We start from the raw sequence: 57,671 nt of genomic DNA on the forward strand, positions 1-57,671 counted from the left end.
ACCGCCGCCTCCTCCGGCGCAGCATCCCGCGCTGCCCCCTCCACCCCCGCCGCCGGCAGGAGCCTGCTGGATGGTGTAAACGTACTCGGCGGTTTCGCTCCAGATGCCGTTTTTCATCGCAGCCGCATAAAACGTCGTATTGGAGCCGATTGTTAGAGGTCCCTCATATTCGTAAGAGTTCTCTCCATCGTACGTTACATAGATTCGTGCTCCCGGTGTCGCAGTAGATAATGTTACGGTTTGGGGAGCGGTGTAAGTTCCCGAACCGATCGAGGCTTTCGGCCGATCCGGAAGCTTGGAAAACCTTGCAGCGCCGGATTCGATGAATTCATTGCCGCTGCCGGGCACATCGTTGGCCTGGATCGTAATATCGTAAACGTCGTCGGTCACGGAAAGCTCGACCGGACCGCTCCATTCCCCGTTGACCAAAGAAACGGTTTTGTTCTGTTTATAACGATCCTCGTGATTCACCGTCACTGAAATTTCGGAGGACAGATTCCGAAGCAAGTTCCCTTTATCGTCCAATGCCTTTACCGTCACGTTGGCTTGCCGCCCGTCCGGCTCCGGCACTGCCGTCATACGGAGACGCGGCATTGTAAAAGCCCGCTTGCCGTTCATCAGCCCTCCGCCATAATAATCTTGATACTTCGGAGAGTAATATGTCCCCAAATAATATCCCGCGATCGGTGGTACATCCAGTTTTTGACTGCTGTCAAGCAAAATATGGTGCACGTCCTGCGAGCTCAAATTTTTATTTTGCGTTTTGAGCAAAGCGGCCAGTCCCGCAACCATCGGGGATGAATAAGAGGTCCCGGCACCGCTGGCATAGCCTCCGGACAGCGCTGTCGAGTAGACGCCGGTTCCCTGTGCAACCGTTGTTATTTTCCCAATGTTGGAAAAATCGGAAATCGTCAACGCATTGTTCGCCAAGCGACTAACCGAGCCTACGGAAACGACACCTTCGTAGCGCGCCGGGTAGACGGTCCAAGCAAACTTCCTGTAGGAGTTGTCCTCACGGGTCGGAAAATCCGCAGGCTCGCCGAAAAGCCAATGGTTGCTCTCGTTGCCGGCCGCTGCGACGATAACCACATTCCGGGCCAGGGCGTAATCGACAGCTTCTTTTATCATTTGGCTGTTTTGCGGCATCCCCAGGCTGATGTTGATCACGTCTACCTTGTTGTCCGCCGCCCACCGGATGCCTTGGGCTACGGCGCTGCTCGGAATGTAGTCTTTATTGCTGGCGTCTTTCTTCCCTACCTTCACCGGAACGATCCGTGCGCCACCGGCGGCTCCGGCAATGCCGATGCCGTTATTGGTTACGGCTGCAGCGATCCCGGCGACCATCGTACCGTGTCCCGAATCGTCGACAGGAGGCTGGCCTTCGTCAAGCGCATTATAGCCCGCTTCCAAGCTCTCGGCCAGATCCGGATGATTCGGATTCACACCCGAATCGACGATCGCGATACGGATCGAAGATCTTTCCGGCACGCGCTCCCAGGCATAGGTCATCTCCGTGACGCTGAGGCCCCATTGGCTCCCGTTCACATAATAAGGGTCGTTTGGACGATAGATGGAAGAGGTCACGGTCGGCGAGCCGCTTCCGTTTGTGACATGACCCGGCATCTCCATAACCGCCGGATCGGCGTATTGCAGTAAATATTCGGGCTCGGCTGCCGCCACGGCAGGGTCCCGTTTATAGCGTTCGACAGCGGAAATCACGTTCTCTCCCGCCACCAGCGGCATTTCGACGAACGAATCCGAGTCTACAGCCGCAAACATTCCGACAGAGCTCCCGTTTCGAGCTTGATCCTTGTATTTCACCCATACTTTTCCGGAAACTACGTTTGCCGGCTGAGTTGAGAGGGACGACGGCATTGAAAATGGCGGAGACGAGGACCATGCATTCCTGTTTCCCTCTTCTGCGTGTACTTTCCCCGAACTCCAAGCCAAAAAAGGCGACAGCATCATTGCCGTCGCTAACGTTACGTGAAGCCATCGCTTCTTCATCCGCATTTGCTCCCTCCAGCAATCTCCCTGTTGACAACTCTAGTAAAACTTACCACTCTAGTATATAGCGCACAAAAAAGTTTCGGCAATGAAAGATTGAAAGAAATTTGCCGAAACATTAAATGTAGCCGTTTCGTATTAATTGGTAATTTCCTTAGAATGGGAGCGAATCAAGATGAACAAGCATGAGCCCTCCAATCCGAACGCTTCATCGGCAGCGGGAAATAAGAAGCTGATCAGCCTGTTTTTAGCAGCCACCTTGGCTGCAAGCGCCGGATGCTCCTCGCCTCCGGCAGCGAATGCCCCGCTGCAGCCTGCCCCGCCTGCACAAGGCGGGATCAATCCGCCTCCTGCCGCGACCAGCCCGGGAGCTGCGGCCGGTGCCGGAGCTGCAGCCGGCCTCGGAGCCGCAGCCGGTGCGGCAGCTGGTGCTGCAGCCGGCGCGGCAACAGCTCCGCCGGCAGACTACTGCCGGGACGACAACAACGACGGTGAATGCGACGATGGCAGCGGACGCATTAACCGTTCGGGCAGCAGCGCTTATATCTACGGCGGCAACACGTACTACCGCCGATCCGGCGTGGGATCGAACGGAGTGGTTGCTTCCCCGCCAACCGTCACGAAGCCGGGCGGCAATGCCACCCAGTCACAAGGAAGCGGCAATACGCCGGCTGCCCCGTCCAAGAGCACGCCGGAACCGACGAATACGCCTGCGCCGACAACCAGCGGACGAACAGGCAGCTTCAACACGAAAGACTCCGTTTCGTCCGGCTCCAGCTCCGGCGTTAAGAGCGGCAGCAGCTCGGGTACGGCTAGCGGTGACTCTTCCTCCTCTTCTGCGGGTACGCCGGGCAAATCCGTATCCGGCTCGTCGGCATCGACCGGTTCGTCTGGATCTTCTACAAGCAGCAGCTCGAAAGGAAGCTCCGGCTCGTCAAGTTCATCCAGCTCGTCCAGCGGCATCTCTTCGGGAAGCTCCGGCGGGCATGGCGGGATCGGGAGCTCCAGTTCAAGCAGTGGGGGTTAGAGCTCAGGAGGCAGAAATGCCTCCTCTTAGGCTGTTGAGAAAGTGGGCTTTTACAAAGATAGAGATGCATACGGAGGTGGGGTATCCACTGGAGAAGCGATAGCGGCCGCCTTTGTCTTCGGGAAATATCCGCTAACAAGCGGTTTCCAATCAAATTTCCCGATGACAAGAGCGGTCGGAAGTGGATACCTCACCCCCTCGTACACCTCTATTACCTCAATTGACCACTTTCTCAACAGTCTCGGAGGCAGAAATGCCTCCTCTTTTTTTTGCATAAAAGTCCGAACAGCGTGAAACGATAATCCGGTAATCTTTGGCTTTGCACAGACGGATGCAAAATCACGCGGCAATCGTTCAGATTGCCTGGAGGAGGAAGACGATGACAAACGAAGCAACGACGAATGCCGGTACTATGCGCCGGATTGACGAACTGAACGATGTGCAGATGACGAAATGGACGTCGGAGGAGCTTCATTACAACCAAAGGGTCATGAGCGACCTGTCCCCTTGGCTAAATGCTCAAGGCACCGCCATGCTCGGGCAGATCATCCATGAGATCGAACACCGCGGCGGCGAACGGTTCCGTGGAGAGGATGCCCCCGCCACGAACACTTAATATACATAAATGTTGATTTTATATAGAAAATAGGCGATAATAAATCTTGGAAATCTCATATCCTCAGGAGGTAGATAGAAGATGGCACACCAATTACCGGCACTTCCTTATGCGAACAATGCGCTTGAGCCTCACATCGACGAAATGACCATGATGATCCACCACGATCGTCACCACAACACATACGTTACGAACCTGAACGCTGCGCTTGAAAGTCATGCCGATCTTCAATCCAAAAGCGTGGAAGACCTGATCGCAGATCTGAACAGTGTACCGGAGAGCATCCGTACCGCAGTCCGCAACAACGGCGGCGGCCATGCGAACCACTCCTTGTTCTGGGAAACGATCGGCCCGAACGGCGGCGGCGCTCCGAGCGGCAAGCTGGCTGACGCGATCAACAACGAACTGGGCGGCTTCGACAAGTTCAAAGAAGATTTCGCCAAAGCGGCTACGACTCGTTTCGGCTCCGGCTGGGCTTTCCTCGCTGTGACCAAAGACGGCAAAGTGAAAGTGTACAGCCTGCCGAACCAAGACAGCCCGATCATGGAAGGCGAAACGCCGATCCTCGGTCTGGACGTATGGGAGCACGCGTACTACTTGAAATATCAAAACAAACGCCCTGACTACATCGCAGCATTCTGGAACGTTGTCAACTGGAACGAAGTCGGCAAACGTTACGAAGCGGCTGTAAAATAATCGGCTTTGCCCGCAAAGGACTGCGGAGGTTCTCCTCCATGCAGTCCTTTTTCTATTCTCGGCATGTATCGATCAGACCGCTTCCTTCAAGACCGCCCGACAGGGATATCGAAGGCCCCTTTCCCCCGAAGCCGGAACGTAGTATGATAGACAAACAGGCGAATTTTGGAGAAAACGGAAAACGTGACCGAAAAACGCAACATAATTGATCGGGAAAGAGTGAGACCATGAGCAAACTGATCACTCTCCTGCATGATGTGCCGCTGTTTCAAGACTTGTCGGTGGCCGAGTTGGAGACGATCGTTCCTCTTTTCGTGGAACGGAAATTCAAAAAAGGGACCATTTTGTTTTTCGAAGGAGACGTCGGCGAGGAATTTTATTTGATTCATTCCGGTGTCGTCAAAATTTACCGAATCGACAATTCCAAGGAAATTATTCTTTCGTTGTTCCGGGAAGGCGACTTTTTCGGGGAGATGTCGTTGGTTCAAAAAGGGCTCAAGCGCTCCGCAACGGCGGAAACGCTGGAAGCCTGCTCGCTGTATACGCTGATGCGTTCGGATTTTCAGCAGTTTATGGAGCGAAGCCCCAGGCTGTGCCTGAAGCTAATGGAAGTGACTATGGAGCGGCTGCGCAAAGCGAACGAGAAAATATACGACCTGACGTTCCTCGACGTCCGGACGCGCACGATCAAAACGATCTGCCGGTTGGCGGAAGAATACGGCCAGCCGAAAGCCGGCGGCATGTTTATCGATATGAAGCTGACGCATCAGCAGCTGGCCAATATGGTCGGTACCGTGCGCGAATCGGTGACGAAGGTGCTTCAAGAGCTGCAGGAGGACGATCACATCGCGATCGACAAAAAGCACATTCTGATCAAAGACATCCAAGCGATGAAAAAACAAATTTACTAGATAATCGCAAGAAACGCCAACCCGGGGCGAAGGGCAGACCTTCGTTCCCAGGCTGGCGTTTTTCGTTTTGTCCGGGTTGTCTATGCCTCTCTTCACATTGCCATTTATCTTTCACATTTGGAAAAGAAAAGCGTGATTTACATCACTTACACAATCCGCGGCGTTTCCTATAATTTCAGTTATAAGGACATCGTGGAGCAAAAAAATGTGAAAAGGGGTTATGACGTATGGCAAACCTGAAAACAAACGAACCGAAGCAGCGGAATAGCGGTCTTCTGCTGGTGGCAATTCTCTTTTTAGTGATCCTTTTCTCGCCGCTATTCTATTTCATGTATCACCTGTTGATGGGCAACGAAGCGATGTTTATCTACAATCCCTATAAATAAAAGCCGGCTTAACACCGTAGGATTCCATAAGTCATTCTAGGTACTCTCATGAACATTTCAAGGGAGTGCTTTTTGTTATTACCGGCCAAAATATGCGTTCAGGATGCGCAAAAAGACGTTCGGAAACGCGTACTGCTCCATCTCCTCGCGGTTTACCCAGCGATAGTGAGGCGGCAGCGGCACGGGCAGCAGCAGCGCAGAGGCTTCCTCCAGGCGGCCGGCGTACACATCCATCTCCCAACGGATGTGGCTGAACGTATGCTCCGCCTGCATGAGGCAGCCGACCGGGCCGAGCCCGAGGCCGTCCACGGCCAGATGCGCCGCCAGCGCGGCATGGGCCGCGGCGGGGTCTCCGCCTTCGCCGCGCGGCTCCGCGGCTGCGGGCGCTATGGGAACTGCCGCATGCGGCAGTTCCCATAGGCGCGCCAGCAGCCCTTCGGCCGGCCGCTGGCGGATCAGGACCCGGCCGGCGTACTCCGCCGCGCCTTCGATCACTACGGCGTAGCGCCGCTCCGGCCGCGGCGGCTTCGCCTTGGTCTTCACCGGCAGCGATTCCTCCCGGCCGGCCGCCCTTCCCGCGCAATGCGCCATGACCGGACAGGTCAGGCAGCTCGGCGACTTGGGCGTACAGACGAGCGCGCCAAGCTCCATCAGCGCTTGGTTGAAATCGCCAGCCGCCCCTTCCGGAATCAGCTCCTGCGCAAGCTTCTCCATGCTGACGCGGGTGCCCCCCTTCATGATATCGTCTTCGATCAAAAAATATCGCGACAGCACGCGCATCACGTTGCCGTCTACCGCAGGCTCGGGCTTGTTGTAGGCGATGCTCAGAATCGCCCCGGTCGTGTAAGGACCGACGCCCTTCAGCGAGGACACCTCCTCCTTCGTGTCCGGCACGACGCCGCCGTAACGCTCCCGTACCTCGCGAACGGCACTTTGCAGATTGCGGGCACGGGAATAATAGCCGAGCCCCTCCCAAGCCTTCAGCACTTCGTCCTCCGGTGCTTCGGCCAACGCTTCGACGGTCGGAAATTTATCCATAAACCGGTTAAAATAAGGAATGACGGTGTCGACCCGGGTCTGCTGCAGCATGATTTCGGATACCCAAATATGATACGGATTCCGGCTGCGCCGCCAAGGCAGATCGCGCTTGTGCCGCCGGTACCAGGATAATAGCTCGGTGGAGAAATACTGCTTTTGCTCTGAACTGGACATAAGATCTCCTTCTCTTTGCACACGTTTTCGGGATATAATGGAAATCAATACCCCCGACTAAACGGCTGTATGGCTTTTTTTGCAAGGATAACTACGACGTTTACCAAGGTTGAAGCGAAGCTTTAAAAATAGCTCATGACGGCCTTATCTCAAGAAGGAAAGGACGGACGCCGATGCTGACTCCCGGAGAGCTGGCCTCGCGCCTGAACAAGCTGGTCATCTCGATTCTGCTCGTCGGGCATCAGAAATGCGAACCCGACTGGCGCCAGAAGCCACGGACGATCAAGTACCACTCCGTATGGCTGATCATCAAGGGCAAGGGCACCTTTACGATAGGCGGCACGAATTATCCTGCCGAACCCGGCAAGCTGTTCTGCTTCTCCCCCGGCATGATCGTCGAACGCACGACCGATCCCGAGCAGCCGCTCGAATACTATTTTCTACGTTTTCATTATACGGAAGTTTACGAGGAGAAGGAACAGTGGATTTCCCGCAGCGCCGCCGAAGCCCGGTTCCCGCTGGAGGGGATGTACACGGTCACCAATACGCCGCAGCTCATTTATTTGATGGAACAGCTCCATATGCTGTGGAAGCGCCGGGGGCACATGACCGCGATGCGGCGCAAAATCGTGCTGCAGGAGTTTTTCCTGACGCTGGTCGCCGATTTCCGCGCGCAGAAAATCGCCGGCGATACGACGGCGGCGATCGAGCTGACGCAGGACTACATGGTCGGGCATTACCGGGAGCCTCTCACGCTCGAAGGGCTCGCGCAGATGGCTGGGCTCAGCGTGAGCCACTACTCCCGCCTGTTCAAAAAATACATCGGCTACAGTCCGATCGATTACCTTACGCATTTGCGCGTAGACCGGGCCAAGGAGCTGCTGGTGCTGTCGGATTACCGGTTGAAATCGATTGCCGGTAGCGTCGGATACGCAGACGAGTTTTATTTCAGCCGCATTTTCAAGAAGGTGACCGGCTTCTCCCCCCGCGAATATGCCAAAAAACATCGGTTTACGCCCGCAAAATAATACCCTCGGAACGCGTCGGACGAACGGCTCCTACCAAGTCTTCGCCGGGTTTGACTTTCGCCCCCCTAAAGGTGTACGCTACCTGTAAATGCCGTCGAATTTTCGGAAAATCGGCGGTTTTTGCAACGTTCGGCAAAGCGAGGCGATATCGATGAAACAAGCGAATGCGGCTGGAGGCCCCATCGGCGGAATCCGGACGGACAAGCTGTCTGCCGAAACGCAAGCTTGGAGGGCGGCAGCCCCTTATTCGGCTTATTTATACATTTGGGGAATGGCGTGGATGGCTTCGGCTATCCTGACGTTTGTCGGGCAATGGCGGGATTGGGAGCTGTTTCAGCCTGTCCTGTTCTTGGTTGCGCTCATCCTTACGGCGGCGGTCTTTCTCCGCCGGCGGGGCAAGTCTGTCGAACGCACGGCGCAGAACGGGGTCCTGAGTCCGCTTCTAGTTGCAGCGGCAGCCGTCGCGGCCGTTTGGCTGCTCACACGCGGTCCTATAGGAATCGATCCGTTCTATTGGCCGGTGCTGAAGGGGCTCGCGCTTACAGCCGCCTATCTTGCCCTCTTCCCTCGATTGGGCTGGGTGCTCGGGGCGTTCGGGGCGTGGATGCTTGCTCTGACGATAACGGTAGTATGGATGTATCTCGGCTATGCGCCTGTCTTGATCGGGGGCTTCGGCGGCCTCAGTATGTTCACGCTCGGCGTGATGATTCGTATGCGAGACAAGGGGATGAATGCAGAATGAAACGATGGAAGCAATGGGCGGCCGCAGCGGCGGTTTTGACGATTTTGGCGACGGTAACGGCATGCACGGCTAATAGCCCAGACCCGTTCGGCGGCGGCAAGAAGGAAAGCGGCCTCACGGCAGAACAGGCGATGGCCGGCGCTTCCGAGCAGGTGCAGACGGTCTACAAGCAGAACTGTCTTTCCTGTCATGCAAGCAACATGGAAGGCCGCATGGGGCCGAAAACCAACCTGCAGCAGGCCGGCGGCCGGCTGACCAAAGAACAGATCGTGAAGCAGATCGAACAAGGCGGGGGCGGCATGCCGGGCTTTCAAGGCAAGCTGAAACCGGAGGAAACGACGGCGCTGGCCGAATGGCTGGCAAGCAAAAAATAAGCCGCTTCCTGTACCTGCCATTCCAAATGCACAGGTAAGGAGAGCAGCCTAACCCTGTAAAAATTGCCCGTTACGTCATCGGGCCTATGGATTAGCTGCGGTTCGCTCCGCTACGGCATAGGCCATGGCCAGCGTTTCGCTATGCGTGATGCTCAGATGAATACGAACCGTGTCTGCCGTTACTGACAGGAAGGACGGCATCCAGGCAGCTAACCGTTCCCAGGCCGCCTCCGACAACCGGCATACCGGCTTGCCCTTCCCGTCCGGCAGCACTTCCATGTCCTGAAATCCTACTTCTTTTCCGATCCCGCAGCCGAGCGCCTTTACGACCGCCTCCTTGGCAGCGAAGCGCCCGGCTGCGAACTCGGCCAGCCTCCCTCCTCTTACAGCCGCCAGTTCCCGCTCTGCGGGTGTCAATACCCGCTCTAAGAAACGCTTGCCGGACGGCTGCTCCAGAATCTTGCGCATCCGCTCAATTTCCAACACGTCGGTACCGATGCCGATAATCATAGCCGTTATTCCTTTCCTTGTCCTCTTTACGCGTATGTCCGCAGCTGTCAGTCGTACTTCGTTTGGCTTTATCGTATCCGATCGGAAGGACAAGTTCAAGAAGGCACGCAGCAAACGATTTCCATCTCGCCTCGATCAATCAGCTATTCCCTCTTGACTTTACGCTCGCGAAGAAGTTAGAATATTGAAACATCAGGCAATGACCAAAGACACGATTCTTTGCAAGGGCTGCACAGAGAGAGGAGTCCCGGCTGTAAGCTCCTCCAGCGACCGGCATGGAATTACCCCTTTGCAGCCGTGACGCCGAACTCGCGATCCTTACCGGCGACCGCGAAATTAAGCGCACCGTCTCATCCCCGTTACCGGATGGCCATGAGGTCCGGCATGATTCCTTACGTTCTGGCAGCAGCCATGACGCGAAGGGCAGCCGGTCGAATTAGGGTGGAACCACGAGCTGAACGCACTCGTCCCTTGGGCGAGATGCGTTTTTTTTGCGTTCATATCCCATTTGACCGGAAGCGGAGGACGAAAACCATGAAGATTCAAGTGAAGCTGCCGGACGGCTCGTTCCGGGAGTATGAAAAAGGAGCCACAATCGAGCAGGTGGCCGAATCGATCAGCTCCAGCCTGAAAAAACAAGCCGTTGCAGGTAAAATCGATGGAAAGGTCGTCGACTTGAACCGGCCGATCGAAGCGGACGCTTCGGTTGAAATTGTGACGCTCGACAGCAAAGAAGGCTTGGAGGTATACCGTCACAGCACGGCGCATCTGATGGCTCAGGCTATTAAACGCCTATACGGGCAAAAAGCGGTGAAGCTGGGGATCGGTCCCGTCATCGAAGACGGATTTTATTATGATATCGACATCGAAAAGCCGCTATCCGTCGATGACCTCTCCTCGATCGAACAAGAGATGGAGCGAATCGTCCGAGAAAATGTGCCGATTATCCGGCGCGTCGTCAGCCGGGACGAGGCCGTGCAAACGTTCGAAGCTTCGGAAGATCCGCTCAAGCTGGAGCTTATCCGCGATTTGCCTAACGAGGCGGTTCTTTCCTTGTACGAGCAGGGCGAGTTTGTGGATCTGTGCCGCGGGCCCCATTTGCCGTCCACGGGCCGCATTAAAGCGTTCAAGCTGCTGAGCGTCGCCGGCGCCTATTGGCGGGGCGATTCCAATAACAAGATGCTGCAGCGCATCTACGGCACGGCTTTTCCGAAGAAGGCAGAGCTTGACGAGCACCTGCATCTGTTGGAGGAGGCCAAGAAGCGCGACCACCGCAAGCTTGGCAAAGAGCTCGGGCTGTTCATGTTCTCCGAGGAAGCGCCGGGGATGCCGTTCTTTCTGCCAAAAGGGACGACGATCCGTACGGTGCTTGAGAACTTCTCCCGCGAGCAGCAAGCGGTGAACGATTACGACGAAGTCCGCACGCCGTTCATGATGAACCAGCGGCTGTGGGAAGAATCCGGACATTGGGATCATTACCGGGAGAACATGTATTTTACCGAGGTGGACGAGACGAAGTTCGCGCTCAAGCCGATGAACTGCCCGGGCCACATGCTTATTTATAAAAACGATCTGCATTCTTACCGGGAGCTGCCGATCCGGCTCTGCGAATTCGGCCAGGTGCACCGGCACGAATTTTCCGGCGCTCTGAACGGGATGATGCGCGTGCGCACCTTCTGCCAGGACGACGCGCATCTGTTTGTCCGCCCCGACCAGATCGAAGAAGAAATCGGCCGTGCCATCGACCTGATCGGCGAAATGTACAAGGTGTTCGGCTTCCAGTACAAGATCGAGCTGTCCACACGGCCCGAGGATTCGATGGGCTCCGCCGAGCTGTGGGAGCAGGCGGAATCGGCGCTGCGCAGCGTGCTGGAACGCCGGGGAATCGCCTACAGCCTCAATGAGGGGGACGGGGCCTTCTACGGACCGAAAATCGATTTTCACATTTTGGACGCGCTCAAACGAAGCTGGCAGTGCGGAACGATTCAGCTCGATTTTCAAATGCCGGAAAAATTCGACCTGTCCTACATCGGCGAAGACAATCAAAAGCACCGTCCGGTCGTCATTCACCGCGCGATTTACGGCTCGATCGACCGGTTCCTCGGGATTTTGACGGAGCACTACAGCGGGGCGTTCCCTCTCTGGCTGTCTCCGGTGCAGGTCAAGCTTTTGCCCGTTTCCGACGTTTACAATCCGTACGCTATGGAAGTGAAAAAGGCGCTCGCGGCGGCGGGCGTCCGGGTGGAAGCCGATCTGCGCAGCGAAAAGCTCGGCTACAAAATCCGCGAAGCCCAGCTTGAAAAGGTGCCGTATATGCTAGTCCTCGGCGAGAACGAGCAAAGCTCCGGCACCGCTGCCGTCCGCAAACGGGGCGAAGGCGATTTGGGCCCGATGCAAGTGCAGGAGCTTGCGGAACGGCTGCGCCGGGAAATTCAGGCAAAGCAAGCTTAACATGATAAAAAACGCATGCTGCCCTTGTAGGGTGAGCATGCGTTTGTCGTTATGCGTGAAGCACTGGCTAAATGCCGGGAATCGGCACCCGTTTGTGCTCCGTCTTCAAATATTGCTTTTCCAGCTTCTCCTGCGCTTCGGGCGAAATCGTCTTGCCTTCCAAGTAATTGCTGTTGTCGTCGTAAGTGATGCCGAGCTCGTTCTCGTCCGTCTGCCCTTCCCACAGGCCGGCGGTAGGCGCCTTATCCAGCACGCTGGCCGGTACGCCTAGCTCGCGGCCAAGCTGCCGCACCTGGCGTTTGTTCAGACTGCTCATCGGAGTGATATCGACAGCGCCATCGCCATACTTGGTGAAAAAGCCCGTAATCGCCTCCGATGCATGATCCGTACCGACCACGAGCAGATTCAGCTCGAACGCAAGCGCGTACTGCACGACCATCCGCGTTCTGGCCTTGACATTCCCTTTGCCGCCGCGACTCAAATGCTTGTGCACGCCGATCGATTTCAATCCGTACTCGGCTTCGAGCGCGATCTCGTTAACCGCTTCCTCGATATTCGTCTCGATGCGATATTTCAAATCGAACGCTTCCGCTGTCGCGTAGCTGTCGGAGATGTCCGTCTGCTCCCCGTACGGCTGAAACACGCCGACCGTTTTGTATTCGCGGCCTTTCTCGGCCGTCAGCTCATCCGTAGCCCGCTTGCACAACCCAGCCGCCACAGCGCTGTCGATCCCGCCGCTGATGGCGATTAGCAGCCCGTCGACGCCTGCTTTAAGCACGTATTCTTTTAAAAAATCGACCCGCTTGCGAATCTCCTCATTAACATCGATCACCGGCTTGACGCCAAGCTTTGCAATAATGTCCTGCTGCAGACTCATCGTTCTCCACACCTCTCCACGCGAGTAATCGCGACTTGCGGAAGCTGGACAGCCGCTTATAGTTTCAACTTCTGACCGTCCGTTCTTGCCGCTTGTCAATTTTGGTTACATTATAGCACGATCCGGAAATTACAAAAACTCCCGCCTGACGCTTCAAGCGCCGGCAGGAGTCTCTAGGAGGAATAACCTCTTACTTGCAGTAGGTTTCGAAGGCGCCGATCAAATCGTTGGCGATCATTTCGGCGGAACGGTCTTCTACTTGATGGCGTTGGATGAAATGCACCAATTGGCCGTCTTTCATCAGCGCGATCGAAGGCGAGGACGGCGGATACGGTGCAAAATATTCGCGTGCCTTAGCTGTTGCTTCCTTATCTTGACCCGCAAACACCGTGTAAAGGTGGTCCGGCTTCACTTCGTGCTGCAGCGCCTGGGCCACGCCTGGACGGCATTGGCCCGCGGCACAGCCGCACACGGAATTGACCACGATCAGAGCGGTCCCTTTCATATTGTCGAGCGCCTCGGATACTTCTTCCGGCGTACGAAGCTCAGTTACCCCGATACGCGTCAGCTCGTCTCTCATCGGCTGCACCATATCTCTCATGTATGCTTCAAATGACATGGACATGTTAAGCTTTCACTCCTTTGAACGAACATAAAGGTATATAAAGTTTCCTATGTCCATTATACAACGGTACGGGGCGAAAGCAAGGCATTCCAATCAACTTCTCTATTCGGATTACTCCGACTTGACTTGAAATCGCAGCCGGGGCACACGTTCCGCCGTTATTTTTGATCGGCATCCTTCTCGTCGGGCTCGCCGCTCGGATACGATTTGTAGGCCACATCTTTGTCCGAGTGCATGAACGGGTAGCCCTGCGGCACGATTCCCTGCTCAAAGAGCTCGCGGTTTTCCGTCGTTTGAAAGCCTACGTCTTTATACGGATGCACCCACTGGTCCCCGGACATGGTGGCCGGATCGGTCTCATCGCTCCATTGTTCAAGCGGAGATTGCTCCGATTGATAAATATGATCTCCGATCAGCACGCCGTATTCGTTCACGAACGCTTTGCGCGGACCCCGGTTTTGATGAAATTCCTGGCGAAAATTAATTTCAAAAGGATCGAGCTCAGGATCGTTCTTGGCGTTATACGAAATGCCGGTATCGACCTGCTCGTACGATGCGTTTTTATCCCGATTTTCCTTATCGTTCATGAGCTGCGCCTCTCCTCTGCCCCGTTTAGGTGGACGGACGGTTCGGACCGTTCAATTTTTTATTCCGTGTTTTGGCTGCATCACTATCGGCTCCAGCCTGATTGGCGTTTGCCTGCCGCTGTTGTTCCTTGGAATCTCCAGATCCCGATTGCTGTTGTGCCATCGCGCAGATTCATCTCCCTTCATGATGATGTTAGTATGCGAAGGCTTTGCCAAAATAATTAGCCGGGCGGATGCAAAAATTGAAAAACAAAAGAGGATTTCGATAATGTCTCGAACTGGTATCCTTGCTTTTTCAACCAATCGATCGCATCCGGGAGCGCCTCCACCGTGGTCGTCTTATGGTCATCGTCGTGCATGAGCACGATGATTTGATTTTTCCCGCGGCTGTTCGACCGTACGGATGCCAAAATATCCTGTTTAGGCAATGTAACTGCGGCCGCATCTGTCGAACTGACGTTCCAATCGAAGTATTGATATCCAATATTAGTCATTTCCCGGGCAATTTTCGCCATGATGTGACGTCCGCCCGCTTTGCGGCTCAAATGATTGTTAGAACCTCCCGGAAAACGAAAAAAGTCCGGCCTGACTCCTGCTGTTCGAGCCAATAAATCATTCAACTTTTCCGTATCCGTTCGATATGCTGCGACGGAGGAATAAATGTAGCCATAATTGTGCGAATATGTATGATTTCCCAAACTGTGCCCTTCGTTCACGATGAGCTTATAGTACGCTTGAAGCTCCGGTGACGATTTTCCTGTAACGAAAAAAGTGGCCTTAATGCCCTTTTCCCTTAAAATACGCAGGATATGTTTGGTTTGGCGGGAGGGTCCGTCGTCGAAAGTAAGGTAAGCCTTTTTCTTCTTGCTCCATGGTTCGGGAGATGGCGGGTTCGTCCCGCCGATAGCATAGGGTTTGACCGCATACTCGCCGATCATCTGGAAACCGGATAGCACCTGCTCCTCCTCACCGTACGAAGCCTTACCGGCAATATGCTTTTGCCCGGCGCTCGTATGGAGCTCTCCCTTCTCAGGACCGCATCCCGTCGAAGCGCACAAAGTAAACCATACCAAAAAACAAAAGATGGAAACGCCTTTTCGGTTTTTTAGGCTCATGAACATCATCCCTCCGGCCATCGCAGGTTTACCGCTTTCTAAGCTAGTATGACTCTTCTGGCTCGGGAGGAATGTGTGTTATTATGTGGAACAATTGGAGGGATTGGGGATCTTGCACACAGAGGTTTATAACGGAGCTCGCACCGCGAGAACTAAGCAGACGGAGGCTTCGTCTAAGCTCACGGTTTCCGCACGAAATCCATGGGTCTGAAACCAAGCGATCAACCGCTGCGATTCGGCATAATGCTCTTCGCCGGGAGCCGTTCCGCTTGCCGCATATAGGTCATCCGGGGCATCCATCCAATCGACGATGGCGATGCGCCCCTTCGCTTTCAATACCCGGGCCATCTCCGCCAACGCGAGCGGCTGCTGCGCTTCCGTCAAATGATGGAACGCAAAGCTGGTAACGACGAATTCGAATTGTCCGTCAAACGACGGAACGGATAGCAAATTGCCGATTCTCGTCTCCAGAGCCGGCAATTGCATGCGGCAGCGGCGCAGCATTTCGGCCGATTGGTCGATACCGACCATGCGCACGCCGCTTGTAAGCAAGCGGGAAGCAAAGCCGCCGGTGCCCGTTCCGATGTCGAGTCCCCATTCGCCGTGTTGCGGGGCAACCCGCTCTGCGGCCTGGGCTAGGATGCGCGAGTAAGCGGGCTCAGCCGGTACATGCGGCGTAAGTCCGGCGCTGCCGTTTAGCGCCCACTGCTCCGACAGCGCATCGAAGTTCCAGAGATCGGCCCATGAATCGCGAATCGCCTTGCTTGCCTTGGCCCGTTCCGCCAGCGCATGCCAACGGTCCCGAAGCGATTCCGGCTCGTCTTCCGTCCGCTCGATCATGCCGTCCAGCAGAGCAAGCGTCTCCCGAAGCTCCAGCCACTGCCCGTAAAGAGCCGAGCGCTGCAGCTCCAAATAGCGCCGGACTTCGTCCGTTTCGGCCCGGTCCGTCCGCTCCAGCACGGTCCGAATATCGTCTACGGCAATACCGGCCTCCCGCAGCGCCAGAATCGTCTGCAGCCGCCAAGCGTCTTCCTCCGTAAACCGGCGGTAGCCGTTGTCCGGATGCTTGGCGGGCGACAGGAGGCCTTTTTCCTCATAAAATCGGATTGCCCGGGTCGAGACGTTCAGCCGCCGGGCCAGCTCTTGAATTTTCATCCTGTTAAACGTCTCCTTTCTCGTAAATTAGCCCGGATTGGTCTCCGCATCCGCCACGACGAGCACGTCGATATGCCGGGAGTGGCGCAGCAGCTTTTTCACGATCGAGCCCTGTATCATTTCTTTCCAGGAAGGCTTGCTGGATTGGCCTATAACGAGCTGCGTTGCCTGACAAGCATCGGCCTTGGCAGCCAACACTTCCGGCAGACGCCGCCGATGTTCCGCCCGGTGCACCTCGAAGACGCCGCCGAGCCGTTCCGTCAGCTTGCGGAGCTGCTCCAATCGGGCGGACAGCTCGCTGCTCTGCGCCCCGCTGCCGAGCTGGACGTAGGCCACATGCCATACGGCTTTCAGCCGATGAGCGATGCGAAAGCCGCGCCGGATCAACCGCTCGGCCTCCGGGGTGACGTCCACGCACACAAAGATCGATTCCTGCCTGCGCCACGGACCGCGAAGCGAGCTTTTGCGTTCGTACGATTCCAGCCGTTCGTCTACGTCATCGGCAATTTCACGAAGAGCCAGCTCCCGCAGCGCAATCAAATTCACGGTGCGAAAAAAATGACCGAGCGCTTGATCCACCTTGTCGAGCGCGTAAATGCGCCCCTCTCTCATGCGCTGTTGAAGCGTTTGCGGCGCGACGTCGATCAGTTGAACTTCGTCGGCCAAGCGCAAAATATGGTCCGGCACCGTCTCCCGGACACGAACACCGGTGAGCTTCTCCACCGCGTCGTTCAAGCTTTCCAAATGTTGGACATTCACCGTCGTGATGACCGAAATGCCTGCTGACAGCAGCTCCAGCACGTCTTCGTAGCGCTTCTTGTTCTTGCTGCCAGGCACGTTCGTATGCGCCAGCTCGTCGACCAGCACGACCTCGGGCTTGCGCCGGATGATCTCGTCCATATCCATTTCCTCCAGCTTCGTGCCGCGGTAATCGATCACCAGCCGCGGGATCGTCTGAAGCTCGCCGATCTGCGCCTGCGTCTCCTTGCGGCCGTGCGTTTCCAGCAGCCCGATCTGCACGCCGATCCCCTTCTTCAGCAGATCGTTGCCTTCCCGCAGCATCGTATACGTCTTGCCGACGCCCGGTGCCGCACCGATATAAACCTTAAACCGGCCTTTGCGAAGCTGCGCGATCTCCCGTTCGACCTCATCCGAGCTGAGCCGGCGGTACAGATCGGATGCTTTCTGCCGCTTGGTCTGCTTGGTCGGCAAAATACGCTCGCCCTCATGCGCCGCCCGGTCCGCCACGATAAAAATATCGATATTGCGCGTCCGCTTGAGCATGTCGTGCACGATCGACCCTTGCCACAGCTCCTGCCATAACGTCTGCCTGGAGTGCCCGAGGACGATGCGCGTTACGCTATGCGCCAGCGCATAGTTCACCAGCACGCCGGGCAAGGAACGGCGCCCGCACAGCGCCAGCTCTTCAAACACTCCGCCAACCTTCTCCGCCAGCTTGACCATCGACCGCTTAAATGCCGCCTCTTCTTTGGATAAGTCCTTCTTCCGATCGACAAAAGCGACCACAAGCAGGTCGCCGTTCAACCGCTTGGCGATCTGTTGGCCCCGCCGTACATAGATCGAGCCGTTCCAATGATATTGAGCGGATACGAGAATGCGCTCGGCCGCACCCGACGGTCCGATCAGTCCCAGCTCTTCGCGGTGCTTCTCCAGCGAATCGTTAACGCCTTCCGCCACGAGCCGCAGCGCCAGCTCCCGGAGCACCGCGAGATTGCCCCGCTTGAATACGCCCGCGCCCTTCTGTGCCTTCACGCTGCCTTCCTCGACCCGGCTTAAAATCATCTCCGGCGTCGCGTCGATCAGCACGACTTCATCGGCCAATTCCAGCGTATCGGACGGTACCGTTTCCCGCACCTCGATGCCGGTCAGCTTCTGGGCCAGCTCCATTGCGCCCTCCAGCTCGTACACGTTGACCGTCGTAATGACGCTGATACCCTTGCTGAGCAAATACCGGATATCCTCAAGCCGCGTCGGATAAAGCGCCCCTTCGCGGTTGCGGTGCGCCAAACCGTCTACCAGTACGACCTCGGGATTGCGATCGGTGAGCGTTTCCAGATTCAAATCCTTCTTTTCTACACCGTCTTTCTGCCAACGGATGCTAGACACCCGCTCCAAATCGCCGATCTGCCGTACCGTTTCCGGCCGCTGCATCGTGGAAACGGCGCAGATGACGACGTCGATCCCCTGCTCCTTCAGCAGCTGTCCTTCCCGGAGCATGTGATACGTCTTTCCCGACCCGCTCACAGCCCCAATATACACTTTAAGCCGTCCTTGATGAAGCTTGGAGATGGACCGCAAAATTTCTTCCGGCGTTTTTCGCTTGAACGTTTCCGTCCCCATCTTGAGTTCGCCCCTCTTCTCCGGCGTCAGACGAACATTTTGACCGTTCCCAGCACTAATCCGATCAAAAAGCCGCACAGCGCGCCGTTGACTCGAATCCACTGAAGGTCGCTTCCTATTTTATCTTCCATTAATGCAATCAATGTCTCATTGTCGAACCGATCCACATTCTCGCGGATCAAAGCGCCAATTTTGGAATGGTTGGCCTCCACCCAACGGCCGAGCTGCTGATGGACCCACTGCTCCAGCTTCTCCAGACCCTCTTCGTCTTCCCGTATCCGGTTCAGCAGCTCCTTCAGAAAACGTATCGCGTAGCGCTCGGCAAACTCCGGCTCGCGCACCGTTTCGAGAAGCCGCTCCTTCAACTGCTCTACCCATCGCTCCGTCCGGGCTGTGAGGTCCAAGTTATCCAGCAGCCGGACCTTCCAGGCGTCCAACGTATCCGCCGTCTCCGGATCGGCCAGCCAACGTTCCAGCCGGACGCGCAGCTCCGCCAGCAGCGCCAGCCGGTTTTTGTTCCCCTGCCGCTTCATATCACGGATGGCATTCCATAAAAACTGCTGGATCATCGCCCCGAGCTTCTCTTCATTATAGAAGCCGAGAAACGCATTAACCGCGAGCTGCATAAATCCGTTCGTCTGAAGCCCATGCATCGCCTGCGCGGCCATCGCGCCGAGCCGGTGCTGCGTTTCTCTGGTCATAGCAAGCTGCTCGGCCAAGTCTAGCAGAAAATCCAGCGCCTTCTCGTCCCCCTGATGCTTGTACACTTGATCTAGCGCTTTGCGGAGAGCCGGCGCGGCCTCCAACGCGTCAATGCGCTGCCGGATTTCCTTCTCCAGCAGCGCGGGTATACGATCCCATGGGATATAGTCCAGCAGCCGTTCGCACAATACCGCGATGCTCTGCTGTGTCTTGTCGGATTCCAGAACCCGTTCGGCCCCTTCCAGTCCGCGCGAAACGATCTTCAGTTCGGCGAGCTTGCTGTGGATGCTTTCTTTGCTGATCAGCTCCTGCTCGACGGTTGCAATGAGCGCCTCCGTTACCCGCTTCCGGTTATTGGGCAGCAGCGCGGTATGCGGGATTGGTATGCCCAGCGGATGGCGGAACAAGGCGGTCACGGCAAACCAATCGGCCAGCCCCCCTACAAGTCCCGCTTCGAATCCGCTTTGCAGCAGGCGTACCCACGTATGATCCGCCCACGGTATGGTCGCCGCGAATCCCGCGGCCATGACGCCGAGCGACACGGCGGCGGTATGTTTGGCTTTTCCGGACAAGACACAACAGCTCCTTTTACACTACTTTTTCGTCATCATATCGGTAAGCGCCAGGTTCAGCTTCAGCACGTTGACACGGGGCTCGCCGAATACGCCGAGATCCCGCCCTTCCGTTTGGCGCTCCACCAGCTGTCCGAGGTCCGCTTCGCTGATCCCCATCAGCTTGCTGATCCGCGGCACTTGCGCTTTGGCTGCCTTCGGGGAAATATGCGGATCGAGACCCGAGGCGGAGTTGGTTAGCAGGTCGATCGGAACTTCACTGACCGGCACGCCCGGGTTGGCCGCCTTCCAGGCCTCGATCGATTCCTGCGTCCGCTTCACCAGCTCGGGGTTCGACGGCGCATAGTTATTCGAGCCCGAGGCGTCAGCTTTATAATCAATACTCGATACGCGTCCCTGAAAATATTTCGGATCGCTGAATTGCTGCCCGATCAGTTCGGAGCCGACTACGGCGCCGCTGCGGTCTTGGACCAAGCTGCCGTTCGCCTGAGCCGGAAAAATCGCCTGCGCGATTCCGGTCGAAACGAGCGGGTAAATAAGACCGCAAACGACGATAAACACGATCGAAGCGCGTACGGCAATACTGAGCGAGAAGCGGGCCGTCTCGGCCTCTTCATGATTGACGCGGTTTACCATAAGGAATCATTCCCTTTCTATATATCATATCTCCAAGTTGTTTTCTCTACAAATCTTGACAGTGAAAAAGGATGCAAGTTTTTAACCCGTTAAATCCACAGGTGAACTGCCAAGTCGATCAGCTTGATGCCGACGAACGGCACCAATACCCCGCCCAGCCCGTACAGGAACAAATTGCGGCGCAGCAGCTGCGTCGAGCTCATCGGCTTGTAGGTCACGCCTTTCATCGCCAGCGGAATCAGCAGCGGGATGATGATCGCGTTGAAAATAAGCGCCGAGAGAATCGCCGACATCGGCGAGCCGAGCTTCATGATGTTCAGAGCTTCCATCTGCGGAATCGCGAGCGTGAACATCGCCGGGATGATCGCAAAATATTTCGCCACGTCATTGGCGATACTGAACGTCGTCAGTGCGCCGCGAGTCATCAGAAGCTGCTTACCGATGGCTACGACTTCGATGATTTTGGACGGATCGGAATCGAGATCAACCATGTTGGCCGCCTCCTTCGCCGCTACCGTCCCGCTGTTCATCGCGAGGCCCACGTCGGCTTGCGCCAGCGCCGGCGCATCGTTCGTGCCATCGCCGGTCATCGCCACCAGCTTGCCTTCGGCCTGCTCGCGCCGGATGACGGCGATTTTGTCCTCTGGCTTGCTCTCCGCGATAAAATCGTCCACCCCGGCTTCCCGGGCAATCGTAGCGGCCGTCAGCGGATTGTCGCCCGTACACATGATCGTCTTGATGCCCATCTTGCGCAGCTGCTCGAACCGCTCCTTCATGCCGGGCTTGACGGTGTCCTTCAAATAAATCAAGCCGACGATTTCGCGGTCAACGGCCACGGCCAATGGCGTGCCGCCTTCGGAGGCGATCGCATTGCCCTTCGCTTCCAGATCGGCCGGGATGACGCCGCCCTGTGCCTGCACCCACTTCTTGACCGCATCCACGGCGCCCTTGCGCACCTGACGACCGTCCGTCAGGTCGATGCCGCTCATCCGCGTCTCGGCCTTGAATTCGATAAACTCGCCGCCTTCGGCAAGCGCCGGGTCAAACGAAAAGCTCTGCTTCTTCATCAGCTCCAGCACGGAGCGGCCTTCCGGCGTCTCGTCCTTGACCGAGCTGATCGCCGCCCACTCCGCCACCGTATCAGAGTCCGCCGAGCCGACCGGCACGAACTCGCTCGCCATCCGGTTCCCGAATGTAATCGTGCCCGTTTTATCGAGAATCATCGTGTTGATATCGCCGGACGCTTCAACGGCTTTCCCCGACATCGCCAATACGTTGAACTGGGTCACCCGGTCCATCCCGGCGATCCCAATCGCCGACAGCAGGCCGCCGATCGTCGTCGGAATCAAGCAGACCAGCAGCGCGATCAGCACCGGAATTTGCAGCTCGATCTCCAGGTAGCGGGCAATCGGGGCGAGCGTGACGACGACGATCATGAAAATGAGCGTCAAGCTGGTAAGCAGCGTGTTCAGCGCAATTTCGTTCGGCGTCTTCTGCCGCTTCGCGCCTTCAACCAAGGAGATCATCCGGTCGATGAACGATTCACCGGGGTCGCTCGTAATGCGCACCCGGATCTTGTCGCTCACTACCCGGGTCCCTCCGGTCACCGAGCTGAAGTCGCCTCCGGCTTCCTTAATGACCGGAGCCGATTCCCCGGTGATCGCCGATTCGTCCACAGACGCCAGCCCTTCGATCACTTCGCCGTCGCCGGGAATCATTTCGCCTTGGGATACGATAACGATATCGCCCTTCCGCAGCTCGGTGGAGGGAACCTGCTTCACGCCGGCTCCCGTCACTTTATTCGCGGTAATTTCCTTCTTCGATTTCTTGAGCGAGTCGGCCTGCGCCTTCCCGCGCCCTTCGGCGAGCGCCTCCGCGAAGTTCGCGAACAGCACCGTAAACAACAGGATGACAAATACGGTGAAGTTGAAGCCGACGCTCTCTTCCGTTCCAAAATAGCCCGGCAGCAGCGTCATTAACAGCACGACGAGCGTGCCTACCTCGACCACGAACATCACCGGATTTTTCATCATCGTGACTGGATTCAGCTTCACGAAGCTTTCTTTTATCGCATTCCGAACGATCGGTCCGGACAGCATGCTTTTTCGATTCGAACTCATGGGTAACTCCCCTCTTCCTTCGCGATCTTACGTTTAACGCAGCGTCAAATGCTCGGCCACAGGCCCCAGCACAATGGCCGGCAGGAACGTCAGCGCCCCGATAATGAGCACCGTTCCGACGAGTATACCAACGAACAAGCCGTTGTCCGTACGGAACGTACCGACCGTCTCCGGCACCCACTGCTTGCGGCTGAGCGAACCGGCTACGGCTAGCAGCGCAATCATCGAGATATAGCGCCCGAACAGCATCACAAGGCCCGTCGTAATGTTCCAGAACGCCGTATTGTCGCCCAGACCCTCGAAGCCGGAGCCGTTGTTGGCCGCCGATGACGTATATTCGTACAACACCTGCGAAATGCCGTGGAACGACGGATTCGTGATCGCCGCTTTGCCCAGCTCTGTCGCAAGCGCAATCGCCGTCGGCGCCAAAATAATAAACGGATGCGCCAAAATCGCAATCGCGATCAATTTCATCTCGCGGGCCTCGATCTTCCGCCCCAGAAACTCCGGAGTCCGTCCGACCATCAGCCCTGCAAGGAACACGCCCAGAATGGCGTACATGAGCATATTGACAAGTCCGACGCCTTTGCCGCCGAACACGCAGTTCAGCATCATCAGCGCGAGTGGCGTAATGCCCCCGAGCGGCGTCAGCGTGTCGTGCATGTTGTTAACCGAGCCGGTCGTCGCCGCCGTCGTCACCGTCGTAAACAAGGCCGACATCGGAATGCCGAAGCGTACCTCTTTGCCTTCCATGCTTCCTTGGGAGGCATCCATGCCCAGCTTGTTCAACGCCGGGTTCCCGTTTAATTCGGACGTGTAGACGAGCGACAGGAACAGCAAGAACAAAATAAGCATCGCGGAGAAAATAACCCAGCCTTGCTTCCGGTTCTTCGCGAACAACCCGTACGTGTACGGTAGCGCCGCCGACAAGCACCACATCGACAGCATCTCGATCACGTTCGTCAGCGGATTCGGGTTCTCGAACGGGTGGGCCGAGTTGACGCCGAAGAAACCTCCGCCGTTCGTTCCCAAGTGCTTAATCGATTCCAATGACGCGACCGGTCCAATCGCAATTTGCTGATCCGCTCCTTCGAGCGTCTGCACGGTTATCGTCGGCTGAAGTGTCTGCGGCACGTGCAAAGCTACCAGCGCCAGCGTGACAACGAAAGCAAACGGCAGAAATACACGGGTGTGCGCCTTGACGAAATCTTCGTAGAAGTTGCCTAGCGTCTTCCCCTTGGTCGTAACGCCGCGGATAAAGGCGATCGCCACGCACAGCCCCGTCGCCGCGGAAGTAAACATCATCATGGTGATCAGAGCCATTTGCGACAAATAAGAAAGGCCCGACTCCCCGCTATAATGCTGCAGGTTCGTGTTCGTCATGAAGCTGATGACCGTATTGAACGACAAGGTCTGCTCCATATTATCGATACCGTTCGGATTGAGCGGCAGCAGCTTTTGTACCCTTAACAGCAAATATCCGAAAGCAACCAGCACAATATTCGTTACGATAAAGCTGAGTCCGTACGTTTTCCATGTCATTCCCTTGCGTTCGCGCAGCCCGATCAGCTTGAAAATCGGCCGCTCCGCCCATCCGAACAAGCGGTCCGTACGATTGGCCTCGCCGGAAAAGACATGATATAAATAAGTGCCGAGCGGCTTCGCCAGCAGCACCAGAATCCCTATGACAATGGCTATTTGCAAAATACCCACGGGGTCCAAACCTCCTTTAGTAAACAAGCGGAATCCGGTTGGTTAAAACTTTTCCGGATGAATCAAGGCATACGCCAAGTAGATGAATACGAATAAAGTTAATCCCCCGATGACGATCATCGTCCGTCCCCTCCCGATTCCTCGGTTACCCGGTTGCACCAGGTCAGAAAGCCCCAGAACAACACGTAGGTTCCGGCTAACAGCAATACCATGTATAAGTCCGCCACTTTCCAACGCCTCCTTCCGAGCGGTTGCGCTCGATTACTCCAAATGGCCGTCGATCAAAAATCCGACATCGTCGCCGTTCATATAAATGACATGATGCGCACCAAGCCCCTTATACACGAGCCGGGGGCTCGGATTGCTTGTAATCAGGTAAATCGGCCCGTTCGTCCACGTCCGGCAAATCTGAATGTACCGGCATGACAAGTTCAGGCTTTTCTCGAACAAAAATACCCGGCTAACCGTAAACTGCGGTACGGTCCACGACTCGCAGCCCGACGTATCGATCGTCACTACATTCCCGACGCCAAGACCGGCCAGCCTCGTATGTTCAGCCTTGCTGTTGGCAAGGGCCGCGAGGCGAAGCTGCCGTCTTTGCAGCTCGCGGATAAATTTTTCTCCCGCCTTGTTCGGCGCCGACACCAGAATATAGCCGGATGATGATTTGATCATTTTTACACGTTCTCCTCCTGTTCACTCCAGGAGAAAAGGCAACAAAAAAGAAGCCTTGGGCAAGAGGTGACTCTTCCCGTGGCTTCCAAGGCACGGTGAAACATACCGTGTCTTATGTGCTCACGACAATCGTTGCCTCTCTCTATACGCTTACGAGGTTAGCTGACGGATTCGGGCGTGAGAGTCGCCCTACCCCAGCGCTTGCAAGGCAAGCGCGAAGGGATTCACCCCTTGGACCGATCGGCGCGTCTAACGCGTTGTCATGTCCCGTTGGTTCCCCCGCTTCCCGGCGAGCCGGGAATTCAGCGATATACTGCATGGAATGGTGCATAGTTATAAGTTTGCGAATGGAACTGACGTTCCGTTTTTCCAAAAAAAGACAATAAAAAACCACAGAGGCAGGAGCCCTGTGGTCGCTATACGATCACAAGCTTCATCATCCTCTCTCCATTCGAACATAAGGCCGCGGCCGGCCGCTAAACGGCTGTTCGATCCAACGCTGACGAGGTTAGCTGACGGATTCGGGCGGTGAGAGTCGCCCTACCCCAGTGCATGTTATACATGCACGATGAGGATTCACCCCGGGGACGCATGGCTTTCGGCTCTCACACCGGCAGCTCAGGCTTCCCTTGTGGTTCCCCCGCTTTCCGCACGATGGCGGAAATTAAGCGATAAGAATTTGGAAACTGTAAATTTATGAATTGAATATTACGCTTGTCGGAAGCAACTGTAAAGAACGGTGGGAATGGCTCTGGAGCGAAATAGGGGAAGTTCTGGCACATAAGAGCGCTTTCTCAGATACGGTTCTTTTCCAATCTCTACAAATCTCACTATTTCTTCGTTTTTCATAAATCGTGATCTTTTTCTCAGCACTCCGTTCCCGGCTACAGCCAGATCCCGCTCTCAATCCGCGTCAAGCCATGACCGGAAGCGTACATATAAGCCAACGCCTCGTAGGTTACCGCTCCCACAAACACTTGAACGGACTTCAGCTCGAAGCGGTACGGCGGATTCATCCCGTTAAAGTTCGACGCCAATTCCGAGACGGTTTCAAAAGCGACGTCCCCCATCGCCAGCAGCTTGCCGCTAACCTTGTCTTCCCCGGAGGTTAATGCGGGAAAACCGAGTCCAGTATCGTACAGAACGCCTCTCACCCAGGCCTCGTCGCTTAGCAGCAAAGAATGTCTGGAAATAAACGGGTTGTCTTTGTGATTCAAGGAAACGACGCCATACACGAACAGATTCAATTCCGTAACCTCTTTTCTCTGGAATGCCGTTTGAGCTTAACTATAGGGGAAAACTGTTAGAAATGTATTAGGGGGTGGAAATTTCTTCCGGAATGGGCGGCTCCGCGGCAACAAAAAAAGCTCCGTCAGCGGATTTGTCCCTGACCGAGCCTTCTTTGGTCGTTTAAAAACACCGGTTACCCTTCCTTACCCCAAAGCAAATTCAATTTCTGTACATGATGCTGCGCATACTAAAACAATGAAAGCCCTGCCTCTCTTCCATCCTTGCGGCTCCGAAGACCGCGCCAGTGTGAATCAGTGTTACAACAATTCCTAATCATGGGAGTTCCTTGAATGAACGATTAAACATGTGCGGAAATAACGCTGCTTTCTCGAGGAAAATCTTCCGTATAGGGGTTGTATGAGGGTTTAAGTATATTCTCACGAATATCGAATAAATTTACCATAGCTTGTCCTCGATGTCAACCCGGACAACCGTCTAAATTTAAAATTCAACCAAGTTTTCGTCATTTTCGCACGAAAATGAACAAATTCGCAGCAAATCGGGGGATTTTCGTTAATACCTCGCGATTCGGAGTCCGCACACCCCGTGTATACTCCGGAGTACCCCGCTCGCCGTTTGAGCGCTGGTATGCGTTCCGGGTATAATGGATTATAAGCAATCTTTATTTTTGTCTATTATTTGAATGTTTAAGGGAGGTGTACCTATCCACCTCACGCAGGGGATAGGGAATGATTGAGTAGTGACCCGTTACCTTTATTGTTTAACGTGGTTCTCATTATCGTCTTGGTGCTGCTGAACGGCTTTTTCGTCGCCGCGGAGTTCGCCATGGTCAAAGTAAGAAACAGCCGCATTGATACGCTCGCCCAAAGCGGCAATGTAAGCGCGCGGTTCGCGCAAAAAATTACGGGCAACCTGAACGCTTATTTATCCGCCTGCCAGCTCGGCATTACGCTTGCGTCGCTTGGACTCGGCTGGGTCGGTGAACCGGCTATCGCCGCTTTTCTCAAACCGATCCTTACAGATTGGTTCGGCTTAAGCCCCGTCGTTATTCATACGATCTCCTTCTTTGTAGCTTTCTCGCTCATTACCGCGCTGCATATTACGCTCGGGGAGCAGTTCCCGAAGACGTACGCGATCCGCCAGTCGGAGAACGTGACGCTTTGGTCCGCGCTGCCGGTTATCATTTTCTACAAGCTGATGTACCCTTTCATCTGGATGCTGAACGGCGCGTCGAACTGGATGCTGAAGCGCGCAGGTATTGAGCCGGCCACAGAGCACGAATCGGCCCATACGGAAGAGGAAATCCGTGTCTTAGTGAAAGAAAGCCATAAAAGCGGCTTCATCGACAATACGGAGCTTACGCTTTTTGATAATATATTCGAATTTACCGAAACGAACGCGCGCGAAATTATGATCCCGCGGACGGAAATGGCTTGCTTGTACGCCAATCTGCCGTTCGAGGACAACATGGAAATCGCGCATCGCGAAATGCGCACCCGTTATCCGGTATGCGATCCGGATAAAGACAATATTATCGGCTTCGTGCATATCAAGGACTTGATGAAGTCGCACGGCGCGCTGACCGAGCTTCGCTCCATCGTGCGTCCGATCGCCAAAGTGCCGGATTCGATGCCGATCAGCAGGCTGCTCAAGCTGATGCAGTGGAAAAAAGTGCAGATTGCCCTGCTCATCGACGAATACGGCGGAACTTCGGGTATGGTGACGCTTGAGGATATTCTGGAAGAAATCGTCGGCGAAATCCAAGACGAGTTCGACCCGGATGAGCGGGCTCGGGTGGAGAAGAAAGACGAGTTCAACTACTCCATCGACGGTCTGATGCTAATCGACGAAGTAAACGATCAGTTCGGTCTGGAAATCGAGTCCGAGAACTACGATACGATCGGCGGATGGGTGTACTCACAGGTGGAGCTTCCGCCCAAGCATGGACAGAGCGTCGTCTATCAGGACGAATTCGAGTTCGTTATCGAGGAAACGGACGACCTGCGAATCGCAAGGCTCGCCGTCCGCAAGCTGCAGGAGGATTCGCAAACGCAGTCGGCATAAGGCATAATAGATCGATCATAGAATACAAAAGAGAGGCCCATTCGATTCGTGGACCTCTCTTTTTATGTTCAGGATTGGACGGTAGAATTGATGCCTTCGCGTCTCGCGTAAGAATGGTGAAGCATCTCGCCCGGCATTTGCAGAAACACTTCCACGTACTGTCTATCGAACTGCGTGCCGCTGTGTCGGCGCAGTTCTTCCTTTGCTTCCTCCAGCGACATCCCCGATCGGTAGGGCCGATCGGACAGCATGCTGTCAAAGGAATCAATGATGGTGCAGATCCGTGCGAACGCCGGAATGTCCACCCCGCTTAAGCCGTACGGATAGCCCGTTCCGTTCCATCGCTCGTGGTGAAATTCGACGATGTCGATGATCACCTGCTCCTCCGGCGCATGGATTTTCAGTATATCCGCACCCAACACCGGATGCTGCTTCATCATCCTCCATTCTCTTTCCGTGAGCGACGTATCCTTTTTTAGAATCAAGTCGGGCATGTAGATTTTCCCGATGTCATGCAAGCAGCATCCGATCACCAATTGCCGGGTGTGCGCAAGATTCAGGCTCATCATCAACGCCATGCTCTTCGCGAGCTTCCCCACCCGCAGACTATGCTCATAGGTATCGACGTCCTTTTCCATTAACCGAACCAACTCTTGAGTGACTAAACGATCCCGCATGCGTTCCCCTCCTCAGCCCATGTGTCACGCCCTGCCGAAATCCTTCAAGCCCCTCCTTTCCGTAGTCAGGCGTGATACAATAGAGTTCGTACAATTTGTGTTGTTCGAAAAAGAAAGGAGACCTTATGCAAACTCTACTCGCTCAAATCCATCTTCCCGAACAATTGAAACCAACCGAAAAATACACGGACGAACAAATCGTCAACATGTTTCTGACGACTTGCTCCCGATCCCCGTATACGATGAGAAATTACCGCAACGCGATCGCCAAATTCCGCCGTTTTATCGGCGATAAATCATTACAGGACGTGACCTGGCGGGAAATCGAGGTCTATAAAATCGGCCTGCTGGAAGGGCTGTTGAGCCGCGCGAACAAGCCTCAAGCTCCGGCGACGGTGGCCATACATATCGCGCCTCTGCGCTCGCTTTACAAGTGGGGCAGCGACCCGAACATCGGCATGTTCAAGCATAACCCGACTACCTGCATCCGCATCCCGAAAATCCCCGTGAACAGCAAAAATCATTATTTGACGAAGGCCGAAGTGCTTCGTTTGTTCGAGCAATTAAAGCAGCAAGGGCTGCGCGATTACGTCATCGGAGTCACGCTGGTGCTGCTCGGCATCCGGGTATCGGAGCTGGTATCGATTCAATGGAATCATTTTCACACGGACCCCGAAGGCGCTTCGATGTGGCTTACGATTCGTGGCAAAGGCGATAAAGAACGCGAAGTCAAGGTGCCGCATATGCTGTGGACGCTGCTTCAGGCTTATGATGCAACAAAGCCGGAGCCGTCCGGGCCGAAGGACAAGCTGTTCCCTTTGTCCGTCCGCATTGTAGAGAAAATTATCAAGAAAGCCCGCGAGCAATGCGGTATGGAGAAGAAGGCGACCCCTCACTGGCTCCGCCATACGAACGCGACGCTTGCCCTCCTGCGCGGCGCTTCCTTGCAGCAGGTGCAGGAATCGCTCGGACATACGCACATCAACACCACGCAGCGCTATCTCCACACCGTCCAGCAAATTAAAAAAGCGGCCCCCGACTACGTCGAAGACTGCTTCAAAGATAGTTTATAGTCATTTCATCCTAGGCTTTTCCATTATTCTCTTGTTTCGTTGGTTAATATTTACTATAATACAAAAAAGAAATATTTGTAGAAATAGTATGAATTTCATAAATAAATGTCGAACAACACAAATTGTACGAACCCCATTGTAACGTATTGCCTGTGAAAAAGCACTCCATATTCTACCGTCCGTCGTTGCCCACGAACGGCCGCAACCGCTTGCGGCCCGCTCTTTGTTCATTCGTGCGTCAGCCGTCTTCCGCAGCCATTTTGGGATCGTTTCGTTTTGGGCTATAATACTAGCAAAGACGCTTCATGAGCAGGAACAGAATGGAGAATTGATATGAAGTACGATGTTATCGTCATCGGCGGCGGACCTTCCGGCTTGATGGCCTGTATTGCAGCCAGCAAGCCGGGCGCCCGCGTCGTGCTGGTCGATAAAGGGGACAAGCTCGGACGCAAGCTCGGCATCTCCGGCGGAGGCCGGTGCAATGTCACGAACGCGAAGGAAATCGACGAGATTATTAAGCATATTCCGGGCAATGGACGGTTTTTGCACAGTGCGTTCGCCCATTTCGGCAATCGCGAAATCATCGCCTTTTTTGAAAATCTCGGCATCCGGCTGAAGGAAGAGGACAACGGGCGAATGTTTCCCGTGACGGACAAAGCCAAAACCGTCGTAGACGCGCTCGTCGGCCAAGTCCGCAAGCAAGGCGTGGACATTCGGGCGAACCGCGCGGTGGAGCGCGTGCTTTATCAAGACGGTCGCGTCGCAGGCATTCGCCTTCAGACGGGCGAGACGATCGCCGGCAAATGCGTCGTTATCGCCAGCGGAGGCAAGTCGGTGCCGCATACCGGCTCGACCGGCGACGGCTATGCTTGGGCCGAGGACGCGGGGCACACGATCACGCCGCTGTTTCCAACGGAAGTGCCGCTGACCTCCGGCGAGCCCTTTATCAAGAGCCGCGAGCTCCAGGGCTTGTCGCTGCGGAACGTGGAGCTTACGGTCTGGAACGCCAAGGGGAAGAAAATCATTTCCCATCAAGGAGACATGCTGTTTACCCATTTCGGCTTATCCGGTCCGATCGCGCTGCGGTGCAGTCAATTCGTCGTGAAGGAGCGGCAAAAAACGGCGGAGAAGCAGGTGCTGACCACCATTGATTTGTATCCGGACAAAAGCGTGCAAGAGATCTATGACGAGACGATGGCTTTGGTTAAAAGCGAGCCGAAAAAAGCGGTCAAAAACGTGCTGAAGGGGTACATCTCCGAACGCCTCGTCCCGCTTCTACTCCAGCAAGCCGGACTGGACGAGCAGACGACGTACGATAATATCCCGAAACAGCCATGGATGGAATTAAGCAAAGGGATCAAGGCGTTTCCCGTGCAGGTGAACGGGACGCTGTCGATTGAGGAAGCTTTTGTCACCGGTGGCGGGGTGAATTTGAAGGAGCTCGATCCGCGGACGATGGGGTCGAAGCTTATGGAAGGGCTGTTCTTTTGCGGCGAGATTCTCGACATCCACGGATATACCGGAGGCTACAACATCACGGCGGCCTTCGCCACAGGCTATACGGCAGGGACGTTCGCCGCACAGGCCGCACAAGACGCGATTGAAGCGTAGAAGCCCGGTCTCTTTTCCCGAAACACAAAGAAAGAGGGTGGCCCGGAGGCCATCCTCTTTCGGTCTATGATGAGACACTTGTCGACGGGTTACAAATCGGTCAGTGCCTGAACCACCAAGTAAGGCACCATCCCTATGGCGATAAGACCGAACAGAAATCCTTTTGCGATGGACTTTAAAGCATGTTTCATGATGCTTTCCTCCCTACTCTCTTTTATCTGTGTCTAATCTGTGACTTACTTTCATTGTAATTTTCATTTGTTACGAATTTATGACGTTAACCTGAAATGAAGGTAAAATCAAACAAAAAACGGGGGTTCCTTCGTTAAAAAGGAACTCCCGTTTCTATTCGATGTAAGGCTCGATATGAACGTGCACGTTTCCAATCCGGTGCTCCTGCAGCATCCGCTTCTCGATCTCGTCGCTGATTTCGTGGCTCTCGCCGACGGACAGCTCAGCGCTGACCTCCACGATGACATCCAGCAGCACGCTGCTGCCGTGCACCCGGGCCCGAATGTCCTTGATCCGCTCCACGCCGGGCGTTTCATACACTGTCTGCCGGAACACCTTCAGCTTCTTATCGTCGTCGAATCCGTCGGTTAGCGCATGGGCGGCATCGATGAATACGTCCCAGGCCGTCTTGCATATGACCAAACCAACGGCGAGCGCCGCGGCTGCATCCAGTATCGGATAGCCGAAGCTTGACCCAATAATGCCTACAGCCGCCCCGATGCTGACGAGCGCATCCGACCGGTTATCGTAGGCCGCCGCTTTCAACGACTGGCTGTTTAACCGTTTCGCCAAACGGCTGTTATACCTATATATCCCCCACATGACGACCGCGCACCCGAGCGCAATCCATGCGGCCAGCAAATCCGGGGCCTGACGGTCCGTCACGAAAAAGCTCTTGCACGCCTCCAGCACGACTTGAATCCCGGCGGCAGCCATAATGAACGACGCGACGAGCGAGGCGATCGTCTCAGCCCGTCTGTGCCCGTAAGGGTGATCCCGATCCGGCGGCTTGCGCGAGATGCGCAGTCCGATCAGCACGGCGAGCGATACGATAATATCGGTCGAGTTATTGATTCCGTCGGCGGTAAGCGCCTCGGAGCCGGTCGTATACCCCATGCTGATCTTAAAAGCGGAGAGCAGGATATACGTGACGATGCTGACCCACGCGCCCTTTTCGCCTTCTTTTAACGGATCTTGCGTTTCCACGGCGGTTCCCCTCCATTACTCTTGCCAAGATCACCTTGATTTAAGTCAGGCTCATCATATCAGACGAAAACCGAGTGGGTCTAGAGAAACAGTGTTTTACCCGCCAATAAAAATAGGTCCCGTGCAACTTTGTTTTACCGGTCAAAGGATGTGAGAAATAGCCAACAAATAGGGACTTGGTCAAAAAAAAGAAACAGCGGCCCGCGTCTCGCCGGTAACCGCTGTCTGGACGCGGCGTCGGACCGCCGCTTGCCGCTTAGAAACGCAAGCCGGCATCGAAGCCGTTATAGTCGTCGCCCGATGGATCGAATGGTACGTCTTCGTCATTATATGCACCGCTGGAACGGTTGACATAATCTGAAGCGGACACGGCCGGCTCGCTTTCGGTCCAATCCTCGTTCACGAAATGCGCCGGAATCGGGATCAGGCTGTTTGGGTCATAGGCCATGGCGAAAGCGGCGGTTTCGCTCAGCGAGCCTTCCGCTTCGATCAAGCGTCCCCCATAGGCTTGGACGATTTCTAGCGCGGACGTCAGATCGTGCCGGTCTACGATAACATGGAGAGTCGGCTGCTTCAGGTTCGTATGCGGACTCACGCGGTACCCAAGCTCCTCCAGCATATCCTGGGCCAAGGCGGCCGCATTCTGGGAATCGAATTGAAACAAAATCGGTGTGCTGCTCATAAGGTTCCTCCGCTTGTCGGTATTTAGGTTCACGTTTGACTCTAGTTTGCCCCAAGGAAGGATGCTTATTCCAAGCGCGGCACATACTGCCTCGCCTGCAGGCATAGGATGATAGCGAACCGCTGCCTTATCCGGCTTCGCCAAATTTTGATCCGAAAGAGGTGTACGCTATGGACAACGGACCGCACGAAAGCCCCGAGCCGGAGGACATTCGTTCAAGCCAATGGATTGCCGCCGCGGCGTATTTGTTATTTTTCCTACCGCTGCTTGCCGCTCCGAAGTCGAGATATGCCATGTTCCACGCCAATCAAGGGCTGGTGCTCCTTTTGACCTCGATCGCCGCCAATCTGGTGCTCGGCCTGCTGCCGCTGATCGGGCTGCTGCTCGTGCCGCTGGCTAATCTCGGCCTGCTCGTCCTATTTATCATGGGCATTCTGAACACTGTGAACGGGTGGATGAAGCCGCTGCCGATCATCGGCGGCCTGATCTTGATCAAGACCCCTTAGACGGTGGTTGCAGCAGCCACAAGGGCACGCCAAAAAGACGTTCCGTATATCCTACTCTTGAAGTAAGGAAGCGGGACGTCTTTACTTTTGTCAAAAATGCAGCGCCATTCTTAGCACCCGACCTCTTGCAGCGGCCGTCGTTCGACGGTCAGCAGCTTTCCCTCGCGAAAAAAGCAGCGGTGCTCCGCACAAGGCTCACCCGCCAGCATCGCCGGAAGAAAATGCTGGACATGCTGCACCACGCCGTAGTTTTCCGCGTCGATTACCCAGTCGATCGGCTTCCACGCCAGGATGCCCTCGGCCGTCTCCATCGGCAAAGCCGGCAGTGCATCACCCGGGACCTCTCCGATAAAGGCGTACATTCCCCCGGCATCCCGGCCGTCCACTTCCCACGTCACAGTCCCGCCGAAGCGCACCGCCTCCGTTTCGAGACGGAGCCCGGTCTCCTCTTCGATTTCTCGCATGACGCTCTCCAGCGGTGTTTCACCCGGCTCCAGCTTGCCGCCGACCCCGTTCCACAGCCCCAGCAGCGGCGCCTTGCCCCGGTTCAGCATAAGCAAACGGTCGCCGCTGCGAATAAAAGCGATATTATATTTCAGCATGTCTCACCCTCCTGCCCCGCAAAATCCGCAAGTCTATCTCCATTATAATGCAAGTTTCCACAAAAGCCCGGAAAATCCTGCAACATTTGCTTATTTTCGGCGAATATGAGATTGCCACGGTACGGGGAATTTGTTATCATTGACAAGTGGCGAGCCCATATGTAATATTTATTATAAAAACGTATGCTTTACTGCTTAAAAGCTTAAAAGCCACGAAGCGGTCGCCTATTCAGGAGAGGAGTCAATAGTTATGGTCAGGGAAAACCACAATATTTTGGACTGCACCATCCGCGACGGCGGTTTGGTCAATAACTGGGATTTTAGCGTCGAGTTTGTCAAAGACATGTATTACGGTCTGAGCGAAGCCGGCGTCGAATATATGGAGATCGGTTATAAAAACTCGGCTAAGCTGCTGAAAGGCGCTGAAGCGGGCCCTTGGCGCTTTTTGAACGAGGATTTCCTGAAGGAAGTCATCCCGCAAAAGACCGACACCAAGCTGTCTGCGCTGGTCGATATCGGACGCGTTGACGAGAAGGACATTCTCCCCCGGGAGAACAGTCTGCTCGACCTGATCCGCGTAGCGACCTACATTAAAGATGTGGATAAAGCGCTCGATCTGGTGCAGAAATTCCACGACTACGGCTATGAAACGACGATCAACATTATGGCGCTCTCCCACGTGATGGAAAACGATCTGAACGAAGCGTTCGAAGAAATCGCCAAAAGTCCGGTCGATGTCGTGTACATCGTCGATTCGTACGGCAGCATGGACTACCGGGACGTCGAATATCTCGTCTCCAAATTCCAACGTCTACTGCCGAATAAGAAGCTCGGTCTGCATATGCATAACAACATGCAGCTCGCCTTCTCCAATACGATCATGGGCGCCACCAAAGGCGTCGAGTTCCTTGACACCTCCGTATACGGCATGGGACGAGCTGCCGGCAACTGCCCAACAGAGCTGATCGTCAGCCATTTGAAAAATCCGAAGTACGACGTTCGTCCGATCCTCGGCATCATTGAGAAGCATATGATCACCATGCGCGAGAAGTGGGAGTGGGGCTACATCATTCCTTACATGATCGCCGGCGTATTGAACGATCATCCGCGTTCGGCCATGGCGGTTCGCACCAGCGACAAAAAGGACAAGTTCGTGGAATTCTACGACAAAATGACTTCCCCCGAAGCGATGCCGGCCGGCGAGTAATCCGGCTGCCGCTTGCGGTTCACCCAGCAAAAACCCGGTTTCCCTTGGAGGAAGCCGGGTTTCTTGTCTATTCACACGCCATTCTGATAAGCTTAACCTTGTACGGAAAGGGGAAATGCGCTACTATGAAAACTTTTGAAGCCCGGGTCAAGGCCGTGATGGCCGCCCGCGATCCGCATACATTCGTCACCGCGCGGGAAGGCTCCGTCACTGTGGATCTTGCCGGCATTCCCGGCGACCGGCATTACGGACTCACGCGTCCTGCCGACAGTCGGCAGCGGTTTTATCCGCGCGGCACCGACATTGCCAACCGAAGACAGATCAGCATCGTCTCCGTCGAGGAATTAGCCCAGATCGCCGAGCGGCTAGGGCTGCCCGAAGTGCTACCGGAGTGGCTCGGCGCCAATCTGCTCTTGGAGGGATATCCTTCCCTCACGCTGCTGCCACAGGGCGCACGCCTGCTGTTCCCTGCCGGAACAGGCTTGATCGGCGAAGGCGAGAACCTCCCCTGCCCGGGGCCGGGTGAAGCGATCGCCGAAGCGACAGGCCATGCTGCGGCAGCTACCCGCTTCACGGCTGCCGCGAAGAAGCGGCGCGGCATCGTCTGCTCCGTCGAGCGCGTAGGCACTATCACAGAAGGCGATATCGTGCAGATTATGATCGAGTAACCGGGGCAGGGCCCGGTCGATTTCACATTTTACAAGCGAAACGAGGTGCGGTAGGTGCTTCCGACCGTTACGTTCAAAGCCCCCAAACAGCTGCTCAATGCGGCTACCGGCTACTTGACGGGCTATACGCATACGCTCAATCCTTATTCCGGCTGCGCCTTCGCCTGCACCTACTGCTACGTGCGCGAAATGCCGGTGGCGAAGTTTCGTCCGGAGCCTTGGGGAAGCTGGGTCGACGTAAAATCGTCGGCTGCGGAGCTGCTCGCCAAAGAACTCATCCGGGCGAAACGCAAGGGCTCTGTTTCCATCTTTATGTCTTCCAGCACGGACCCGTACCAGCCGGTCGAATACCGGACCGGGCTGACCCGTTCGCTGCTCGAAACGATGGCGGAAGGAGACGCGCCAGACTTTGTGCTGCTGCAAACGCGCAGCCCGCTCGTTACCCGGGATATCGATCTGCTCCAGCGGCTCGGAACGCGTGTACGCGTCAGCCTCACGATCGAGACCGACCTGGAATCGGTCCGCAAGGCCTTCTCGCCGGCAGCGCCGCCGATCCCTGCCCGGCTGCGGGCGCTGCGCAAGCTTGTCGAAGCGGGCATACCCGCGCAAGCGGCCGTTTCACCCGTGCTGCCGAGCAGCGACGGCTTTGCGCAAGCGCTGCAGGATACCGGCGTGACGCGGCTCGTCGTCGACGACTTCTTCATGGGCGACGGCAGTCTCGGACGGCGCACGGAGCGCCTCGGCATCCGCCGCATTTACGAGTCGCTCGGTCTGGAGGCTTGGTATGACCGTGACGCTTACCGGCAAGTACTGGAGCAGCTGAAGCAGCATTTTCTGGAAGAGCGGATTTTGGTGAGTCAGGCGGGCTTTTTGCCGTAAGAAGCAGGAGTCCATTATGGATGAATGCGACAAATGGGGAGACATCGATAATCCGATGCCTCAGTACATCTCTAATACTCCAATTGACCCTCCATCACAAGCTTAGGGAACCATGTTACGAGGAAGATATCGAAATCCTATGTAAGCCGGTTCTCATCCGAATGCGCTGGCGTTCGGCGAACACGGACAGCCGACTGCCTGTGGTTCGACATAGGATGTAAGCAGGCTGTTATCGGCGCGAACGCAGCAAACGAGAGCAATAAAAAAGAAGCGAGTCCCCGCATAGAGGAACTCGCTTCTTTTGCTATGCTCGACGAGTTGGTGCCTACTCGTTCGCGCCTGCCTGATCTTACCGGAAATCCGGCGGAATCCGGCGGGCGGTGCCGGTCAAGATCGCCGCTTCGATAATCGCGTGGCGAACTTTCTTCACGACATGCTCGTTGAAAATACTTGGGATAATATACTGCTCGTTCAGCTCCGCATCCGTAACAACGGAAGCGATGGCGCGTGCCGCGGCAAGCTTCATCGGCTCGTTGATATTGCGGGCGCGGCAATCAAGCGCCCCGCGGAAAATGCCCGGAAATACCAAGACGTTGTTAATCTGGTTCGGATAGTCGCTCCGGCCCGTAGCAAATACGCGCACATGCGGTAGCGCTTCCTCCGGGTTGATCTCCGGCGTCGGGTTCGCCATCGCGAAAACGATGCTGTCGGGCGCCATGGCTTGGACATCTTGTCCGTTCAAGAGGCCGCCGCGGGATACGCCGATGAAGACGTCCGCGCCGCGGATCACTTCTTTCAGCGTGCCGGGCTCAGCTTCCACCTGCGGCTGCTCGGCCAGCCACTGCCACATCGGATACTCGTAAGTGCCGCCGCGGACAATCGCGCCCTCGCGGTCGACCGGCACCAGCTTCGTAACGCCTGCGGCCAGCAGCATTTTGCAGATGGATACGCCAGCGGCGCCGATGCCGTTCACGACGACGCGCACGTTCTCGATCCGCTTGCCAACAACCTTCAGCGCGTTAAGCAGCCCCGCGATAACGACGACGGCCGTGCCGTGCTGATCGTCATGGAATACCGGGATGTCGAGCTCTTCGTTAAGCCGGCTCTCGATCTCGAAGCAGCGCGGCGAGCTGATGTCTTCCAGGTTAATGCCGCCGAAGATCGGGCTGATCGCCTTGATCGTGCGGATAATTTCTTCCGTATCCTTCGTATCGAGACAGATCGGGAAAGCGTCGACGCCTGCGAGCTGCTTGAACAGCATCGCTTTCCCTTCCATTACTGGCGCGGCCGCGTGCGGACCGATATCGCCCAGACCGAGCACGGCGGTACCGTCGGTGATGACCGCTACAGTATTCCGTTTAATCGTCAGCGAGTACGCTTTTCTCGGATTTTCGTGAATTGCCGTACATACCCGCGCGACCCCTGGCGTGTAGACCCGGGACAAGTCATCGCGGTTTTTGATCGGAAGGTTCGGCTGAACGGACACTTTGCCGCCCAAATGCACAAGGAACGTGCGGTCGGAGACGTTGATCAGCTTGATGCCTTCATGCTGCTTCAGCGCTTCCACGACTTGCGATTCCGCGGATTCCGCCACATCCACGGTGATGTCTCGGATTGACGAATCCTTGCCCGGCCGAATCACGTCGATCGAAGTGATGTCTCCTCCGGATTTGCTGATTGCGGCGGCTACATCCCCGAACGTGGCCTTTTCGTGGTCCAATTCCACACGCAAGATAATACTCGTCTGTGCCATGCTGTTAACCTTCCTTTTATATAAAATGATGTATCGAACCTTGCAATATGTCCTACAATACTCACATGTTATCACGACATTTAATTTTCGCGCAAATGAAAAACTCTATAATCCCCTATTAAATTCTTTTTTCACCCGCTCTTTTTCGCTTTCCCGATGGCTTGCTCAAGCATCTCCTTATTCATCGGCCCGGGATGCTTCTCCCGGATCATTCCTTCCGCGTTGATGACGAACGTGGCCGGATAAGCGTTCACGCGGTACGCCTTGCCGACTTCGCCTTGCCGATCCAGCACGATCGGGAACGTGAGCCCCCATTCCTTGACCCATGCGCGCACGACCGGCTCGCTGACCTCCGTCGACGTCGCGTTGACGCCGAGAATCGTCACGCCATTGCTCTCCTGCTCCGTATGTACCTGCTGCATATGCGGCATTTCCGCCTGACACGGCGGACACCACGTCGCCCAGAAATTGAGCACGACCGTCCGCCCCCGGTAGTCGGACAGCTTGACCGTCTGGCCGTCGAGCAGTTGCAGCTCGAAATCCGGCGCCTGCTGTCCGATTTTAAGACCGATGTTCGCCCCCGCTTCAACCGCGCCCGTCGAAGGCTTATCCCACACATTGGCGGCCAGCGACGCGACCAGCGCATACCCGACGACGAAGACGACCGTCCGCTGGAGGAGCGGCTGCCACTCCCTCTTCGCCTTGGACGCGAGCCAGAAGACCGTTAGACCCGCCGCGAGCAGCGCTTTGAGTCCCCAAGTGATGCGGCTCTCCTCTTCCGTAAAAAAAATCAGCGCCGCGTAGACGGCATACCCCCCAATAAACGAGACAAGCACCGAATCCATATAAACGGCTGCATTCAATTTTGCCTTTTTGGCGCTAAACCATACATATACACCGGACAGCAGCGTCGCCAGCCAGACGCCTTTGTCGCCGCCGCTGAAATAAAGCAGCGACCTCGGGCTTGCCAGCACGCTCCCCGGATCGAAGACAAGGATACCCAGCTTCCAGCTGACCACCCACATAAGAAGCGCGTTCAAGACGATCGCGCCGAACGTTCCTCTGATGGAAGAACCTTTTAACCGCAGCCTCGAAATGACATAACCCGCCGCAACTGCCGCAATAACGATCAGCATGCTTTTTTGCAGGATGAAAGGCCCCCATGTCCACGTTTCCATTGTTTGTTCACCGTTCTCTCGTCAAATGTCCTGCTTTCATTGTGGGGCGGCGACCGGACGTTGTCAAATGGTGTCCCAGCTTGTGGAACCGGGCGATTTCCGTCCCTGGACTCCCAGGCTTGTACATAAAACAACTAGAACTGCAGGAGGGATTTCCACTTGAAAAAGCAACTTACCGCACTGTTACTCGCCACTACCGTCACGTTCAGCGTCGGAGCTTTGACAGCCGAACAAGCCCATGCCGCGTCGAGTGCCACGATTGTGAGCGGCGTGAATTTCCGCAAGGCGCCGAATACGGATTCAGCCACCTACGGCCTTCTCAAAACAGGCGTAAAAGTAGACATTCTCGATAAGGTCAACAATTATTGGTATAAAGTTCGCGACGATCAAGGCAGAGTCGGCTACATATCCACAAGCAGCAAATACGTTCGCACCGACGGTTCCGGCGGCAGCACGTCCAACGGGGGCGGCACGTCCAACGGGGGCGGCTCGTCCAATAGCGGAGGCTCGTCCAATGGCGGAAGTACGTCCAATGGCGGCAGCACGTCCAAGCCGAGTACGGGCAGCAACAGTGAAATCGTCAACAAGGTTATTGCCGCAGGCCAAAAATATTTGGGCACTCCCTATGAGTTCGGCTCCGACCGTTCGAACACCAGTACGTTCGATTGCTCCGACTTCACCCGCCAGGCGTTCAAGGAAGGCGCAGGGATTACGCTGCCCAGCGACTCGCGCGGACAAGCCGCTTACGTCAAGTCTCTCGGCGGCACAACAACCAATTGGCGCAATCTGAAGCCGGGCGATCTGATGTTCTTCATGGACTATAAAGGAACAAAAGCGTCGGCCTACCCGTCGGACAAGTCGAATCAACGCATCTCGCACGTGGGCATTTACCTCGGAGACGGGAAAATACTGCATACGTATTCGAAAACATCAGGCGGCGTTCGCATCGATTCGATTGCGGGCAAGCATTGGGAATACCGCTTCGTCTTCGGCGGAAGCGCGTTGAAATAAGCGTTTATGTAAAGCTCCGGTCCTCCCTTATCAAGGGCGGCCGGAGCTTTTTTATGCGGGGCGCTTCCTTCGCCAAAGACGTTTGGTTCAAGTGCCGGTGCGTAGTCGGCAAAACGTGCGCCCATAAAATAAGACTGTCCTTTACCGCGTCCACCAGCAGAATCAGAAATTAGAGGAACTGTAATGCGCTATCCGCTCAAACTTTCCAGCGTGTACAAAAATAGCGAATCCCTGGTGCTCTAAAGCCTCCATTCCGGCAGGTACGAACATTTTTCGACACACTTAAATGATCTCAGTTCCTCTATGCTCCGAAGAACGTCTCCGCATTCAGCTTAGCGCATCGTGGTTTCCTTTATTTTCTCAAGCTTGGTCCGGTCGAGGCTTGCCTGTTCCGAGCCTGTTCCGAATCTGATCCGAGTTTAATCCAAGCCACGTCCGAGTTCACGCGTGGTTCGAACCGGATGTCACGTCCATGTCTGTGCTGATCTGCGTCAGATGCTACGTCCAGATCCCCACCTGTTCGCCCCAGATAGTCACGCTGGGTCCGCGCCTGTCCGCGCCAGATACTACGTCCAGATCCTCAGCCAGATAGTCACGTCCGGCTCCGCGTCTTGTCCGCGACTTGCTCTGCTTCGAATGCCACGTCCGAGTCCCCCCGCCTCCGTCAGTCCTACTGTGGGATTTGCCTCCCCTTTTCCCTTCCGTAAAGGGGGTACAAGTTCGCAACAGCTCCCAAAAAAGCCGCCCCCGCCGCAGATTGCCTGCGCCAGAGACGGCTCCACCTTTACGCTTATTTCTTCGCTCTCCACGCGTCGAGCTGCTTCTGCGCCTCGTCCATCACTTTGTTGATACCCGCAGCTTTCAGCTTGTCGATCGCTTTGGGCAGCACCTCCGGTGGCTCGACGGAGCCGGTCTCCAGCGCTTTTTTGAACTCCTCCGACACGCTCTTGACGGCGGCAAGCTCGTTCTCCACCTTCGAGGAGTCGAACTGGAAGCCGAGCAGCGGTGCGTTCTTGGCCGATTTGTTGAATTTGTCGTACTGCTCCCACTTGTCGGTCGGGTCCTTGGGGAACCGGTTCAGCAGGAACATGTTGCCGAGCGTAAACGAAGACATGGAGTAACCGGAATCCGGGGTCAGCTCGATGACGCCCTCGGAAACCTTTTTATAGTGCGTGCCTTCGAGGCCGTAGTTCACCAGATTCCGCAAATACGTGTCGGAGTTCAGCAGGTTTAGAAACTCCATCGCTTTCTCGGGATGCTTGGAATTCGCGGAAATCGCCATCATGGAGCCGGTCACCGACCAGTTGAACACGATCGGCTCGTGAATCGGCTTCGATACGATCTCGTATTTGAAGCCTTCCGACCATAAATTGTCCGCGAACGGGACTGTATGCGCTTTGTCGACGAGCCATTTGCCGGTTTTCTCGTGATCGTTGCCCGTTTTGGTCGCAACGTCGGGCGGCAAATAGCCAGCCTTGTAGTATTTGCGCATCGTTTCGCTCATTTGCCGGTACTCGGGCGTCTCGAATACGTTGACGATCTTGTAATCCTGCGTATCGAGCCGTACCCCGAACGGGATGCCCTGTACGACGAAATCGAACGGAACGAACGGGTCGACGTTGCTTGGAATCGGGTATATGCCCGGTTCGTTTTCCTTCATCGTCTTGAGCAGCGGCTCCAAACTTTCCAGCGAACTGACGTTCGAGAGGTCCATTTTGTATTTGTCGACGTATTGCTTGTTGAACCGCCACACTGCCTGAGCGGGCAATTCTTTGTTGGTCGGCACCCCGTAGTTGTGTCCGTTCACCTTGGAGCCTTCGAGGAACGACGGGTGTACGGCCTTCTTGATACCCTGCCCGTATTTCTCCAGCAGGCCGTCCATCTCGTAAAACGCCCCTTTGCGGGCGTTCTGCACGTAGTCAAAAGCCCAAGAGCTCGTAAACGCGATGTCGTAAGGCTCGCCGGATACGGAGATGACCTGCATCTTCTGGGAGTAGTCGCCCCAATCGATCATCTTCATTTTCACCGTAGCGTTGATTTTCTCTTTTGTATATTTGCTGACGGCCTCCATTACTTTGTCGGCATCCTTTTGCGGTCCGCCGATCGTGTACCAGATCAGCTCTACGGACTGGCCGTCCGCTTTCCCGGCGCCCGCTCCTTCTTGAGTGGGGCTACCGCCGGAGCACCCGGCGGCCAGCGCGGACAGCATCAGCACCGAGGCGAGCCCGGCAGCGAGTCGTTTCCGTTTGAACATGCAGCATTCCTCCTTGTACGATGTTATTCTTTGACCGCTCCGATCGTCAGCCCCTGTACGAAATACCGTTGAAAAAACGGATAGGCGAGCACGATCGGACCGGTGGCCAGGACGACCATAGCCATTCTCGAAGACTCCTGCGGCAGCGACTTGGCGATTTCGAAGCGTTGGGTGGCGTCGCTGAGATTGGAGTTTTGCACGATAAACTGAATGTTGCTCTCGATCTTCATCAGCAGCGACTGCAGCGGAATCAGATTCGGGCTGTCGATGTACAGCAGCGCGTTGAACCAATCGTTCCAATAGCCGAGCGTGCTGAACAGGCCGATCGTCGCCAGTCCCGGCAGCGAGATGGGCAGCACCAGATGCGTGAACACCTTCCATTCGCCCGCCCCGTCGATCCGGCCGGACTCAATGATCGCATCGGGCACCATCTGCTTGAAAAACGTGCGCATGATCAAGATCGAGAAAGCGCTGACGCACGTAGGCAAAATAAGCGCCCACACCGTATCCTTCAAATGCAGCACCTGCGTCGTCACAATGTAGGAAGGCACCAGCCCGCCGTTAAACAGCATCGTGAAAAAGGCGAAAAACGCAAAGGCGTTCCGGTACGCGAAATTGTTTCTGGACAGCGCATAAGCGTACAGCGCGACGGTCAGCACGCTGAGCAGCGTTCCGACGACGGTGACGAAGAGCGTCACCCCGTAGGACCGGAACAGCTGGCCTCCGGTTCGAAAAAGGTACCGATACGCCTCAAAGCTCCACATCTCCGGAAACACCTGATAGCCGTTGTTCGCCAACGCTTGCTCGTCCGTCAGCGAGATGATGACGACGAAGATGAACGGAAACACGCAGGCAATGGCAAATCCGCTAGCGATCGCATGGCAGACGCCGTTCCAGAACGGCGACAACTTCGTAAAGTCCCGGCTTTTCTTCCGCACGGCAGCGGTAGGCGCATTCGGACTTGGCAAGCCGACTCCCCCTTTCCTTTTCGTCGAAGTGGTTAAAATAAAGCGTTCTCTTTGTTGATCCGCTTCACCACGGCGTTGGTCACCATCACCAGAACGAGTCCGACCACCGATTGATACAGCCCGGCCGCCGTGCTCATGCCGATATTGCCCGTCACCTTCAGCCCCCGGTACACATACGTATCGATGACGTTGGTCACAGGGAACAGCGCGCCCATATTGCGCGGCACCTGATAGAACAAGCCGAAGTCCGCGCGGAAAATGCCGCCGATCGCCAGCACCGTCAGAATGATGATCATCGGCCGGATAAAGGGCAAGGTAATGCTCCAAATCTGCTGCCATTTGCCTGCGCCGTCGATCATCGCGGCTTCGTAATACGACTTGTCGATGCCGATGATGGCCGCCAGGTAGACGACGCTGGAATAACCAACACCCTTCCACAGGTTGACAAGCACAAGAATGTAAGGCCAATAGGCCGGCTCCGTATACCAAGAGACACGCTCCATGCCGAGCGCCGTCAGCGCCTGATTCAGCACACCGCGATCTACGCTCAGGAAGCTGAACAAGAAATAGCTGACGATGACCCAGGACAAAAAGTAAGGCAGGAACATGCCGGTCTGGTAAATTTTCGCCCACCGGCGGCTGACGATTTCATGTAAAATAATGGCCATAATCACCGATAAAACCGTGCCCAGCACGATAAACGCAAAATTGTACAGCAGCGTGTTGCGCACGATGATGTAAGCGTCTTCGGATTGAAATAAAAATTCGAAGTTTTTGAAGCCGGTCCACTTGCTCCGCCATATGCTTGCCAGGAAGCCGTCCCGGTCGAAGCGGTATTCCTTAAAGGCAATGATCGCCCCCGGCATCGGCAAATAGCTGAACAGCAGGAAATAGACGGCTCCCGGCAGCACCATGAGCAAAAAGGTTTTGTTGCGGTTTAGCTTCTTGAGTGTACGTCCAATCGTTCCCACAAGCTTTCACCCCCGTTCTTTTGCGTCCGCAAGCTCCATTTCGGAAAACGCATACATCGCTTTCTTTTCTAACTTTACCCAATGCGGAGCGCGGCAGAAAGTTAAGAAACTATAGAACGGGTGGAGAAACTATAGAAACGTTTTCATCAGTCTCCCAGCTTGCTCCAATTGCGGTATTCCGTCGGCGAGAAGCCGTAATATTTGCGGAACTGCTTGTAAAAATAGCTCGTATCCGTGTACCCCACCCTAAGGGAGATATCGCTTGTTTTCAGATTCGATTCGACGAGCAGTGCCTTCGCCTGGGCAAGCCGGTACTTGTTCACATAATCGGAGAACGTCTCTCCCGTTTCCTTGTGGAAAAGCTGGCCCAAATAAACCGGGTTCATGTGGAAGGCCTGGCTTAACGTCTTCAAAGACAGCTCATCCCCATAGCGGCGCTCGACCTCGCGCAGCACCTGCCGGATGACGGGACTGTATTCCCGCTCCGCCGCACCGGACGCAAAAAGCACACGGTCGACGAAGCGCTCGACCAGTTCCTCCAGCTCCTGCATCGTCTGCGGCTTGACGACCTGCGAGAACAAATGCTTGTAATCACCGATGGCGCCTTCGTGCTCCTGCCGCATCAGATTGGCATGATGAACGGCGGCCGCAAGCACGGCCATCGCCGTGTTCTGGACATCAGACGGCACAAGCCCTTCCGTCTCCCGCAGACGTGCGAACGCTTCCCCGACCCAAGCGAGCGCCTCGTCCTTTTTCCCGGCCGACAGGAGCTTGCAGAAATGGGCCAGCTCCGCCTGCGCAGGCGCCGCAGGTTCCGCCGCTGCGGGTAGAGCGGGCGCTTCGTAGATAAGCGGCCCATCGTGCGGCGCAAGCACATAGTAGTCCTGCATCCGCTTGGCGGTGCGGTAGCTGCGATGGGCCGCCGACTCGCCCTTGGACGCTTCGCCGACCGTCACCAGCAGCGGCAGGCCCCACCGCTCGCGGATGGCGGCTTGAAGCTCCGCCATGAAGCGGACGAAGCCGGTCCGGTCCGCATCGACGTCGTTCAATCCCGCGAGCAGCACAAGATCGCCTTCGAGATCGGCGAACACGGCCTGCTCCGGGCCGTAAGACTGCGCCGTCCGCTGGCAATACGTCCTTACGGCGGCAATCGTTTCCGCGCGGGACGACACTTCGGCGGTCTCCACCTGCTCTTGATCGAATAACAGCTTGACGATGCCCGCGACATACCGAGGCAGGCCCAGCCGGATGCCGAGCAGTTCCTCACGGTTTCTCAGCTCCTCCGGCTCGATGGCCGCCGTAACCCAACGGTACAAGAGATTGTCGCGGATAATTTCCAGATGACGCTTAATACTCTCTTCCTTGTAGACGGACTGCTCGATTTTGGCAACGGTGGCGGTCAGTGTCCGGATCAATTCTTCCGTATTGACCGGCTTCAGCAAATAATTTTCGATGCCGAGCGTGACGCCTTCTTTTACATAGTCGAAATCGTTGTACCCGCTTAAAATAATGAATTTCACGTCCGGCTGCAGCTCTCTTGCGCTGCGAATCAGCTCCAGGCCGTTCATATAGGGCATCTGGATGTCGGTAATCAAAATATCGATCGGCTCGCCGGCCAAAGCTTCGAGCGCTTCCGCCCCGTCCGCGGCCTTGCCGACAATCTGCAGCCCGTGCCGCTCCCAGTCGATCAAATAAGCGAGTCCCTCCATGATGAACGGCTCGTCGTCAACCAGAAATACGCGATACATTCTCTTTCCCCCTTACGCTTCCCGGAATCGTGATGGTTACCGTCGCTCCTTCGCCGGGACGGCTGTCGATCCGCAAGCCGTACGCTTCCCCGAAGCTGTGCTTCAGCCGCTCGTTCACGTTTGTCAGGCCGATAGACGCGCCGGACGCCGAAGGCGGATGTTTCAAGTCCCGCTGAAGCTGCGCCAGCCGCTCCGGCACGATGCCCGAGCCGTTGTCGGCAACGGCGATGCGGACGTTGGAGCCTTCGGCCCAGCCGCGGATAACGATCCGGCGCTCCCGGCCGTCCGGAGCGGGGCCGTGGAAGGCATGGCGGATACAGTTTTCGACGATCGGCTGGAGCGTCAGCTTCAGAATCGTGCAGCGGCCGACGGCTTCGTCAACCGCAATCTCATAGTCGAACCGGTTCGGATAGCGGGCCCGCAGCAGGTTCAAATACAGCCGGCACAGCTGGACCTCATCCTGAACGGTCACCATCGTCTCGTGCTTGATCAGATTCTGAAACAGCGCGCCCAAGCTGTAGATCATATCACCGACATCCCGATTGCCGTCCATCACCGCTTTCAGCCGGATCGCCTCCAGCGTGTTGTACAGAAAATGGGGCTGGATCTGCGCCTGCAACGCCAGCAGCTCCGCCTGCCGCTGCTTGATCTCGGACAAGTATACCCGCTGGATATGCTCCTGCAGCGTTTCGCACATTTTGTTGAAGCTGGTGGCGATGTGGAACAGCTCGTCTTCCTTCTGCACGGTTACGCGAACCGAGAGGTCCCCGTCCTGCAGCTTGCGCATGGCGCGAATGACTGTTTGCGTACGGCGCGAGAAATTGATCATCAGCAAATACGACAGCAGCACGGCGGCGGCCACGCATAAGCCTGTACCTGCGATCACCGTTCGCTTCATTCCCTGGAGCCCTTCGCTTACCTTCGCTACCGGCACGATGCTGGCAAGCACGACGCCACCTTGGTTCAACGTCTTCAGCTGCACATAGGCTGACTCGTCCAGCGCGACCGGGTCCGATTGGTCCCGCAGGGCATGCATGTACGGGTAGCTCTGCCCCGTATAGCGCCGGGAGGAGTCATACAGTACGGTACCGTCCGCCGTCAGCAAAAGCAGCTCCCCCTTGAAATCGCTCCGGTCGTTCTGCACGATCCGGTCCATGCCGGTCCATTTCCAATCGACAAGCAGGGTGCCGTGATTCTGCAAGGTGATCGGATCGTTAATGTCGTTAGCCATCGTAAACATGCGGCTGCGGTCCCCGTCCGTTCCCGGCTCGAACGACGGCGGCGGCGCAAAGGACTTGGTCTGGCGGATACGGCGAATCGGATCGGCAACCTTCGGGTTTTCCGGCCCCGGATAGACGAAGCCCTGCTCCTCCAACCCGCGGTACACGTACAGAAAGCCCTTGACGCTGCTGTACAGCCAGATCGTCTGAATTTCCCGGTCGAAGGTCAGCGATTGGAAATACGAATCCATGTTTTTGTCGACAAAACCGGCATTGTCCGCAAAACGGTCCAGCCGATAACGGAGGTAATCGGAAAAATCGTTGTTCAGAAAAAACAGCACGTCCCGAAGCAGCCGTTCGTCCTTGTACAATTGGAACACCATCTGCTGACCGGCCTCATACCTGCGCTCCACCTCGTGCGTCGACCGCTCCAGCACCTGCTTCGCCGCTTCCAACTCCTTGCGCGTCGATTGCTCGGCGGCGTTGCGGTAAATCAGAACGGCGAGCGCCGTCAAGGAGACGATGATAATGAGCGAATACAGCAGCAAAATTTTGTTGAACAGCTTCTTCTCGATATGATTTTTGTAAAACGTTCGGACCCCCGAAACCATGAGTGCGCCTCCCTCCGCAACCGATTTTTCCCATTAGCAATATGTATTCGCGGCCGTCCGGAAATATCGTTTTCGGCCTTCGCGGCTCCCGACAGCGGTGTGTTCGGAAAGGGGCAAAAAGACCGCCTGTCCCCTTATCCGCAGATAAGGGAGACAAGCGGCCTCCGTGCTATTTTGCCAATCCGTTCACTTCGAACTCGTAAATACGAGCGGCCGTATCGCCGCCTTGCGTGGCCTTATCGATCGTCAGCTTCACGTATCTTGCCTTCGTCAGCGCGATCGGGTGCTTGCTATCCGCGGCCGTATTGCCTTGGACCTGAACCGCGTCGCTCCAAGTGCTGCCGTCGTTGCTGACTTGGATGTGGAAATCGCGGGTGTTGAACGCGGCCGCTTCACTGCCCGCTTCCGCATGCTTCACGACAAACTCGCTGATCGTGTAGCTCGCGCCCAGATCGACCGACAGCCAATGCGGCCCGCTGCCGAGCGCGCACCACTTGCTGTTGCCCGTCACCTTGCCGTCGAAGGCGTAGGCAGCCGCCTCGTTCGGTCCGCAGGCGCCGTCCGCCGTCGCCGGCTTGTTCAGCGCGAGATTTTTCACCCCACCGGCAGCGTCCTTGGTTACTGTGATGAACGCTTCTTTGGTTGCGGTGCTGTCGCCTACCGAATTTTTCGCCGTCAGCGTTACGCTGTACGTTCCTTCGGCAGCATAAGTGACGACCGGCTGCTTCTCGGTGCTTGTGGACGGCGTTCCGCCCGGGAACGACCATATCCGCTGCTCCGTCACCTCGGACGATTGGTCTATGAACGTCACCGGCTGTCCCGGCGCGACGAGCGTCTTATCTGCCGCGAACGACGCTACCGGCTTCGGATAGGCCGGCCAAGTGACCACGGTCTGCGCCGCTTTGCCACGGCGTCCGTCCGTGCTGAGAGCGACGACTTCCAGCTTCGTCTGCGCTTCCGGCCCGATCCGGCGCAGCATCGGCACGTAGTACACCCGGTTCGGAGTGACGCCGAGCAGTTCCTTGCTACCGTCCGGCTTCACTCGGTACACCTCGAAATAGCGGACCGGACGATCCGTCGCCGACCATTCCAAACGGGCATCGCCGTAGATGCCATCCTTGAACTCTGCTTCCTTCACATTCAAGCCGCGAACTTCGGGTACCGGGTTCGGATCGTCTTTGGCGTTATAGACGGAAAGCTGCCCGATGTTGACCGAGAAATCCGAAATCGTCTGCTTCGCGTCCGCATACAGAGAGATGGCGGCGATCCGCTTGCCGCGGTACGGATTCAGATTAAACGTTTGCGTATCCCACGTTCCGGGATGCAGGCCGCCTGCATCGAGGAATACGAACTTGTCGGGCTGATCGGCAAACGACAGCCCCACCTTCAAGTCCGCGTGCTTCGTCTGCGTCTTGAAAGTAAGCGACAGCTTCGTATTCTGCTCTACGAGCAGGTCCGTCTTGTACAGCTTAAGATTTGTAGCGTTCTGCGGGCTGAGCGTTCCCGCCAGCTTCAAGGAGCTGCCGCCGTAATAAGCGGTCGTAAAGTCGAAGCTCGGCTTCAGCGCTTCCCCCTTGCTTTCCGCGATCCAGCGCCATGTCGGCAGCACATCCTGCAAGCTCCGGTTGTTCCACGGCGTCGCCCGCACGACTTCCCCGTTCACGGCGAACAGCTGCCCGTTGCCCGTATTGAAGTTCGTCGTAAACGGCAGGTCATTCACCGGCGACTGTTCTACAACATAGTGCGCGATGCCCTTCCAATCGGCCGTGCCGGACATATTGGCCGGGTTGCCGGTCGGGCCGACCCAGAATTTATTTTCCTTCGCGTAAAATTGCTCTTGATTTTCCGACGAGTTGAACGCCCAATCCGGGCGGTAAATACCGAGCGACGTAACCGCTTTCTTGCCCTCGGGAAAGATCGCATTCCAGCTAATTTTCGTATCGTAGCCCTTCGCTTCGACATCGATGCCCGTGAACAGCTCGTACGGGCTGCGGCCCAGGTTCTTGGCCTTGTTCGCGGACGGGTCCAACGAGCGCCACCAGAAATTCAGGAACATACTGTCGGAGCGGCGTTCGCTGCCCTGCTGCAGGAACATTTGGTTGCGATCCGTCAGCGCGTTCTGCCAATCGATCGATCCGCTGGATGTCATCGAGTCGTACCACATGATCTGCATCCCTGCCGGCTTTTTCGCTTGCAGGTAAGCAAGGAACTTCTGCATCGTCGCGGCATCTTCCGACGTAGCGCCTTCCGTCTCCTGGTTAATAAACCAGCCGTCGAAGCCGTAATAGTTCGCCACTTCGAGCAGCTTATCGGCTACAGGGAAAGTACCGTCCGGGTTTTGCCGGATCGTCTGCTTCACCCATTCGAACTTGCCCCCGTATACGCTCGGCGGGAAAAAGACGGTGCCCAGCACCGGAACGCCGTTCTTATGGGCCGCATCCGTCACGTCCGCGCTCGGCGGCACGATGATGCCTTCGCCCGACGATCCGCCCCAATAGACGAGCTTGTCGACGTAAGCCCAGTAGCCGAACGTATTCGCGTCGAATTTCTCCGACCCTTGCGACGGCACGCCGCTGGTTTGCCGGTTCATCGCCGAAAGCGCTGCCACTTTAGGCTCGACCGTAGCGTGCTTGTTAACTTGATATCCTGTGAAGCGGTCCTGCAAAGCAATCATGCTGCGGTTGAACTCCGCATCCTTATCTCCCTGCGGCGTCCAGCGGAGCAGATCCTCCGGGAACCAGTAGGACGAGTGCGGCTGCGCCGCTTGAGCGCCTGCGGCAAACACCAGGCATGAGAACATGAACAGTAGAAGACCGGTCCATCGTTTTTTCATCGTGTTCCTCCCGTTTGGTATAAATTTCGGATTGTCCGGCATTCGATTCCGGGCATCCCCCTCCGCCCTTCAGAGGATCGGAAACGCTCCATTTTCCATGAAAGCGCATCCTCACATCCCATTGTATGGAAAAACATAGCGCTTCCAAAAGTGGAATTATTAAAGATCCAGTGGACGAAATGAAGAAACTTGATCGATGAACCGCTTTTGGAGATATAATACTAGGTAAAAGTCCGGACTTTGCCCCCTCGGCAGAAAGGATCGAACATCTATGAAGCTTGCCAAACTTATCGCCTTTATTCCGATACTCTCCGTTCTGCTTCTATCCGTCATGCTCCCCGGGGCCGCCGCCGTCGATATCGTTCCTTCGGAGCCGCGCAAGGTGATGCGTGTCGCCGGAGACAACAATTTTCCGCCGTTCGAATTTGTCGCCAACGGCACGTTTCAGGGATTTAACGTGGATATGTTGAATGCGCTCTCGCTCGAAACCGGCATTTCGTTCGAATTTTATCCGATGCCCTGGAGCGAAGCGATCAAAGCGCTGGAAAGCGGCAAGGTGGATGCCGTCCAAGGGATGAAGTACAGCCAGGAGCGGGCCCAGAGCTACAGCTTTTCCGAGTCGTATTTTACAAGTTCGCAGGGCATCTTTGTACGGAAGGATTCGTATTCCGTCCATTCGCTGACCGACCTGCAGAACCGCAGAATCGCCGTGCAGGAAGGCGACATCAGCAGCGAAGCGATGCAGCGCATTCCGAACGCCACCGTGCTCGCGACGGAAAATCAGGAGGAAGCGATCCGGCTTCTGCTCGGCGGTCAAGTGGACGCTTTTATCGGCAACCAGATCACAGGCCAGTATGTGCTGCAAAAAAACCGCCAGCAGGACCAGGTGAAGCTGGTCGGCGATCCGATCGCCCCGACGGACTACGGCCTAGTTGTGCTCAAGAAGAACGAAGCGCTGCTCGGCGAAATCAATCACGGGCTGCGCGAGCTGAAATCGAACGGCACCTATGCCAAAATCGAACGAAAATGGTTCGGCGAATATATTTATCCGTCTGCTCCGCGGCTGAAGGAGCTGCTGTCCTACGTCGTGGCGGGGCTCGTCATTACGGCGGCCGTCCTGCTGCTGATTCTATGGTGGAACTTGACGCTCAAGCGGGAATTGAAAAAGCGGCTGGACGCCTACAAGAAGACGCTGGACGAGCTGGCCCGGCGGGACCGGCTGCAATCGCTCGGCCAATTGGTCGCGGGCATCGCCCATGAGATCCGCAATCCGATCACTTCGATTTTGTCGTATTCCCAGGCGCTGCCCTTCAAGTACGACAACAAGGAGTACCGCGAATTTTTCACAATGCATGTCACCGAGGAAGTGATGCGGCTGAACCGGATCGTGACGGAGCTGCTGGACTTCGCCCGCGAGAAGCCGCCCGAGAAAACGCTGTTCAAGCTGGAGGAGCCGGTGCGGGCCGTCGCTTTGTTTTTCCATAATCTCTTGGAGGAAAGACGCATTGTCGTGCAGCTCGATGTGCCGGATTCCGCGTACGTGTGGGCAGATGCCCAACAAATCAAGCAGGTGCTGATCAACCTGATCCGCAACGCCATCGACGCGATGCCGGGCGGCGGAACGCTCCGCATCGCCGCGCAGGAGCGGCAGCCGTTCGTCATTCTAGAGATCGAGGATACGGGGGAAGGGATCGATGCGGACGATTTGCCGAAAATTTTCGAACCGTTCTTCACCAAAAAAGCGGGCGGTGTCGGGCTCGGGCTGTCGATCTGCTATCAGCTGGTGCGGGATAACCGCGGGGAAATCGAAGTAACGAGCGAAAAAGGAGCCGGGACCCGAATCGTATTGAAACTACCGAGCCAATTGGAGGAAGAGGAGCATGCCTAAACCGAACCTGCTTATACTGGACGATGAAATTTCGATCTGCAAATCGCTTTCGTTTATTTTGGAAGACGATTACGAGGTTTATGCGTCCACCAACCCCGATGAGGCCATCGCCCTGTTCTCTCACGTCGCCTTCTCGATCGCCCTGCTCGACCTGCGGCTCGGGATGCGCGACGGCATCGACGTGCTGAAACAGATCCGCAGCGTCTCCCCCCGAACGGTCGTCATCATCATGACGGCGTACGGCAGCATCCCGTCGGCGGTGGAAGCGATGCGGCAAGGCGCGTTCTACTATGCTTCCAAGCCGATCGATATGCACGAATTGAAGGTGCTGCTGGAAAAGGCGATGGAGCAATTTCAACTGCAATCGCGGGTCGAATGGCTGAACGAAGAGATTCAAAAAGCATACGACGTGCACGGCTTGATCGGGCACAGCGTGCAGATGCAGAACGTCTTCTCGCTGATCGACAAGGTCAAGAACATCGATTCCAGCGTCCTGATCATGGGAGAAAGCGGTACGGGCAAAGAGCTGGTCGCACGCGCGATTCATTTTGCCGGCGACCGGCAGAAGCAGGTGTTCTCGACGATCAACTGCGCCGCCATCCCCGCCAATCTGATCGAGTCGGAGCTGTTCGGCTATGAAAAAGGAGCCTTTACCGGCGCCGTGGCCCGAAAAACGGGCATTTTCGAAACGGCCAACGGCGGCACGCTGTTTCTGGACGAGATCGGCGAGCTCGATATCGGGCTGCAGAGCAAGCTGCTCCGCGTGCTGCAGGAGAAAGCGATCATGCGAATCGGCGGGCAGAAGGAAATCGCGATCGACGTGCGGATTATTGCGGCCACAAACCGGGACTTGAAGAAGGAAATTCAGCAGGGCAAGTTCCGGGAGGACTTGTACTACCGGCTGAACGTCATTCCGATCCCGCTGCCGCCGCTGCGCGAACGGCAAGAAGATATCCCTTCGCTGATTCAGCACTTCATCAACAAAATCAACGAGCGCATGTCGAAGCAAATCAAAGACATCGAGCCGGACGCGCTTCAACTGCTGCTGGACTATCCGTTTCCCGGTAACGTGCGGGAGCTGCAGAACATCATCGAGCGTTCAATTGCGCTGGCGGACGGCGACCGGGTGACCGTTAGCGACCTGCCCGGAGACCTGCAAACGAAACCGGCGCAGCCCGCCGACAGCAAGCTTGTGCCCGTCTACGTCGGAGAAACGATGGAAGCGATCGAGCGCAAAGTGATTCTGTCTACGCTCCAAGCGATGGACGGCAATCGGCGTAAGACGGCAGAGACGCTCGGCATCGGAGAGCGCACGCTGCGCGACAAGCTGGCCCGTTACCGGGCTGAATAAGGACCGGGCGGCAAAAACCGCCCGGCAGATTTCGCCGCCCCGGCAATTTCCGCCGCTTTTTTGAGCCTCTACACCACTCTTTTCTCCCTTATCCGCCTGCCTTTCCACCCTACTTCACCGGTTTTCTCGCCTGCCTACCACCTTTCCACCCTACTTCACCGGTTTTCACCCGCCCATCGCCTTTCCCATCCATTACACCGGTTTTCGCCTCTCTACCACCCTCCCAACTTTGCCGATTTTCGCCTGTCCGCCGCCTTTCCGCCCTGCTCCGCGGCTTTTCCGTTCCATGCCTTCCCATCCGCTCTTGCCCTTCCCCAATCCAAGCCCAGCCCCCTACCGTTCGCTCTGCCGAAAACCTATTGGCACGATATTTGCTTATAGGAAAAGCGTAACGATAAACCTACATGCAGGGGGAATTATACAATGATGTTCAAACCAAAAAAGCAGGCTCTTCTGGCAGTATTCTGTATGTTGACGCTCATAGTCTCCGCATGTGGCAGCAAGCCCGACGCTTCGGCGGGACAACAAGCTCCGGCGGCTGCGAGCAGCAACGAAATCTTATCTAAAATCGCCAAAACGAAAACGCTTACGGTCGGAACGGACGCCACTTTCAAGCCGTTCGAGTACAAATCCGGCGATCAATTCGAAGGCTTCGACATCGACTTGATCCGTGCGGTGGCTAAAGAGCTAGGAGCCGACAAAGTCAAATTCGTGGATACCGAATTCAAAGGGCTCATTCCGGGGCTGCAGGCGAAGAAGTTCGATCTTATCGTCTCGGCGATGTATATTACCGACGAGCGCAAGAAGACGATCGACTTCTCCGATTCGTATTTTCCGGGCGGTCTTTCGATCATGGTGAAGAAAGACAACGACACGATAAAAGGCTTCGACGATCTGGCCGGAAAAAAAGCGGCGGTGCAAATCGGCACGAAATCGGTCAAATTCGTGGAAGAAAGCCACAAGAACATCGGGCTGGTCCAAGTGGAGAAAAACACGGAGATGTTCCTGGAGCTGGAGACCGGCAAGGTTGATGCCGTTATCACCGGATTCCCGGCGGCCAAAGCTTACGCCAAAGAAAAAGGCACGGTCAAAGTATTGCCCCAAACGCTCACCGAAGAGTACTACGGCTATGGCGTCCGCAAGGATAACCCGGAGTTCGTAAAGGCTGTCAACGATGCGGTCAAGAAGGTCAAAGACAGCGGCAAATACAACGAAATTGTTAAAAAATGGTTTTAATAACCAAACAGGCAGCTTAGCTCGCGATTAGGAGGGAAACTATGCAGCATTTTGACTTCAGCGTCCTTGGCGAGTGGCAGAATATCCGGCTGCTGCTGCAGTCGTTATGGTATACGGTCATTTACACGCTGGGCGGGTTTGTGCTCAGCCTGATCATCGGGACATTCATTTCGTTCGGACAAATGTCCAAGTTCAAGCCATGGAAATATGTATCGATCGCATATCTGTCCTGGTTCCGGGGGACTCCGCTGCTCGTGCAGCTGTTCCTGCTCTATTACGGACTGCCGATCGTATTCGGCATCGATACGGTCCCGTGGGTGTCCGGCGTCGTCGCTTTGGGCATGTACAGCGGCGCGTATGCTTCTCAGGTCATCCGCGGAGCCGTTCAATCGATCGACAAAGGGCAGATGGAGGCCGGACGCTCCCTCGGCTTCTCCTATGCGCAGACGATGCGCAAGATCGTGATCCCGCAGGCGGTGACCCGCATGCTGGCGCCAATGACCAACGAGTTCATCTCGCTCACGAAAAACTCCTCCCTGCTGTCGACGATTACGGTCGTCGAGCTGTTCCGGCAGGCGAACCTGCTGATTGCCGACACGTACAAAACGATCGAGTTTTTGCTGGCTATCGCGATTCTGTACTATTTGGTCAACAACCTGATCGGGTTTATCGGCCTGCTGCTGGAAAGACGTCTCGGGACGGGGGATGATATGCGATGATACGAATAAACGGGATTCACAAATCGTTCGGAAGCAACCACGTGCTGCGTGGTGTCGATCTTCAGGTGCAGCAAGGAGAGGTCGTCGTCGTTCTTGGGCCGTCAGGCTCTGGCAAAAGCACGCTGCTGCGCTGCATCAACTATTTGGAGACGTACGACAAAGGCAACGTGGTCATCGAAGGCAAGCCGATCGGGCGCATTCCCATGCAAGGACAGGCCGTCCAGTCCGTGGAAATGCCGCAGAAGGACCTGAATGCCGTCCGTCAAGATGTCGGCATGGTGTTTCAATCGTTCAACTTGTTCCCGCACAAGTCGGTGCTGCACAACATTACGATGGCTCCGACCTCGCTGCGGGGGATGAACAAGGAAGACGCTGAGCAATTGGCGCGCGAGCT

The 57,671-nt window shown here is 55.9% G+C and carries 51 protein-coding genes and 2 riboswitches (1 of these 53 running past the window's edge); of the genes, 22 read left to right on the plus strand and 29 right to left on the minus strand.

What is annotated here, in order from left to right:
• Positions 1-1,779, minus strand: a 1,779-nt coding sequence (locus tag ET33_RS15595; RefSeq protein WP_161783544.1) for a S8 family serine peptidase, incomplete at its 3' end; no start/stop codon positions are given.
• Between the two features lie 403 nt (positions 1,780-2,182).
• On the opposite strand from ET33_RS15595, the gene ET33_RS39485 reads away from it, so the two are divergent.
• From ET33_RS39485 to ET33_RS38920, 5 genes are all read left to right on the plus strand, one after another.
• Positions 2,183-3,034 carry a hypothetical protein gene (locus ET33_RS39485; protein WP_179223940.1) on the plus strand — a complete coding sequence of 284 codons (852 nt, stop codon included), beginning with the start codon at positions 2,183-2,185 and terminating at the stop codon, positions 3,032-3,034.
• A gap of 379 nt (positions 3,035-3,413) precedes the next feature.
• Complete coding sequence (locus ET33_RS15610; protein WP_235206726.1) at positions 3,414-3,650, plus strand: hypothetical protein; 237 nt, start codon at positions 3,414-3,416, stop codon at positions 3,648-3,650.
• 81 nt (positions 3,651-3,731) lie between these two features.
• Complete coding sequence (locus ET33_RS15615; RefSeq protein ID WP_036683232.1) at positions 3,732-4,346, plus strand: superoxide dismutase; 615 nt, start codon at positions 3,732-3,734, stop codon at positions 4,344-4,346.
• A gap of 227 nt (positions 4,347-4,573) precedes the next feature.
• Complete coding sequence (locus ET33_RS15620; protein ID WP_036683234.1) at positions 4,574-5,257, plus strand: Crp/Fnr family transcriptional regulator; 684 nt, start codon at positions 4,574-4,576, stop codon at positions 5,255-5,257.
• A gap of 227 nt (positions 5,258-5,484) precedes the next feature.
• The gene (locus tag ET33_RS38920; protein ID WP_161783545.1) at positions 5,485-5,643 is read left to right on the plus strand and encodes a hypothetical protein; all 159 of its coding nucleotides are present in this window, start codon (positions 5,485-5,487) and stop codon (positions 5,641-5,643) included.
• Positions 5,644-5,721: 78 nt separating this feature from the next.
• Here the strand turns inward: ET33_RS38920 and mutY are convergent, their stop codons facing one another.
• Positions 5,722-6,855 carry an A/G-specific adenine glycosylase gene (mutY, locus tag ET33_RS15625; protein WP_036683236.1) on the minus strand — a complete coding sequence of 378 codons (1,134 nt, stop codon included), beginning with the start codon at positions 6,853-6,855 and terminating at the stop codon, positions 5,722-5,724.
• A gap of 173 nt (positions 6,856-7,028) precedes the next feature.
• Between mutY and ET33_RS15630 the strand changes: the two genes are divergently transcribed.
• The 3 genes from ET33_RS15630 to ET33_RS15640 all read left to right on the plus strand — a co-directional run bounded on the left by ET33_RS15630 (position 7,029) and on the right by ET33_RS15640 (position 8,999).
• The gene (locus ET33_RS15630; RefSeq protein WP_036683238.1) at positions 7,029-7,883 is read left to right on the plus strand and encodes a helix-turn-helix domain-containing protein; all 855 of its coding nucleotides are present in this window, start codon (positions 7,029-7,031) and stop codon (positions 7,881-7,883) included.
• Between the two features lie 151 nt (positions 7,884-8,034).
• Complete coding sequence (locus ET33_RS15635; protein ID WP_152570645.1) at positions 8,035-8,625, plus strand: hypothetical protein; 591 nt, start codon at positions 8,035-8,037, stop codon at positions 8,623-8,625.
• Positions 8,622-8,999 (plus strand): c-type cytochrome, encoded by a 378-nt coding sequence (locus tag ET33_RS15640; protein ID WP_036683244.1) that lies wholly within the window; start codon positions 8,622-8,624, stop codon positions 8,997-8,999. Before ET33_RS15635 ends, ET33_RS15640 begins: the two co-directional genes overlap by 4 nt.
• 84 nt (positions 9,000-9,083) lie before the next feature.
• On the opposite strand, the gene acpS is transcribed toward ET33_RS15640, so the two are convergent.
• A complete protein-coding gene (gene acpS / locus ET33_RS15645) occupies positions 9,084-9,509 on the minus strand; it encodes a holo-ACP synthase (RefSeq protein ID WP_036683246.1) in 426 nt (141 codons plus the stop codon).
• A gap of 534 nt (positions 9,510-10,043) precedes the next feature.
• On the opposite strand from acpS, the gene thrS reads away from it, so the two are divergent.
• On the plus strand, positions 10,044-11,960 hold the full coding sequence (gene thrS / locus ET33_RS15650) for a threonine--tRNA ligase (protein WP_036683248.1): 1,917 nt from the start codon (positions 10,044-10,046) through the stop codon (positions 11,958-11,960).
• Between the two features lie 67 nt (positions 11,961-12,027).
• On the opposite strand, the gene nadE is transcribed toward thrS, so the two are convergent.
• The 14 genes from nadE to ET33_RS15710 all read right to left on the minus strand — a co-directional run bounded on the left by nadE (position 12,028) and on the right by ET33_RS15710 (position 26,345).
• A complete protein-coding gene (nadE, locus tag ET33_RS15655) occupies positions 12,028-12,837 on the minus strand; it encodes an ammonia-dependent NAD(+) synthetase (RefSeq protein ID WP_036683249.1) in 810 nt (269 codons plus the stop codon).
• Between the two features lie 190 nt (positions 12,838-13,027).
• On the minus strand, positions 13,028-13,462 hold the full coding sequence (locus ET33_RS15660) for a BrxA/BrxB family bacilliredoxin (RefSeq protein ID WP_036683250.1): 435 nt from the start codon (positions 13,460-13,462) through the stop codon (positions 13,028-13,030).
• A gap of 158 nt (positions 13,463-13,620) precedes the next feature.
• Positions 13,621-14,049 (minus strand): DUF3905 domain-containing protein, encoded by a 429-nt coding sequence (locus ET33_RS15665; protein ID WP_036683252.1) that lies wholly within the window; start codon positions 14,047-14,049, stop codon positions 13,621-13,623.
• A gap of 25 nt (positions 14,050-14,074) precedes the next feature.
• Positions 14,075-14,212 (minus strand): hypothetical protein, encoded by a 138-nt coding sequence (locus ET33_RS39235; RefSeq protein WP_010502133.1) that lies wholly within the window; start codon positions 14,210-14,212, stop codon positions 14,075-14,077.
• Between the two features lie 58 nt (positions 14,213-14,270).
• Positions 14,271-15,164, minus strand: a complete 894-nt coding sequence (locus ET33_RS15670) for a polysaccharide deacetylase family protein (protein WP_051775364.1) — start codon at positions 15,162-15,164, stop codon at positions 14,271-14,273.
• Between the two features lie 126 nt (positions 15,165-15,290).
• Positions 15,291-16,319: a MerR family transcriptional regulator gene (locus ET33_RS15675; RefSeq protein ID WP_036683255.1), complete on the minus strand. Its 1,029-nt coding sequence runs from the start codon at positions 16,317-16,319 to the stop codon at positions 15,291-15,293.
• Positions 16,320-16,346: 27 nt separating this feature from the next.
• Positions 16,347-18,680, minus strand: coding sequence for a universal stress protein (locus ET33_RS15680; protein ID WP_036683257.1), 2,334 nt, complete (start codon positions 18,678-18,680; stop codon positions 16,347-16,349).
• Positions 18,681-18,706: 26 nt separating this feature from the next.
• On the minus strand, positions 18,707-19,954 hold the full coding sequence (locus ET33_RS15685) for a DUF445 domain-containing protein (RefSeq protein ID WP_036683260.1): 1,248 nt from the start codon (positions 19,952-19,954) through the stop codon (positions 18,707-18,709).
• Between the two features lie 21 nt (positions 19,955-19,975).
• The gene (gene kdpC / locus ET33_RS15690) at positions 19,976-20,590 is read right to left on the minus strand and encodes a potassium-transporting ATPase subunit KdpC (RefSeq protein ID WP_036683263.1); all 615 of its coding nucleotides are present in this window, start codon (positions 20,588-20,590) and stop codon (positions 19,976-19,978) included.
• Between the two features lie 89 nt (positions 20,591-20,679).
• On the minus strand, positions 20,680-22,710 hold the full coding sequence (gene kdpB / locus ET33_RS15695; protein WP_036683267.1) for a potassium-transporting ATPase subunit KdpB: 2,031 nt from the start codon (positions 22,708-22,710) through the stop codon (positions 20,680-20,682).
• Between the two features lie 33 nt (positions 22,711-22,743).
• On the minus strand, positions 22,744-24,423 hold the full coding sequence (kdpA, locus tag ET33_RS15700) for a potassium-transporting ATPase subunit KdpA (protein ID WP_036683271.1): 1,680 nt from the start codon (positions 24,421-24,423) through the stop codon (positions 22,744-22,746).
• A gap of 42 nt (positions 24,424-24,465) precedes the next feature.
• Complete coding sequence (locus ET33_RS40625; RefSeq protein WP_100085834.1) at positions 24,466-24,543, minus strand: potassium-transporting ATPase subunit F; 78 nt, start codon at positions 24,541-24,543, stop codon at positions 24,466-24,468.
• A gap of 141 nt (positions 24,544-24,684) precedes the next feature.
• Positions 24,685-25,098 carry a hypothetical protein gene (locus tag ET33_RS15705; protein WP_036683275.1) on the minus strand — a complete coding sequence of 138 codons (414 nt, stop codon included), beginning with the start codon at positions 25,096-25,098 and terminating at the stop codon, positions 24,685-24,687.
• 131 nt (positions 25,099-25,229) lie between these two features.
• A riboswitch (cyclic di-AMP (ydaO/yuaA leader) is annotated at positions 25,230-25,416 on the minus strand.
• A gap of 164 nt (positions 25,417-25,580) precedes the next feature.
• Positions 25,581-25,779, minus strand: a riboswitch (cyclic di-AMP (ydaO/yuaA leader).
• A gap of 203 nt (positions 25,780-25,982) precedes the next feature.
• Positions 25,983-26,345, minus strand: coding sequence for a gamma-glutamylcyclotransferase family protein (locus ET33_RS15710; protein WP_036683279.1), 363 nt, complete (start codon positions 26,343-26,345; stop codon positions 25,983-25,985).
• Between the two features lie 736 nt (positions 26,346-27,081).
• On the opposite strand from ET33_RS15710, the gene ET33_RS15715 reads away from it, so the two are divergent.
• Positions 27,082-28,413 (plus strand): hemolysin family protein, encoded by a 1,332-nt coding sequence (locus ET33_RS15715; protein WP_051775365.1) that lies wholly within the window; start codon positions 27,082-27,084, stop codon positions 28,411-28,413.
• A gap of 68 nt (positions 28,414-28,481) precedes the next feature.
• On the opposite strand, the gene ET33_RS15720 is transcribed toward ET33_RS15715, so the two are convergent.
• Entirely contained in the window at positions 28,482-29,090 is a 609-nt protein-coding gene (locus ET33_RS15720; RefSeq protein ID WP_051775366.1) for an HD-GYP domain-containing protein, read from the minus strand.
• Positions 29,091-29,215: 125 nt separating this feature from the next.
• Here ET33_RS15720 and ET33_RS15725 point away from each other — a divergent pair, with 125 nt between their 5' ends.
• A complete protein-coding gene (locus ET33_RS15725; RefSeq protein ID WP_036683288.1) occupies positions 29,216-30,163 on the plus strand; it encodes a tyrosine-type recombinase/integrase in 948 nt (315 codons plus the stop codon).
• 333 nt (positions 30,164-30,496) lie between these two features.
• Complete coding sequence (locus ET33_RS15730; RefSeq protein ID WP_036683291.1) at positions 30,497-31,774, plus strand: BaiN/RdsA family NAD(P)/FAD-dependent oxidoreductase; 1,278 nt, start codon at positions 30,497-30,499, stop codon at positions 31,772-31,774.
• Between the two features lie 345 nt (positions 31,775-32,119).
• Here the strand turns inward: ET33_RS15730 and ET33_RS15735 are convergent, their stop codons facing one another.
• Both ET33_RS15735 and ET33_RS15740 read right to left on the minus strand, forming a co-directional pair.
• Positions 32,120-32,992, minus strand: a complete 873-nt coding sequence (locus ET33_RS15735; RefSeq protein WP_036683293.1) for a cation diffusion facilitator family transporter — start codon at positions 32,990-32,992, stop codon at positions 32,120-32,122.
• Between the two features lie 256 nt (positions 32,993-33,248).
• On the minus strand, positions 33,249-33,674 hold the full coding sequence (locus ET33_RS15740; protein WP_036683297.1) for a hypothetical protein: 426 nt from the start codon (positions 33,672-33,674) through the stop codon (positions 33,249-33,251).
• A 170-nt stretch (positions 33,675-33,844) separates the two neighbouring features.
• On the opposite strand from ET33_RS15740, the gene ET33_RS15745 reads away from it, so the two are divergent.
• Complete coding sequence (locus tag ET33_RS15745) at positions 33,845-34,180, plus strand: hypothetical protein (RefSeq protein WP_036683300.1); 336 nt, start codon at positions 33,845-33,847, stop codon at positions 34,178-34,180.
• 110 nt (positions 34,181-34,290) lie between these two features.
• Here ET33_RS15745 and ET33_RS15750 read toward each other — a convergent pair whose 3' ends face one another.
• Positions 34,291-34,782 (minus strand): NUDIX hydrolase, encoded by a 492-nt coding sequence (locus tag ET33_RS15750; protein WP_036683305.1) that lies wholly within the window; start codon positions 34,780-34,782, stop codon positions 34,291-34,293.
• Between the two features lie 250 nt (positions 34,783-35,032).
• On the opposite strand from ET33_RS15750, the gene ET33_RS15755 reads away from it, so the two are divergent.
• The 3 genes from ET33_RS15755 to ET33_RS15765 all read left to right on the plus strand — a co-directional run bounded on the left by ET33_RS15755 (position 35,033) and on the right by ET33_RS15765 (position 37,536).
• Complete coding sequence (locus ET33_RS15755) at positions 35,033-35,989, plus strand: aldolase catalytic domain-containing protein (protein ID WP_010500558.1); 957 nt, start codon at positions 35,033-35,035, stop codon at positions 35,987-35,989.
• 125 nt (positions 35,990-36,114) lie between these two features.
• On the plus strand, positions 36,115-36,657 hold the full coding sequence (locus tag ET33_RS15760; protein ID WP_036683310.1) for an MOSC domain-containing protein: 543 nt from the start codon (positions 36,115-36,117) through the stop codon (positions 36,655-36,657).
• Positions 36,658-36,711: 54 nt separating this feature from the next.
• Positions 36,712-37,536, plus strand: coding sequence for an SPL family radical SAM protein (locus ET33_RS15765; protein ID WP_036683315.1), 825 nt, complete (start codon positions 36,712-36,714; stop codon positions 37,534-37,536).
• 349 nt (positions 37,537-37,885) lie between these two features.
• On the opposite strand, the gene ET33_RS15770 is transcribed toward ET33_RS15765, so the two are convergent.
• Both ET33_RS15770 and ET33_RS15775 read right to left on the minus strand, forming a co-directional pair.
• A complete protein-coding gene (locus tag ET33_RS15770; protein ID WP_036683318.1) occupies positions 37,886-39,289 on the minus strand; it encodes an NAD-dependent malic enzyme in 1,404 nt (467 codons plus the stop codon).
• Positions 39,290-39,420: 131 nt separating this feature from the next.
• Positions 39,421-40,467: a peroxiredoxin family protein gene (locus ET33_RS15775; protein ID WP_235206727.1), complete on the minus strand. Its 1,047-nt coding sequence runs from the start codon at positions 40,465-40,467 to the stop codon at positions 39,421-39,423.
• Positions 40,468-40,626: 159 nt separating this feature from the next.
• Between ET33_RS15775 and ET33_RS15780 the strand changes: the two genes are divergently transcribed.
• Entirely contained in the window at positions 40,627-41,478 is an 852-nt protein-coding gene (locus tag ET33_RS15780; RefSeq protein WP_036683323.1) for a C40 family peptidase, read from the plus strand.
• Positions 41,479-42,268: 790 nt separating this feature from the next.
• Here the strand turns inward: ET33_RS15780 and ET33_RS15785 are convergent.
• The 6 genes from ET33_RS15785 to ET33_RS15810 form a co-directional block, all read right to left on the minus strand.
• On the minus strand, positions 42,269-43,732 hold the full coding sequence (locus ET33_RS15785) for an ABC transporter substrate-binding protein (RefSeq protein ID WP_036683326.1): 1,464 nt from the start codon (positions 43,730-43,732) through the stop codon (positions 42,269-42,271).
• Between the two features lie 23 nt (positions 43,733-43,755).
• Positions 43,756-44,700: a carbohydrate ABC transporter permease gene (locus ET33_RS15790; protein ID WP_081890339.1), complete on the minus strand. Its 945-nt coding sequence runs from the start codon at positions 44,698-44,700 to the stop codon at positions 43,756-43,758.
• A gap of 32 nt (positions 44,701-44,732) precedes the next feature.
• The gene (locus ET33_RS15795; RefSeq protein WP_407668104.1) at positions 44,733-45,662 is read right to left on the minus strand and encodes an ABC transporter permease; all 930 of its coding nucleotides are present in this window, start codon (positions 45,660-45,662) and stop codon (positions 44,733-44,735) included.
• A 155-nt stretch (positions 45,663-45,817) separates the two neighbouring features.
• A complete protein-coding gene (locus tag ET33_RS15800; RefSeq protein WP_036683333.1) occupies positions 45,818-47,419 on the minus strand; it encodes a response regulator transcription factor in 1,602 nt (533 codons plus the stop codon).
• A complete protein-coding gene (locus tag ET33_RS15805; protein ID WP_036683337.1) occupies positions 47,397-49,250 on the minus strand; it encodes a sensor histidine kinase in 1,854 nt (617 codons plus the stop codon). The genes ET33_RS15800 and ET33_RS15805 overlap by 23 nt, the downstream gene beginning before the upstream one ends.
• Positions 49,251-49,419: 169 nt before the next feature.
• The gene (locus ET33_RS15810; RefSeq protein WP_036683340.1) at positions 49,420-52,083 is read right to left on the minus strand and encodes an endo-beta-N-acetylglucosaminidase; all 2,664 of its coding nucleotides are present in this window, start codon (positions 52,081-52,083) and stop codon (positions 49,420-49,422) included.
• Between the two features lie 271 nt (positions 52,084-52,354).
• Between ET33_RS15810 and ET33_RS15815 the strand changes: the two genes are divergently transcribed.
• From ET33_RS15815 to ET33_RS15835, 5 genes are all read left to right on the plus strand, one after another.
• Complete coding sequence (locus ET33_RS15815) at positions 52,355-53,971, plus strand: transporter substrate-binding domain-containing protein (protein WP_036683344.1); 1,617 nt, start codon at positions 52,355-52,357, stop codon at positions 53,969-53,971.
• The gene (locus tag ET33_RS15820) at positions 53,964-55,322 is read left to right on the plus strand and encodes a sigma-54-dependent transcriptional regulator (protein WP_036683348.1); all 1,359 of its coding nucleotides are present in this window, start codon (positions 53,964-53,966) and stop codon (positions 55,320-55,322) included. Before ET33_RS15815 ends, ET33_RS15820 begins: the two co-directional genes overlap by 8 nt.
• Before the next feature lie 423 nt (positions 55,323-55,745).
• On the plus strand, positions 55,746-56,558 hold the full coding sequence (locus ET33_RS15825; RefSeq protein WP_036683353.1) for a transporter substrate-binding domain-containing protein: 813 nt from the start codon (positions 55,746-55,748) through the stop codon (positions 56,556-56,558).
• Positions 56,559-56,599: 41 nt separating this feature from the next.
• Entirely contained in the window at positions 56,600-57,277 is a 678-nt protein-coding gene (locus ET33_RS15830) for an amino acid ABC transporter permease (protein WP_036683357.1), read from the plus strand.
• Positions 57,274-57,671, plus strand: partial view of an amino acid ABC transporter ATP-binding protein gene (locus tag ET33_RS15835; RefSeq protein WP_036683361.1) — the 5' portion only. The gene runs 373 nt beyond the window's last position; only the first 398 of its 771 coding nucleotides appear in the window; the start codon lies at positions 57,274-57,276; the stop codon falls past the right edge of the window. Before ET33_RS15830 ends, ET33_RS15835 begins: the two co-directional genes overlap by 4 nt.

Source organism: Paenibacillus tyrphae (assembly GCF_000722545.1).
In the GTDB taxonomy this organism is placed as follows: Bacteria; Bacillota; Bacilli; order Paenibacillales; family NBRC-103111; genus Paenibacillus_G; species Paenibacillus_G tyrfis.

Coding starts and splice junctions, on each gene's coding strand:
- ET33_RS15620 (WP_036683234.1), top strand. CDS start 4,574: ATGAGCAAACTGATCACTCTCCTGCATGATGTGCCGCTGTTTCAAGAC.
- ET33_RS39235 (WP_010502133.1), bottom strand. CDS start 14,212: ATGGCACAACAGCAATCGGGATCTGGAGATTCCAAGGAACAACAGCGG.
- ET33_RS38920 (WP_161783545.1), top strand. CDS start 5,485: ATGGCAAACCTGAAAACAAACGAACCGAAGCAGCGGAATAGCGGTCTT.
- acpS (WP_036683246.1), bottom strand. CDS start 9,509: ATGATTATCGGCATCGGTACCGACGTGTTGGAAATTGAGCGGATGCGC.
- ET33_RS15785 (WP_036683326.1), bottom strand. CDS start 43,732: ATGTTCAAACGGAAACGACTCGCTGCCGGGCTCGCCTCGGTGCTGATG.
- ET33_RS15820 (WP_036683348.1), top strand. CDS start 53,964: ATGCCTAAACCGAACCTGCTTATACTGGACGATGAAATTTCGATCTGC.
- ET33_RS15745 (WP_036683300.1), top strand. CDS start 33,845: ATGGACAACGGACCGCACGAAAGCCCCGAGCCGGAGGACATTCGTTCA.
- ET33_RS15730 (WP_036683291.1), top strand. CDS start 30,497: ATGAAGTACGATGTTATCGTCATCGGCGGCGGACCTTCCGGCTTGATG.
- ET33_RS40625 (WP_100085834.1), bottom strand. CDS start 24,543: ATGATCGTCATCGGGGGATTAACTTTATTCGTATTCATCTACTTGGCG.
- ET33_RS15670 (WP_051775364.1), bottom strand. CDS start 15,164: ATGAGCCTAAAAAACCGAAAAGGCGTTTCCATCTTTTGTTTTTTGGTA.
- kdpB (WP_036683267.1), bottom strand. CDS start 22,710: ATGAGTTCGAATCGAAAAAGCATGCTGTCCGGACCGATCGTTCGGAAT.
- kdpC (WP_036683263.1), bottom strand. CDS start 20,590: ATGGTAAACCGCGTCAATCATGAAGAGGCCGAGACGGCCCGCTTCTCG.
- nadE (WP_036683249.1), bottom strand. CDS start 12,837: ATGAGTCTGCAGCAGGACATTATTGCAAAGCTTGGCGTCAAGCCGGTG.
- ET33_RS15815 (WP_036683344.1), top strand. CDS start 52,355: ATGAAGCTTGCCAAACTTATCGCCTTTATTCCGATACTCTCCGTTCTG.
- ET33_RS15680 (WP_036683257.1), bottom strand. CDS start 18,680: ATGGGGACGGAAACGTTCAAGCGAAAAACGCCGGAAGAAATTTTGCGG.
- ET33_RS15660 (WP_036683250.1), bottom strand. CDS start 13,462: ATGTCCATGTCATTTGAAGCATACATGAGAGATATGGTGCAGCCGATG.
- ET33_RS15675 (WP_036683255.1), bottom strand. CDS start 16,319: ATGAAAATTCAAGAGCTGGCCCGGCGGCTGAACGTCTCGACCCGGGCA.
- mutY (WP_036683236.1), bottom strand. CDS start 6,855: ATGTCCAGTTCAGAGCAAAAGCAGTATTTCTCCACCGAGCTATTATCC.
- ET33_RS15740 (WP_036683297.1), bottom strand. CDS start 33,674: ATGAGCAGCACACCGATTTTGTTTCAATTCGATTCCCAGAATGCGGCC.
- ET33_RS15825 (WP_036683353.1), top strand. CDS start 55,746: ATGATGTTCAAACCAAAAAAGCAGGCTCTTCTGGCAGTATTCTGTATG.
- ET33_RS15725 (WP_036683288.1), top strand. CDS start 29,216: ATGCAAACTCTACTCGCTCAAATCCATCTTCCCGAACAATTGAAACCA.
- ET33_RS15805 (WP_036683337.1), bottom strand. CDS start 49,250: ATGGTTTCGGGGGTCCGAACGTTTTACAAAAATCATATCGAGAAGAAG.
- ET33_RS15770 (WP_036683318.1), bottom strand. CDS start 39,289: ATGGCACAGACGAGTATTATCTTGCGTGTGGAATTGGACCACGAAAAG.
- ET33_RS15630 (WP_036683238.1), top strand. CDS start 7,029: ATGCTGACTCCCGGAGAGCTGGCCTCGCGCCTGAACAAGCTGGTCATC.
- ET33_RS15750 (WP_036683305.1), bottom strand. CDS start 34,782: ATGCTGAAATATAATATCGCTTTTATTCGCAGCGGCGACCGTTTGCTT.
- ET33_RS15800 (WP_036683333.1), bottom strand. CDS start 47,419: ATGTATCGCGTATTTCTGGTTGACGACGAGCCGTTCATCATGGAGGGA.
- ET33_RS15720 (WP_051775366.1), bottom strand. CDS start 29,090: ATGCGGGATCGTTTAGTCACTCAAGAGTTGGTTCGGTTAATGGAAAAG.
- ET33_RS15610 (WP_235206726.1), top strand. CDS start 3,414: ATGACAAACGAAGCAACGACGAATGCCGGTACTATGCGCCGGATTGAC.
- ET33_RS39485 (WP_179223940.1), top strand. CDS start 2,183: ATGAACAAGCATGAGCCCTCCAATCCGAACGCTTCATCGGCAGCGGGA.
- ET33_RS15665 (WP_036683252.1), bottom strand. CDS start 14,049: ATGAACGATAAGGAAAATCGGGATAAAAACGCATCGTACGAGCAGGTC.
- ET33_RS15615 (WP_036683232.1), top strand. CDS start 3,732: ATGGCACACCAATTACCGGCACTTCCTTATGCGAACAATGCGCTTGAG.
- thrS (WP_036683248.1), top strand. CDS start 10,044: ATGAAGATTCAAGTGAAGCTGCCGGACGGCTCGTTCCGGGAGTATGAA.
- ET33_RS15755 (WP_010500558.1), top strand. CDS start 35,033: ATGGTCAGGGAAAACCACAATATTTTGGACTGCACCATCCGCGACGGC.
- ET33_RS15705 (WP_036683275.1), bottom strand. CDS start 25,098: ATGATCAAATCATCATCCGGCTATATTCTGGTGTCGGCGCCGAACAAG.
- ET33_RS15635 (WP_152570645.1), top strand. CDS start 8,035: ATGAAACAAGCGAATGCGGCTGGAGGCCCCATCGGCGGAATCCGGACG.
- ET33_RS15760 (WP_036683310.1), top strand. CDS start 36,115: ATGAAAACTTTTGAAGCCCGGGTCAAGGCCGTGATGGCCGCCCGCGAT.
- ET33_RS15640 (WP_036683244.1), top strand. CDS start 8,622: ATGAAACGATGGAAGCAATGGGCGGCCGCAGCGGCGGTTTTGACGATT.
- ET33_RS15775 (WP_235206727.1), bottom strand. CDS start 40,467: ATGGAAACGTGGACATGGGGGCCTTTCATCCTGCAAAAAAGCATGCTG.
- ET33_RS15810 (WP_036683340.1), bottom strand. CDS start 52,083: ATGAAAAAACGATGGACCGGTCTTCTACTGTTCATGTTCTCATGCCTG.
- ET33_RS15830 (WP_036683357.1), top strand. CDS start 56,600: ATGCAGCATTTTGACTTCAGCGTCCTTGGCGAGTGGCAGAATATCCGG.